The organism is Sphaerospermopsis sp. LEGE 00249, assembly GCF_014299995.1.
Classification (GTDB): domain Bacteria; phylum Cyanobacteriota; class Cyanobacteriia; order Cyanobacteriales; family Nostocaceae; genus Sphaerospermopsis; species Sphaerospermopsis kisseleviana.
Genome location: NZ_JACJUZ010000017.1, coordinates 1 through 57,671, shown reverse-complemented (window position 1 = coordinate 57,671; position 57,671 = coordinate 1). Strand labels below are relative to the sequence as shown.

Genomic DNA, 57,671 nt, shown 5'->3' with positions numbered 1-57,671 from the left:
GTTAACTCGTGATGATCAAAATATACCTATCAGCCACAAGGTAGGGACGCAAGTTTCAGAGTCTCACTAACTAAACTGTTTACTGAGTCAAGCCTTAGCTTTTCCAGTTGTTTTTTTTGGTGGTGGAGGAACATGAGGCTTTCCTGTTGGACCCTCTGAAGGTGCAGCAACATTTGGTTGGCGAGTAGTACGGAAAGTAACATTTACCCCTTCATTCGATTGTTCCAAAACCAGCAAAGGAGTGGGTTTAGCCTTTTGATCCCAGTGCATATAGACAATCCTACCCTGAATCGTTGGCTGCCATGAGTCGTCATCATCTCTAGGACTCAGATAAGTTTCTATACAGTCCATAATTTGGCTAATAGTTGTAGAAGTTGCCTGTGTTGGTAACTTCATTAACCGAATTTGAATCCTAAACAATACTCGCTTGACAATATTAGGTGGTACACCAGTTTCATACTCAACATCAAAAAGCTCGTCTATCTGTCTACCAGTGCTGCTTGCAACTCCTACTTGTCCCTGTTGAGACTGGGCTGGGCGCAGTGCTAAAGAAATTTTATCTTTGATTTTGATTTTAATTTGATTAACAATCGCAAAATGAAATACTTCCTCTGACATCCGCATTCGCAGATAATCAAGGTTAAAGTCCCGCGAGTGGACCAAATCTGGGTTGGTTTCCATGTTGCGAATGGTTTCCAGTGCCAACTTTAATTTTTTTTCGAGTTCTCGCGTGCGAAATTTTTCAAATTTGACGCTTTTTTCATATTTATGGACTAAAACTTTGCCATAAATAATTACACCGATTAGTCCTAACAGCAGTCCTCCACTGGCATACATAAATAAGGATGATGTTGGAGACTCATTGGCTGGTACTTGTTGAATTGCCTTTGTAGTTTTAGCCTTTGAAGACTGGGCTAGAAAGATGGTACTGAGCATGGTTAGCAAATTCAAATATTTTACTGATAATGTTTAGGATGCCCAAATATTTGGTATCACTTTACTGTATTATCAATCTTTTTTTACATCATATTCCTTGATTGTCATTTTTCTATGTACAGACACATTAGCAATTCTCATGAGTGGAAGAATATACGTCTCGTAGCCACAGATATGGATGGAACTTTGACTCAAGAGGGAAAATTCACCTCTTCACTGTTGCAAGCTTTGGAGAATTTAGCAGCCACAGGAGTTAAAGTATTGATTGTCACCGGTCGTTCAGCTGGTTGGGTCAGTGGACTCAGTAGTTTGATGCCAGTTGCGGGTGCTTTAGCAGAAAATGGGGGTTTGTTCTATTCATCTCTTAAATTAGAACCACTAACTTTAACACCTATTCCTGATTTAGCTCAACATCGTCAGGACTTAGCTACAACTTTTACCAAATTACAAAGTCAATTTCCGCAAATTCAGGAATCTGCTGACAATCGGTTTCGTGTCACTGATTGGACATTTGATGTTGCTGATTTGACATTAAATGAATTGCAATATCTCAGTAATCTTTGTCAACTTGAGGGTTGGGGATTTACTTATAGTAATGTCCAATGTCACATTAAACCACAAGCACAAAATAAATCTGCGGGACTGTTACAAGTGCTACGCGAATACTTCCCAGAATATTCACTAGAACAAGTTGTTACTGTAGGTGATAGTCCCAATGATGAAAGTTTATTTGATAGTCGTTATTTTCCTATTTCTGTAGGTGTGGCAAATGTGATGAAATATGCCAATCAGTTACAGTATCAACCTACTTATGTAACTAATGCGGCTGAAGGAGCAGGATTTTTTGAGTTATCTAGTTATATTTTGCAAAGCTTGTCAACGTCAAAAAGCTAGATGATTCATAGTAATAATTCAGCAATCAGTAAATTGCTACCCCATTTACAGATTACTGATAGCTAAATTTTTACATCCATCATAACATATTTTGTGTTTTATAAACTAATTTTACCAGTCTGTTAGTTTGTTCTTATCAAAGAATTTCTTGCTACTAGTTAGATAATATCTAGGTTAATTCATGTAACATATATAACATTTTTAGGCTAGAATTTGATTGAAAATCGGTTAAGGTCATTGCTGAATATTGATAGACGCTCGTTATAGCAACACTCAACCTATATTTTGATGAGAACAGTGACAATTTGCAACACTGTATAGTTTTCCCACCAAGCTTTTGGGATTGATATATGGGATCACAATATTCGATATCAGTAATTAATAAGTTAAGGTAATACCATTTTTATTATTTCTTTGCTATTTTGTATTTAACGGGACAGTTATTCAACACACCGTGAGTTTAAATAGCAATTAATTAAGGAATTTATCTGCCCATTACTTGTAAGATATTCCAATTGCAATTTTTTGATCTAGAATTACTAAGGCAACGCAGATTTCTGTAAGATTTTGCATGGTCATCAGCCAAAATGGCAGAAGTTTATCAAGTTTATCAATTTAAAGACAACAGGATGTAGAAATATGATCACCACAAATTCTCAATCTATCATTTTCCCTAACTTGATTAGCCAGATCGAAGCAACCCAACAAACAAGTCATAAATCTGATTTACTACAACCAATACGTCAATGGTTAGATGAAATCAAATTTCACAATCGTCAACTAGCGAAATTGATCGCTAAACTGATTCCTGCTCAATGTCCCTTTGAACGTGATATTGTATTTTTCGGTCGCAAAATTGCCCACATTCCCCCTATGTGCAAACTTAATCCCCTATACGAACAATTTGTAGGCTTGCGTTTTCGCGCATTGTGTTATTTAGTAGATGAATGTGGCGAAGATATTCAATCCTACTGCTAAATCACCCTAGATACAACAACAAATGGAAATTAAGATCGAGCATCAACCGAGTCAAGAGAGCCTCAATCATTTAGGTGTATACAAATGGGCAATTTGGCAAAAAGAAGTTTCCAAATTCCCTTGGACTTATGATTCTGAAGAAACTTGTTACTTTTTAGAAGGCGATGTAGTTGTTACCCCTGATGGCGGACAACCAGTGCAAATGGGTAAAGGAGATTTAGTAACATTTACTGCTGGGATGTCTTGTACATGGGAAATTATCAAGGACGTAAAAAAACATTATTCCTTTAATTAATTCGGCACTTCTGCACCAAGAGTCAAGATTTATGATCTTTGTCTCCTGGTATAGTTGACGATTTACAAAACAAACATTTCATCATTTACTTGGAGTAAGTCTTGTCTGGAGATTCGCAACGAGTTTGATCAACTCCAGTTGCAATAATTTGCAAATTGTAAATTCAAGTTGTTAATTGTTCAATATTTTCATCACTTGTTGCGACTCCCAAATAATTACCCAAATAATTACAATTACAATTACCAGTTAAAAGTTAAAGCTTAAAAATCATTTGTAAAAATATTCATCAATCAGGAAGAACTGATATATATAGCTGCTATAATTATATTTTCCTATTTACATAAGATTTACACAAAATGTTATTACATCTCAGCACCTGGCCAGAAGTTGAAATTTATTTACAACAATCTCAGGGAATTATTATTCCCATTGGTTCAACTGAACAACATGGACCTACTGGTTTAATTGGAACTGATGCGATTTGTGCAGAAGCTATATCCCGTGGTGTGGGGGAAACAACACAAGCTATGGTTGCACCAACTATTAATGTGGGTATGGCATTACATCACACTGCTTTTTCCGGTACGATTAGTTTACGTCCTAGCACTTTAATTTTAGTAATCAAAGATTACATTACCTGTTTAGCAAAAGCTGGTTTTACAAAGTTTTATTTTATTAATGGACATGGTGGAAATATTGCTACTGTAAAAGCTGCTTTTTCTGAAACCTACGCACATTTAGAAGATTTACAAATTCAAAACTACCAAAAAGTACAATGTCAAATTGCTAATTGGTTTATGTGTGGTTCTGTATATAAACTAGCGAAAGAATTGTATGGGGATCAAGAAGGTTCTCATGCTACCCCTAGTGAAGTTGCTGTAACTCAATATGTCTATCCAGAAGCTATTAAAAAAGCTCCTTTATCTCCAGAGGTTGCAGGTGGTCATAAAATTTATGGTGCTGTTGATTTTCGTTCCCGTTATCCTGATGGCCGCATGGGTTCAAATCCTGATTTAGCGACTCCTGAACATGGTAAACAATTTTATGATGTAGCTGTGGAGGAGTTGAGTAAGGGATATTTGGAGTTTTTGCATCAGGAATGAATCCTGTAGAGATGATGTGTAAATCATCTCTATTTTGAAATAAATCAAAATTGGTGTATTATAAATTTATCACGTTCCAGCTAATAAACCTGTAATAATTGAGTATTTCATGGCTGTTTTGTCGTGAACATATATGAGAATTGTAAACCCACATAAGTGGGTTTGTCATTTTATTAACCTTGAGCTATACCTTCTTCCCGTGCAGCTTGTTTAACAGCAGCAGCAACTGCTGTAGAAACACGCTCATCAAACACAGAAGGAATGATATGTTCTCGATTTAAATCAGAAGGTTTGACTAAAGAAGCGATCGCATTTGCAGCTTCTAAACACATATTAGTTGTAATTGTTTTTGCTCGACAATCTAACGCTCCACGAAATACACCAGGAAAAGCCAGAACGTTATTAATTTGATTGGGGTAGTCACTGCGGCCAGTAGCCATGACTGTAACATTTTTAGGTACTAATTCTGGTTGAATTTCGGGGATGGGATTGGCCATTGCAAACACAATTGCATCCTTTGTCATACCTTGTACCATTTCTGGTGTTAAAACTCCAGGTCCACTCAACCCAATAAACACATCTGCACCTTGGGTTGCACCTGCTAAAGTACCTTGTGCTTTAACTGCAAATTCTCTTTTTTCGTCGTTCAAATCTGTGCGATTAATAGAGATAATGCCTTTAGAATCACACATCCAAATTTGTTCTGCACCGGCTTTTCTGAGTAAACGAGCAACTGCGATCCCCGCAGCACCAGCACCATTAATGACAATACGGATATTTGCAATTGATTTATTGACTAATTTTAAAGCATTCAGTAAAGCAGCTAAAGTGACAATTGCAGTACCATTTTGATCATCATGAAAAATGGGAATGTCTAATTCTGCTTGCAGTCTTTTTTCAATTTCAAAACAACGGGGTGCTGCTATATCTTCGAGGTTCACACCACCAAATACAGGGGCGATATTTTTGACTGCTTTGATGATTTCTTCTGTATCTTGAGTATCCAAACAGATGGGGAAAGCATCTATACCAGCAAATTCTTTAAATAACATGGCTTTACCTTCCATAACGGGTAAAGCAGCACCAGGACCAAGATTACCTAAACCTAATACTGCGCTACCGTCAGTGACAATGGCGACAGTGTTTTGTTTAATGGTGAGGTGGTAAACTTCCTCTGGGTTTTCGGCGATCGCTTTACAAATTCTTCCTACTCCTGGTGTGTAGGCCATAGCTAAATCAGAAACACTTTTTAAAGGAATTCTACTAGCAATACTGATTTTCCCGCCCCGATGTAAATTAAAAGTCCGGTCATAAACATCTATGACTTTAATATCAATTAGCTCTTTTACCGCTTGCACAATAGTTTCCGCTTGTTCTGTACTTGCTGCATCTACAGTAATATCACGGATAGACTCTTGGCGGTTTTGTTCAATTAAATCTATTTGTCCGAGATTACCACCACTAGAAGCGATCGCCTGTGTTACAGATGCTAACATCCCCACCCGGTTGGGAATTTGTAAGCGTAGTGTCACACTGAAACTAGAATTAGGAGTGAGATTTGTCATGGTGTGATAGTTAGATTTTGAATCTTAGATTTTATATTGAATTGCTAGTAAAATTGCAACTTTGATAAAAAATCTGACATTTCATGTATAAGATTCAGATCCCGGACTTCTTAAAGAAGTCCGGGATCTATCAAATGTTTACTTTACCTTTAAGTAGGTAAATTATTCGGATCAATACCTTGGGAAACTAAAAAAGCTATTAATCTCTCCTTTTCTTCTCTTTCTTGTTCTGCACGTTCCCGTTCTCGTTCCGCACGTTGTCTTTCTTGTTCTGCAACTTCTTTTTCTTTAGCAATTTGTTCTAAACCCCAAGGTAACAAATTACCATCTTTATCCCACCACCTTAACCAATAACCGTTTCTACCTTCTTTTTCACCTTGCCAAGTTCCTAAAAATAACCCCATGTTTTCAATCCAATGACGACCATTTTCATCTGGTAATGTCAATTGATATCGGTCGTTTTTTAATTCATAAAATTCCAATAAACCACCATCAGGTTCAAAGATCACGTAAATAGGAACTTGTAAAACCTGTTCATAAAAAAACCATTTTCCCGGAGGATAACTCCGTTTAACAGAATATTCTCCACCATCATTATGAGATAAAAATTCCATGACTATTAAGGGAAATTCACCTTCTAAATATGATGTATAACTTCTACGTTCTGGTAAAACTTCTTTCACGGATGGTATATATAACCAATCTGGTGCTTTAACAACAATTTCACCATTAACTGTCGCACAAAGTCCAAAATTAGAAACTATTAACATTTCTGGTTTGATAAAACCTGCTATTTCTAAACTTTCCCGTAATGCACCTGCTAAAAGCGGTTGTCCTGTATTTTCCACCGGTTCATCCTCTAACTGAAAATCATCGGGTAAAGCTTCCCAAGTGATTACCAGTTGTTTGACTGTTTTCGGTGCAGTTGTTGGTTCACTAAGTTGGGTTGCCATTTAGATTACCTCTGGTTGATTTATTTTCATTGTATACTAGGAGTCAGGATGTCCAGAATTTGGATTGATGATTTTTGATTGTTTAAGATTTCTATTTGTCTGAATCAGGATGTTCAGGATTTTAGGATGTACAGGATGTAGTTTATTAGTTGTTTATTGGTGGTTGAGATTTGATTTTTTCTGAATCAGGATGTTCAGGATTTTAGGATGTACAGGATGTAGTTTATTAGTTGTTTATTGGTGTTTAATATTTTATTTATCTGCTCAATTATTTATATTTTTTTCACAAGTGTTGAATCCTGCAATAAAACTTTACAATCTTTTCGTTTTACCCAGGTAAAATCCATTGTCTATTGAGAATAGAGTCATTAATTGCTCAAATTTGGTATCACCAATACCAATGCACAACTTGGACAAAATCCTCAAAATCTTAACATTCAACACTTCTGTATTTTTTTATAATAACAAAATTTAGTAATTAGTCAACTTAAATATTAATTAATTTACAAAATTAACAAAATCAAATAACCTGTAAATCATGAAATCACCAAAATCCCAACTCATCAAAATCACCACAAAAAACCCACATCCTAAAAATCCTATAATCCTGGATATCCTGATTCAGACAAAATCCAAAATCCTCAAAATCACCACATCCTGTAAATCATTAACTCCTACCTATAAAGATGTAGCATACAAATGATCGCCAATAATCCCACGAATAGTTTTAACTAACTTACCATAAACATCATCTGATAAAACCGCTTTTGAACCTTCTAACCGCACTTGTTGATTTAAATCAATCCAAGATTTACAACCACCATATTCAGGCAAATAAGGAATATACTGCACCTGGGGTAGTTTATAAGTTCGTAATAACAGAATATATAAAGGTTGACGTGTTTTCCATTTCAGGCGATCGCTAATAAAATACTCGTTCCAAATATGAAAAGGCAATAATTTACTCACAATAGACTCATCCGCTACAGGTAAAATATCCGTAATTTCCGCCCAACTACCAATGCGAGTTGTTTCTGGATGCCATCCTGATGTAACGGGATAAACCAAATCAGCATATTCAGCTTTGAGCATAAAAGATTGTTGATGCTCGTAAGTAGGATGCAGTAAAACCTGTTCATGAGCAACAGTAAAGCGTCCTCCCCGTTCATGAATACCACCTTTACGTAGTAACATAATTGTTTGTCCACTTTCTAAAGCATTTACAGCTACAGACCATTCTTTGAGAGCGTGAAAAGTGGTAGTCAGTTCCATGAGCGTCTTTTATTAGGTGATAGGTGACAGGTTACAGGTAATAAGTTAAAAGTTTAATGGTTTCCTCATCAATATCAGATTTTGTCAGAAATTAGAGCAAAATTACAGCAAAATTACAGCAAAACTACGGCAAAACTATGGAAAAACGCACACTGGGTACATCCACCGTTAAAATTACACCCATTTTAATGGGAACTTGGCAAGCAGGGAAAAGAATGTGGGTGGGAATAGAAGATGCAGATTCAATTAAAACCATTCGCGCTGCTTATGAAGCGGGAATAACAACTATAGATACTGCTGAAATTTATGGTGATGGACATTCTGAACAGATTGTAGCCCAAGCTTTGTCCGATGTACGCGATCGCGTGGAATATGCTACTAAAGTTTTTTCCAATCATCTCAAATATCAACAAGTGATAGAAGCTTGTGAACGTTCCCTGAAAAATCTCCAAACTGATTATATCGACCTTTATCAAATTCATTGGCCATCTGGTTCTTTTAAAAGTGAAATCGTTTCCATAGAGGAAACCATGAGTGCCTTAAATCACTTAAAAGAACAAGGTAAAATTCGCGCCATCGGTGTTTCTAATTTTTCCCGTGAACAACTGGCAGAAGCTGCCCAATATGGCAGAATTGATAGTTTACAACCAGCTTACTCTCTATTTTGGCGCAATGTAGAAACCGATGCCATGCCTTATTGTGTAGAAAATAATATTTCAATTTTGGCTTATTCACCCTTAGCACAAGGATTGTTAACTGGTAAATTTGCCCCAGGACATAAATTTGATCCAGAAGATAACCGATCGCAAAATAAGTTATTTCAAGGAGAGAATTTTGAACGCGCTCAACAAGCCTTAGAAAAACTTAGACCAGTAGCCGAAAAACATAATTGTAGTTTAGCGCAGTTAGCATTAGCCTGGTTAATAGCCCAACCCCAAAGTAATGCGATCGCTGGTGCAAGATATCCCCAACAAGCACAAGATAATGCCAAAGCCGCAGAAGTCAAACTTTCTGCTGAAGAAATAGCCCAAATAGACAATATTGGCCGCATTGTAACCAACCATTTCGACAATACCGGAATTATGTGGGAATGGTAATGGGTAATTGGTAATGGGTAATGGGTAATTGGTAATTGGTAATTGGTAATTGGTTTATTAACCTTCCCTATTCCCTATTCCCTATTCCCTATTCCCTCTTACACTGTCACCAGTCACCAGTCACCAGTCACCAGTCACCTGTCACCTACTCCCAATGTTGCTAAATGAAACAAAATATCAACTTTCGTAAACAAGTCATTACATCAGAAAAAAAGAATGCTAGATTATATTCATAAGTTCAGAAGGACACAGAACAAGAACAACCAACCCCATCGGGCAATGGCATAAGTGTCCCCCGTCAAAAGCCCAAACAAGTTTTAGGATTTACAACTTAAAGTGGCATTCCGACTATTATCTATAGTTGCGCCAAATCCCTAAGCGGAAAAACAGGAAAATGCTAAACTTGTGAGATTGTCCACCCCTAGTTATTGAATTTCAATCACTTACTGAATCCCAAAAATTTGAAACTAATCAATTCGCTAGAACCTGGTCAACCCTGATCAGGTTTTTAGGTTTTTATCAATTGACAATGTACAATTGACAATTGACAATGGACAATTGACAATTAACTTTCCCTAGAACGTCGATTCAGTAATGCTAGGCAATCTGTTTTTACCTTGTAGGGGCGAAGCATTCGAGTGATAACCTATCGCTGAAACCAGTTCATATTCTGTCCTAATGCTTCGCCCTTATGATTAATGAATCGGTGTTCTAGAAGGAAGAGGATTTAATGGAAAAATGGCAAGCTTTTATCTTGTTACCCTAAAAAAGGGAAGCTTTAAACCCTGAATGAATCAATTGTCAATTATCAATTGTCAATTGTCAATTATCAATTATCAATTAGTAATAGATAAAACCCAATCGCGTAAAAGAGGGTTTATTTGATCAGGTGCTTCATCATGGGGACAATGACCAGCACTGATAAAATATTCTGTTAATTGGGGATAATATTCATGAAACTTTTGGGAACGTTCCCGCGCTTTCATCCAAGGATCAGCTTCACCCCATAACAATAATAAAGGACAAGTTAATTGCTTGAGTAAAACATCAACTTTTTCCCCTTGGGGAGTGCTAAAAACAGACACAAAAACATCTAAAGCACCTGGATCATAAGCTGGACGTTGAATTTCTGTAACTAATTGATTAGTAATTGCAGTTTTATCTAAATAAACCTTTTCTAAGGTACGACGAATTACCCAACGTTGACGCACATATTGAAATAATAAAGCTTGAAATAAACGTTGTTTAAAAGTCCATTTGACAGTGTTACCAATTAATTTCTGTAAGGGATTTTGTGCAGGTTGCATTTGCACTTGTTCCCCTTCCGTTTGCGAAAATGGACCCGCACTATTAAGTAATACTACCCCCGCAACCAAATCAGGATATTTTGCACCCACACATAAACAAGCATAACCACCAAGAGAGTTACCCGCTACAACTGTTTTTTCACCAATGACTTCACTAATAAAATCTCGCAGTTGTTCACGCCATAAATCCCCACTATACTGTAATTTCGGTTTTGCTGAACGTCCAAACCCTAAAAGATCAATAGCAAATACTTGAAAATCTGCACAAAGTCCAGTAATATTTTTACGCCAGTGATCAGTAGAAGCACCAAAGCCATGTACTAAAAGCAAAGAGGGGCGCTGGGGTTGTTTTTCTCCTGCTTGTACATAGTATACATTGTGTCCTCGCCATTGCCAGTATTTTCCGGAAATTGGATTTGTAGAGGGTGCTATATTTGTCTGCATTATCTAAATTAAAGTTAAGTGTTTTTTGATGTATTTATTTTCATTTTACTGTATAAAATAAAAATTTCTACAGGTTTTACGTATTATAGTATATAATACTAATTATTCATCACATCTGTTTTCATCAACTTATCCCAAAAGCGAAAATAAAGACCATAATTGCAATTGAACTTGTGATGATGCAAAGTGTGATGGGTAGGTGTAATCCAATATTGATTCCAAAAACCGCGCATCCAGGAACTTGGGTAAACCTCATAACCTGTGTGATTAATCACGCCAAATAAAGTCATCAATATCAATAACACAACTACCATGCTAATGTGAATGGGAATGATCAAAAGCAAAATCGGAATAATAATTGCTTGAATTATGCTCTCAAATGGATCAAAGCAAAAGGAAGTCCAGGGTGTTGGGTTAATAGATTCATGATGTACCTTATGAAACCGCCGATACATTTTAGGGTTATGTAGCCAGAAATGTGTCCAATAAAAATAAGTATCGTGCAAAAACAAATATATAAACAGGCTTAAAGGTAAATATAACCACCCATATCCTAGAGGATCAAAATAAACTTTGGTATGTCCAGTTTCTATGATTTTCATCGTCAAAGCAACTAGGGGTGAAAAAATAAGACAGGATAAAATTGACCATTTAATTTCAGTGGAGATTTTGTTCTTACGTCTATTGATATCTTGAAGACGACGATTTTCCCAAGACTTTGGTCTGCGAATCCACAGCAACCAATATAACAAGAAAGATACAATCAGGTATCGCAGGGAAAGAGAAAAAAATATGACTAAAGTCAAAATGCTAAATTCCGTAATTATAGGTAGCATGGTGTTAAAACGTATAAATTTATGTGTTTTATTTTTTGATTTATTTCGTAATCATTCAATAAAATTGTATGCACTTGTATAATATATCAGGTATGATAATTAACAGTCAATTTATTTATTTATTTATTTATTTATACAATCAATAAACTAATTAAGCTCACAGCAATACGGTTCGGTTAACGAGACTGACGTATTGTAAATATTGGATATCCCCCATTATCCCCCTGAAAAAAGGGGAAACAAACGGATTTTTAGGCATTCTTTGAAAGGGAGGTTGGGGGGATTAAAACCTTAACTGAAAATTAACGGAAAAGTATTGAGGTGAATTTTTGATCAAAGCTACCCATCTGGTTAATTTTAAATTGATATTTGTCGTGTAAACCGAACCTGAAATATTCGCGTAAACCGAAAATATTTATAATCGAAAATATCGGTTCGGTAATCATCATTTAATAAGTGATAAAAACCGGATTTACATTATTTTTGAACCTCACTAAGATAATAATCAAAGAGTTGATAAAAACAACTCAAACGAAGAAACAACCAACAATATAGAGGTAAAAGTATATGACAGTTATCCGTTACAACCCCTGGACAGAAATCGACACCTTAGAACGTCGCGTTAATCTTTTAGTAGAAGGATTTATACCTAATACTTTGAAAGAGTTAACTAATGTTCCGAAAATTCCTGCTGCGGAAATAATTGAAACTGATGATGCAGTAATTCTCAAGTTAGAAGTTCCTGGGATGGAAGCTAAAGACTTAGATATTCAAGTTACAGAAGATGCAGTTTCTATTAGCGGTGAACGGAAGTTTCAACACAAAGAAGAAGATAAAGCTAAAACCAAAAGTGAATTTTATTATGGTCAATTTCAGCGTGTAATTCCTCTACCTGTACCTATTCAAAATACCAAAGTTACCGCCGATTATAAAGATGGTATTTTGCATCTGAATTTACCCAAATTGGTGGAAGAAAAGAACAAAGTTGTGAAAATAAACTTGGGTGAAAATTAAGATTTAGGTAAGGATTTAGTAGGGGTTTAGCACTGCTAAACCCCTACAAGAGTCAACATATTTTAGGACTTGACTTACGCAAGATTGAACTCAAGACCTGATTCTTGCGTAAGGGTAATTCATGAATTACCCTTACTTTTGTATTGACTATTTCATCATCAGTGATCAAGTGGAAGTGTGAAGTGTTGTTTGGGTTGATGTATTAATTGAATCTCATTTAATCTCATTTAATATCTGGCATTTAGCCTGGTTGTTTAATGCAACCGGGTTATTTTTTTGGGGAAGTTACCAAAAATAAGTTACCAAAAATAAGTATAATTGCAATACGTTTTTTAAAAAACATGATGTTTATGAATCAGCAAGAGAATAATTATCTTCAGAAAATCACTGGAAAAACTAAACTTTTGGGAGTTATTGGCCATCCTGTAGAACATTCCCTGTCACCAATGATGCACAATGCAGCTTTGAGTAAATTAGGGTTAGATTATGTTTATTTACCTTTTCCTATTGCACCAGAAAATTTAGAAATTGCGATCGCTGGTTTTGCAGCTATTGGTGTTGTCGGTTTTAGTGTAACAATTCCCCATAAACAGGCAATAATACCTTTATTATCAGAAATTTACCCCATCGCTCAATCTATAGGTGCAGTTAATACCGTCACTCGTCAAGGTGACATTTGGGTAGGAACAAATACCGATGTAGAAGGGTTTATCGCTCCTTTACAAACCACCTATCATCAAGATTGGAGTCAGAAAACCGCAGTAATTTTAGGAAATGGTGGCGCTGCGAGGGCGGTTGTTGCTGGTTGTATTCAACTAGGTTTCTCAGCAATTCATATAGTAGGAAGGAACATATATAAGTTAAAAGCATTTAATGAAAGTTGGCAAAATTCACCCTTTGCAGATAAATTTCAAGTTCATACTTGGGAAGAATTACCAAACTTAATTCCCCAAGCTAATTTGTTAGTAAATACTACTCCCATCGGAATGTATCCTCATGTCAATGAATCTCCTTTAAGTGCAGAGGAAATGGTTAAATTACCTTCAGGTGCAATTGCTTATGATTTAATTTACATTCCCAAACCAACAAAATTTTTACAAATAGCAGAAAAACAAGGTGCAATTCCCATTGATGGTTTAGAAATGCTAGTTCAACAAGGTGCAGCAGCATTAAAAATCTGGTTACAAAATGAAGAAATTCCTGTAACCGAAATGCGCCAAGCTTTACAAAATTATTTGGGTTTTTAGGGATGGGTAATTGGTAATTGGTAATTGGTAATTGGTAATTCAATTTTGGATTTTGGATTGTTTTTGTCAATTCCAATCTAAAATCTAAAATCTAAAATCTAAAATTTTCTTCCCCAGTCACCAGTCACCAGTCCCCAGTCCCCCTATTGTGGATTCTTCATATACCTTTCTTGTCCTTGGGAATTGTAGAGAAATAGGGGGAGGTTGGCATTTTCACTGATGACTCCTAAAGCCTGTTGCAAAGTTTGGAAGTGATTTTGTATATCAGGAGTAGGAGTTTGCAGTCTTCGGTCATACTCCGGGGTTAAACGGACAATAATACGTCCTTTGGGTTGTTCTTCAATTATGAAAGTGCATAAACGTATGCCACTGACGCAGGTTTTGCTTAAATCAGCCTGACTTTGTGCCAAGTTACCATAGAGTTGCTGTTTTTCCAGTGTCTGTTCTAAACTAGTAGAATAGGTTTGAATGAGCGACTGTGCTTGATTATAGATGGAACTATCTTGAGAAACCTGTTTAGCCGTCTGTATAGCTTCTTGCCAAGATGCTATTGCTTGTGTCCATTGATTTTTCGCCTCGAATACTTTAGCTTGATTTGCAAAGTTGGTAGCTTGTTGAAAAGTGGAGGCTGCTGCTATTTCTCTGGTAGCGCGGTTGCGTGCCAGTATGAGTTTTGGTTGATATTCCGCTAACAGTTTTTTGGCTTCTTCATTTGCTGTGCTGGTGGCGGGAATACTTTTCAAATCATTAATTACTTGTTGCCAAGCAAATTGTACTCTTTGCCAATCATTACCGGATTTAGCAGTAGCTTGACGTTGGTTGGCTGAATTAGCTACAGTTTTGGCTGTGGTAAGTTTTTTCTGCCATGATTCTTCATTCTGTAACTTCTGATTGATCGCTTTTAAATTGCTTTGATATTTGGGTAATTTTGCCTGCACCAAACTATGTAGTTCATGACTAGGTTTAATAGCTTCCAGTGGTATAATTGCTTGTCTCCATAAAGTTTGTCTGCTGCGAAGTTCATCTAAGCTAGTTGCGGGAGTTTGAATTTTTTGCTCTGCGGCGGCTGCGGCTTGTAAAGCTTTGATTACTAAGTTAATTTTTGTTAATTGGTTAGAAAAACTGGCAGCCAGTTCCTGCGCTTGCTGATAACGTGGAGACCATTGGGGAATTACTTTGAGATCAGAAATAACTTTATCCAGCTGCTGTTGTAATGCTATTAGTTCTTGTGTAGATTTAGCTGTACGGATTGATTGCTGAGAGTTGCTTTTTAACTGATCGGCTGTTTGTAATTCTTTGCATTCACCAATCACACAAGCACGATTCAGAAAAAAAGCACCGCCTCCACAAATGACAGTCACTCCCAAGACTCCTCCTAAGAGGATGGGTAAAGGTGGGAGTGGTAATGATATCGGCTGTCTTTTGGGTTTTGCTAGGCTTTCTGTCCCTGCAAATGGGTCAAATTTTTCTTCTTCGGCTAACTCATTCTCACTCTCATTGAACAATGAGCTATCTGAGCTAAATGTAGCATCCGAGTTAAATAATGCCTCTGATCTTAGTATGGTATCTGAATTTAATGAATTATCTGAGCCAAATGAAAGATCGGAACTAAAGGTAGAATCAGAAATATTTTCTTCGGTTCGAGAACTCAATGGATGATCCAAGATATGGTTCTCTGTTAGTGAAGCAAATGGATGATCCGATATATGAACATCGGTTACAGGAGATGAGAGATCAGGAATTTCCAGTGGGGGAAAAATTAGCTGGTTTTTAGCAGCACCGTTATTAAAACCATTGCTTGTTTCCAGGGACGTAATTTGCTGGTCTTTCTGTATTTTCTTAGCCTTGATAGTGATTGAATGTTTAGCATAGGGTAGTTTTTCTCCTGAAACCCTGACATAAAATTGCACCCTTTGATCATGATATTGAGATTGCCACTGGAGCGATTCCTCAAGGATGGCAAAGATTTTTTGGCTATCAACTGCTATACCTGGAGCGTGCTGAGTTAAAATCATCAGTTCGTCTTTCTGGACAGCGCATCTCACCTGGAGAACTGGGAGAGATGGAAGTTCTACCAGTAGTTTTTCTTGTAAAATACTGGTTAAATGCTGGATATCTTCTTTTGGGAATTTATCTTTCATAATGTCTACTGCTAATGTTGTATATAGTTTTATAGTTTTTATTATCTTGGAGTAGATGAAATAAAGTTCTGGTCTTTGTCACATTCAGAATAGATGGTTTTACTAACTGTTTGACAAAACCCAATTATATACTGGTGTTTTAATATATAAGTATTTGATTTTGCTCAAGGCTGAACCTTGGTTTCCTGTCCCAGAGAACTAGTTTTGAACACAAAGTTCCATCTTTTACTAGAAAGCGAGTGAGCAGCAATGGTTTAGGATTCTGCTTTTTTATACTACTAGATCATAAATTAGACAATACAAATGCGAGTATAAATTATCCAGGAAAAAATATACAAGAAGATCCAAGTAATTTTTTAGACTGGCAAGTTGACCAAGGAGGATCAAAAGGTCTAATCAACCAAATAGCAGCAGTTGGGGTTTGAGAATTGAGTGTACCACTATTACTTATACTTAATTCGATAAAATTGATTCTTGCCAAATCAATTTTCTAGCCAACCGAAGCGTGATTATATAAATAAAGTGCTGTGGGAACGATGAGACAGCAATAAAAATTAGATTTGAAATTGTTAATACAAGGTGTGTACCAATGGATTTATTGGAGTACCAAGTTAAAGAATGGTTTGATAAGATGGGCATTCCTGTTTTACCATCTCAACGAATTGACCATCCTACAGATTTAAAACGTTTAAAAATTAGCTATCCGATTGTACTCAAATCGCAAGTACACGCAGATGACAGGGCTAAAGCTGGTGGAGTCAGAATTGTGGAAACCACCATTGATGCGATCGCAGCTGCCCAAAATATCTTTAATTTACCAATTGGGGGAGAATTGCCAGAGGTTTTACTGGCAGAAACTAAGTATGATGCCAAGGATGAATTTTATCTGGCCGTAGTTTTAGATACCGCTATCTGTCGTCCAGTGCTTTTAGGTTGCAAAGAACCAGATATTGATTGGGAATCTCCAGGGGAGAAAATGCAATATGTGGTGGTAGAACAGGAATTTTCGCCATTTTATGCCAGAAGACTGGGTTTGAAAATGGGCTTACAGGGTGCGCTGATGCAGTCGGTAAGTGATATTGTAGAAAAAATGTATAAGTTATTTGTGCAGAAGGACTTAGATTTAGTAGAGATAAATCCTCTAGCTGTTAGTGTTTCTGGGCAAATTATGGCACTCAATGGTAAAGTTAGAGTTAATGAAAGAGCAATTAACCGACATCCAGAAATAGCCAAAATGGCGGCAAAAATGATTGGCCGTCATAAAAATAGCAAGATCAACAGTATCTTGGGTAATTGGGATGGGTTAGAAATACACGGCAAAATAGGTATATTGGGCAATGGTACGGGTTCGGTGTTGACAACCTTGGATGCAGTTTTTAATGCGGGTGGTAAACCAGGTGTATCTTTAAATTTACGACATTCTTTCTTGACTGATACTGAACCGACGACATTTTGCGATCGCCTGGAAAGTGGTTTAAAAATGTTGGCTGCTGATAAAAGCATTCAAGTGATTCTGATTAACTTTTTGGGTTCTATTCCTCAAGTTTCTCAGATGCCAGAAGTAATTGCTAATTTTATCCAACTAGATCCAAAAGAACTCAAATCTTATACGTCTAACGGAAGTAAATATAAACCGAAAAACTTACCCAGGTTGGTTGTCCGTCTTGCTGGTGCTGATTTTGAACAAGCTAGGAGATATTTAGCTGAACTCAAAGCTGAAACTGAGACGCTGATAGTAGTAGAAAATTTAGATGAGGCTGTTCAACAAGCAGTCCGTCTAGCTAAGTTACCAGCTTACAAGAAGTAGTAACAGGTGACAGGTAACAAAGCAATTAAAAATTAAAAATTAAAAATTTCTCTTTTCCTGTTCCCTGTTCCCTGTTCCCTGTTCCCTGTTCCCAATTCCCAATTCCCAATTCCCAATTCCCAATAACTAAATTTTATGAACTTAAAACCAGACAGTAAAGTTTTAATTCAGGGTTTTTGTGAATTTATATCAGCAACTCATATTGCTCAAATGAAGGCTTATGGCACTAATTTAGTAGCTGGTGTTGATCCTGGATGTGGTGGAAAGAAAATCTACAGTTTGCCAGTTTTTGACTTAGTAGAGGAAGCTATCTCAAAATTTGGCCAAATTGATACAACCATTATTTGTGTCCATCCTTATCAAGTTTTGGATGCAGCTTTAGAAGCGATCGCCTCTAATATTAGACAGATAATTATTATTTCTGCTGGTGTACCACCTTTAGATATGGTGAAATTACTCCGCACTACAGAAAGTCATGAAATTTTGCTAGTAGGTCCTAACAGTCCGGGAATTATTGTTCCTGGTAAAATTCTCTTAGGCACTCAACCTAGTGAATTTTATACCCCTGGATCTGTGGGAATTGTTAGCCGTAGTAGTACCCTGACTTATGAGGTAGCCTGGGAATTAACGAAAGCTGGTTTAGGTCAGTCGATTAGTGTCAGTATTGGTAGTGATGCTATTGTCGGTTCTTCCTTTTCTCAATGGTTGCAAATTCTGGATGAGGAAGAAACTACAGAAGCAATAGTTGTAGTCGGCCAACCAGGGGGAGAAAGTGAAGAAAATGCTGCAAGATACATTGCTGAAGCTATTGATAAACCAGTCATTGCTTATATTGCAGGTAGACACGCACCACCAAACAAATATTGGTATCAAACAGGAAATATAGCAACCGTTGTGAAACGTGATCCCAATTTTGGCACGACTCAAAGTAAATTAGCGGCTTTCCAAGCTGCACAAGTTCCTGTGGCTGAATATCCTGCTCAAATTCCTCAGTTGTTGAAGAAGGTAATAAATAATTGAAAGTAGAAGAAGCAAATTAGGTAGAGATCAGCAATGAAAATCACAGATGATTTAGCATCTCTTTATGAGATTGAATATGATCAATGGTTAGAACAAACGATTAAATTTTTAAAACAAAACCAATGGGAAAAATTAGACAAGGATCATTTAATTGAGGAATTAGAAGAATTGAGTCGGCGAGAAAAGAAAACATTAGAAAGATTTCTTGAACAAATTATCAGACATTTACTGCTACTGCAATATTGGCATAATGAATATGATTATAATGCTAATCATTGGCAAGCAGAAATTTTGAGTTTTAGGACTCAACTCAATGAAGATTTAACCAAAAACTTCAAAAATCATTTACAGGAAAATCAATCCATAATTTATGAAAAAGCACTCAAATATGTAAGACAAAAGACAGGTTATAACATTTCATTTCCAGAAAGTTGTCCTTATACTCTCGAACAATTACTTGATATTAACTGGCTTCCCAAAAATAATTAAAGGATAAGATCCCCAACTTTTTTTAGTTTCATGTTAAGTAAAAACCGATAATTAATTGTCCGAATGCTGATGCTTCCAGCACGCTTCGCGAACGCGCCTACATTGTTGACGCGAAACCTAAATCAAAATGTGGTTTATTTACCTGAAAATAACTGTAAAAATAAAACTCTTGTGGGGTGGGCATCCTGCCCGCCCTGGTGTACCTCATCCAGATGAAATATGGTGTAACTAATATCTTGCTAATAAATCAGGTAAATAATCATAACCGTCTACACCAATAACAGAAATGATCTTAGGGCGGTTTTGTTGCAATAAAACTTGAAATTTATCTTCTCCCAATTGTCTTTTGATTGTGGTTAATAAACCTGCGGGTTGTTGCCATTCTTGAGATGAAATTTGCTCTAATAGATACATTCCCAAACTACCTGTATAAATGGCTTTTTCAAAATTGATCAGGTTATAATAAGCTTCTGCTAAATAAGCTAAATTTCGACCTTGAATATATAAATCACCGGAAACTTGGGCAGTTCTAAAACCCTGTTCTAAATATTTAATGGCTTCTTCATACTGAGAAGTGACTAAATAGGCAATTCCCAAACTACTAAAACATAAAGATTGAGTTTGAATATCCCCAATTTTTTCGGCTAATTTTAAACCTTGTGCTAGATAATTAATAGCAGATTCATAAACTTCTGGTTCAGTGTTTTCTAATTGCTGTGCTTGCATTACTTCGCTGTAACCTAAGTTTACCAGGGCGTTAGTTTCTCCGGTTTTATCTCCTGTTTGTCTACTTAATATTAATGCTCTTTGACTATTATTTATTGCCTCAGCATAATTTTTTTCTTGGACATAGGTACGACTGAGGTGGTTAAGATTAGCAATTTCGCAAGTTGTATCTTGAGCATTTCTGGCAATTTCTAAAGCTTGCTGATGGAAATTTATTGAGCGCGGATAATTGCCTAAAGCTCGTTGAGAGTAACCTAATAATGTTAAAATTCTGGCTTTTTCTTGTGTTCCTGCTGCCGAACGTAGAGGTTCATCTAAATAATCGAGTGCATCTCGTAAATAACTACCAGAAAAAGAAGCAAAAATTCCACCATACATGGGAAAATAGGGACGTTGGGCAAAGGTTCGCAAAATTTGTAACATTATTTGTGAAGCACCATTACTATATATTATTGATTGATTTTGCCAACCGTTTGCTAGTTGACTCCAAATGACGGCAAAGGTTAAAAATGTGGAAATTGATAATTTGGGACCTGCTTGAATATCATAAGCTTGTTTATCAAACCAACTAACTAAACCTCGTTGTAAGAATTGCAAAACTATTGTTAATTCTACCCAATCACTGACGCTAAGGTTTTGTTGTTTTTGGGTAAATTCTATTGGAGATTGTTCTATTGCTAAAGTCTGAAAAAATGATTGCGGTATTTCGCTTTTGACTAATTTCGCCCAACTTGCCCAAGGTCCTTTTTCCCCTGGTACACCACCAAAACCGAGAGAGGTTTTTTGTTCATACATCCAACTGAGGAGGTTTTCTTGGATGCGTTGCCAAGCGGCGATCGCCTGAGTTATACCTGTGGATATCTGTGTTAAATCTGAGTTAGCTGTACCAAATTGCTGTAAGGATTTGGCTATTTGTTGTAGTTGTGATAAATTTAAGGGATATTTTTGATTGGGATCGGTGTAGCGCAGGAATACGGCTAAACGCTCCTCATTACTAGCAATGGTAATTTCCCGTACTGCTGAAGCTATGATTTCGGTGGTTTTGTTTTGTTCTTGACAGCGTTGCCATTGTGTTTGAATAGTTTTAACTGCTCTTAAACTACGGGTGGCTTTGGCTTTTTTGAGTTCGTCTGTTTCGCTGTCTACTTTTGTTTGGATGGTATTCAAGCGATCGCTCAAAGCTAACTCAAACACTTCTCCCGTACCGGAAGCAATGCCTTGAAGTAAGAGTTGATACACTTGTTCTACGGAGCTAATTTTGCCTTTGAGGGTGGTTTCGACTATTTGATCAATTAAAGCCAGGTAGCGATCGCGCAAAGGTAAAGATTCAGACACTTTAGCAAATAGAGAATATGACAACAATTCTAATTTTATCTAATTTTATAAAACGTAAAGTGACTATTTTTAATGGTTTGGGTAACTAGTAAAGGTTCAAACTTAGATCGAGAATATATATTATGTATTATATTTTTCACAAGTCCCCAATAATCTAGAGAAAATGTCAATATTATTTACGTTGGTAACTGAAATTCCTTCCTAGTATTCCGAGATCGCTAACACATATCACACATATCACACATATCACACCAATAATATCCCAATGATAGAAGTTGAACATCTGAGTAAAATATATGGTTCTACCGCAGCGATAACCGATGTCACCTTTAACGTAGAACCTGGAGAAATTTTAGGTTTCTTAGGTCCCAACGGTGCAGGTAAAACCACAACCATGCGGATTTTAGCCGGTTATCTGCCAGCGACCAAAGGAACAGCCAAAATAGCCGGGTATGATGTCCATGAAAATTCTTTAGCAGTGCGGCAAAAAATCGGCTATTTACCGGAAACACCGCCCTTATACCCCGAAATGACGGTAGAGGGATTTTTGCACTTTGTAGCTCGAATTAAAGGGGTATCTGCTGGCGATCGCCCCCAAAAAGTGCAAGCTGCTATGAAACGCTGCAACCTGCAAGAAAAGCGTAAAGTCATTATTCGCAAGCTTTCCAAAGGTTTTCGGCAAAGAGTGGGAATAGCACAAGCAATAGTCCATGATCCTCCAGCTATTATCCTCGATGAACCCACCGTAGGACTAGACCCCCGGCAAATTATCGACGTGCGAAACTTGATCAAAAGTCTAGCCGGTACACACACCATCATCCTATCTACCCACATTTTGCCAGAAGTGAGCATGACCTGTAGCCGCGTAGCCATCATCAACCGTGGTAAAGTCGTAGCTACCAACACCCCAGAAAATTTAATGACACAGTTAACCGGAGGTTCGGGTTATGAGTTAGAAATTTCTGGAGAAGTTACCCTAGCAAAACAGGTATTACAAAATGTAAAGGACGTAATTTTGGTAGAATCAATGCCGATAAGTCATGATCATCGTCCCCTACTGCGTGTTATATCTCAACCAGGCACAGAACCAGGAAAAGATATTGCAGCCGCATTAATTCGGGGAGGATTTGATTTATATGAAATGCGGCGGGTTAGTGCTAGTTTAGAAGATGTATTTTTACAACTAACAACCGAAGAGAAAAATTTACTTCCCCCAGCAAAAGAAACACCAGAAACTACACTAGAAAACACATTAGAAAACACACCAGAAACAGAAGGAGAAAACGCATAAAATGGGTATCGTCATCGCTAATATAATTGCCATTTATCGCCGAGAATTACAAAGTTATTTTGTATCACCCTTGGCTTATGGTATAGCTGGTATCTTTTGGTTTATTTCTGGCTTATTTTTGGTGATGATTTTAATAGGTCCAGGGGGAATTTTGCCCACAGTTGCAGATTTAGATATCCAAGGACAACAATTAGGAGTACCCGTCCCCCCCATAGATGTACCCTATGAATTTATCCGGGCATTTTTAGATAGAATCAGTTGGTTATTATTGTTTATTTTACCCATACTTTCAATGGGACTTTATGCGGAAGAACGCAAACGGGGAACATTAGAATTATTAGCCACATCACCAGTTACTAACTGGGCTGTAGCCGTAGGTAAATTATTAGGAGTTTTAACATTTTTTATGACAATGGTATTACCATTACTTGGATTTGAAACCCTAGCCATTAGCGGTTCTAATCCTCCCATGTCTCCAGTTATTCCTATTCTTGGTCATGTAGGATTAATATTATTAGCAGCAGCAATTTTATCATTAGGAATGTTCATTTCCTCCTTAACAGACAGCACACTTTTATCAGCCGTACTTACCTTTTTTGTGGTTATATTACTATTATTAATAGATTCCATATCCAAAGCTATACCCGGTCCGGTGGGAGACAGTTTAGCTCATCTATCCCTACTCAAACATTACAACACATTAATTCAAGGAATTTTTGATAGTAGCGCCTTAATTTTATTTGTTAGTTACATTATTTTAGGAATTTTCCTCACCGCCCAATCAATAGATGCACTGCGTTTTCAACGTCAATAGTTAGGAGGTGATAGGTGACAGGTGACAGTAAAGAAGTTTGTACCAATTACCAATCACCAATCACCAATCACCAATCACCAATCACCAATCACCAATAATGAAAAAAATACCTAAAAAAAATTTCGCTAATCTCCTATTTTTCTTTGGTCCATTTTTATTAACTCTGGGTTTAACAGTCGGGGTAATATTAGATAAATGGGATATATTACCTCTAGTATTTATCATAGCAGGTCTTTTGATTTGCATTGGTTGGGTATTTTTCCAAGCCCAAAAAAATCAATTTTGGAAACAACGTTCTACCGTATCTACAACTAACGCCTTAGTGGCAACTTTGGCAGTATTAACAATATTAGGATTAATCAATTTTTTAGGTACACGGTATCAGTTAAGATTAGATTTAACAGAAACTCAATTATTTACCCTCGCACCCCAATCTAAAGAATTACTGCGTACCTTACCCAAACCTGCAAAAGTCTGGTTATTTACCAGAGAACAAAATTTGCAAGATGAACAATTACTAGAAAATTATCGTCGTCAAACTCCTAAGTTTAACTTTGAATATATCGACCCTCAAACCAGACCAGGACTAGCAGAAAAATTTGGTGTGAAAGCTTTTGGCGAAGTTTATCTAGAATTTGATAATAAGCGCCAATTAGTACAAACTGTCAATGAATATGAACGTCTATCAGAAGTAAGATTAACTAGCCGTTTACAACAAATAACTAGTAACAATACCGCTAAAGTTTACTTTCTGCAAGGTCACGGTGAACTAGAATTTACAGATGCTAAAAATGCTATTTCTCAAGCTATTCAAGGATTAGCAGACAAAAATTTTACAGCTTTACCTCTGAGTTTAACAGAACAAACTACAGTCCCTGAAGATGCTGCTGTTGTTGTCGTCGCTGGTCCAAAACGAGAGTTATTAGCAGGTGAAGTTACAGCTTTAGAAGATTATCTCAATCGTGGCGGTAATTTAATGTTAATGGTTGACCCTAATACTGACCCAAAAATTGATGACTTATTGCAAGATTGGGGTGTAAAACTAGATAATCGTTTAGCTGTTGATGTTTCTGGAACAACTTTAGGACTAGGACCTGCTGCACCTGCTGTTACAGAGTATGGACAACATCCCATCACTAAAGATTTTGGTAATGGTATTTCTTTCTATCCCCTCGCACGTCCTATTCTCATTGAACCAATTCCTGAGATTCAATCTACTCCTTTACTCAGAACTAAATCATATCCTAATAGTTGGGCAGAAAGTGACCAACAAAACGAAAATTTAGAGTTTAATGAAGGTCAAGATTTAAAAGGTCCTTTAACTTTAGGTGTAGCATTAACTAGAAAGCTATCATCCCCATCTCCCACACCTACCGCTTCCCCATCTCCCACATCTACCCCATCTCCCACCGCTTCCCCATTTCCCACACCTACCCCCACACCTACCGCTTCCCCAACTGAGGAAAATTCTCAAAATCAAAGCAAAGAATCTCGCTTAGTAGTGTTTGGAAACTCAGATTTTGCTAGAGATGGTTTATTTCAGCAACAATTAAATGGAGATGTATTTCTCAACTCAGTAACTTGGTTAAGTCAAGAAGATCAACAACCGCTGTCAATTCGTCCCAAAGAACAAACAAATCGCCGCATCACCATGTCAACTGCAAAAGCAAATTTATTAAGTATTTCTTCTTTGTTGCTTTTACCTTTCATTGGTTTAGCTACTGGCGCTATTATTTGGTGGAAAAGAAGATAATTGGTAATTGATAATTGATAATTGATAATTGATAATTATGAATTTATCTACCTGTTTCACCTGCTTCCTCTTCTCTGTCACCTGTCACCTGTCACCTATTTCCAAATGAAACGCACAACTTTAACTTTAGTAATTTTAGCCTTGGGTTTAAGTGGTTTTGTCTATTTTGATGAAATTAGACGGAAAAATCAACCACAACAATTTGCACAAAATCACCTCAATAAAATAAATCAGGTAAATCAGCAAAATCAACAAACTCAGACCACTAAACAACAGATTTTCTCATTTAATGTTGAGGATGTTCAATCTATAGATATTAAAACGAAGGACTACACTTTAAATTTAGAACGGAGTCAGAAACTAGAAGCGCCAAAATGGTCAATTAAATTACCAAAATCTCCTAACCCAGAACCTGCAAAAGAGGCTATAGTTTCTTATTTAACGGATTTATTGGTTAAAGGTAAAAGTGAAAGTAGTGTATCAATTTCACCTAATCAATTGAGTGAATTTGGTTTAGATAAACCTCAAGCGACTATTGATATTAAACTGAAAAATCAAAAAACGCATCAAGTAATTTTAGGGAAATTTAATTTTAACAATACTTTCTTATACGCCCAAGCTGATCCTGTGATCGACAATAATGGAAATATTCAGGTTTTATTAGTTTCTAAAGATTTTGCTAATGCTGTAAATCGGGAATTATCAGAATGGCAAGAAATATCTCAAGCATCTGCTAACCAACCTAATGAACAAAACACTGAAAAATCTGGTAAACAACCTAGTGCGGAAGGTGCTAAACAAGCTGAACAAGATACTAAATTAGACCTTGTACCAATACCCATAGATCCTAATCCTGCCCATACTAAATAATTAATAATTAATATTAACTACTCTCACCCATTACCCATTACCTATTACCCATCACCCATCACCCAAACAAAATGAACCCAAGAGCAACTTTACTGATTTCTTGCCCTGATCAAAAAGGATTAGTCGCAAAATTTGCTAATTTTATTTATGCTAATGGTGGTAATATTATTGATGCTGATCAACATACAGATTTTGAAGCTGGTTTATTTCTCACTCGTATAGAATGGCTGTTGGATGGTTTTAATTTACCCAGGGATTTAATTGGTGCTGCTTTTAATGCGATCGCCCAACCTTTAGGCGCTAAATGGGAATTACATTTTTCTGATACTGTTCCCAGAATTGCAATTTGGGTAAGTCGTCAAGACCATTGTTTATTAGATTTAATTTGGCGGCAAAAGGCACAGGAATTTAATGCAGATATACCTTTAATTATTAGTAATCATCCCCATTTACAGGAAGTTGCAGCACAATTTGGTATTGATTATCATCACATTCCCATTACTAAAGATAATAAACAAGAACAGGAAATAAAGCAATTAGAATTACTGCGTCACTACAATATTGATTTGGTAGTTTTGGCTAAATATATGCAGATAATAACTGATAATTTTATTCAGCAATTCCCGCAAATAATTAATATTCATCACTCATTTTTACCTGCATTTATTGGTGCGAATCCCTATCATCGAGCTTTTGAAAGAGGTGTAAAGATTATTGGCGCAACTGCCCATTATGCAACTGTTGATTTAGATTGTGGTCCAATTATTGAACAGGATGTAGTTAGGGTAAGTCACCGGGATAATGTAGATGATTTGATTAGAAAAGGTAAAGATTTAGAGAGAATTGTTTTAGCTAGGGGAGTGCGATCGCATTTACAAAATCGCGTTTTAGTCTATGGTAATAAAACCGTAGTTTTTGAATAAATAACAGAGTTTTACTCCTGACTCCTGACTCCTGACTGCCCCTACGACTCCTGCAATATCGTTAACAGTCAAAATGCAGACTTTCATGAAATACTAGTTTCAAGTCTTATTGTTAACGACAAATGAAACAGCTAAAGTCACGTTCTCAAGATTTACGCAGCTTATTTGACAACAGTATTACCATAGAATATGTAGCCGAACCTCTCAAAGCCGTCAAAGGTGATGCAGATATGAGAGAAATTATAAATTGGATGGAGTTGCAGGATTTTGATGTTGTCGGAGTGGAAACAGAAGATAGTATTACAGGTTATGTAGAACGTTCTACTTTAAGAGAAAATTTACGAGAAAACCAATCGGGAAAATGCAGCGACTATCAACAAGTGTTTCATCCTCAAGAACTCATTGCTATGTCTACACCCTTGATGAAGTTGTTGCCAATTCTGCAACAAAAATCCAGATTATTTGTATTAGACTGTAATAATGTTAGTGGCATTATTACTTGTGGTGATTTGCAGAAAGCACCAGTCAGAATGTTGCTGTTTGGGTTGGTAACGCTGCTAGAAATGAATTTGTTACGACTGGTGCGGCTGTATTATCCCCAAGATTCATGGCAAAAAGTTCTTAAACCTGACCGCTTAGAAGCTGCTCAAAAATTATGGCGTGAAAGTCAAGAAAGAAATGAAGCCACAGATTTATTAGATTATCTGCAATTTTGCGACAAGCGGGAATTGGTATTAAATCAACCTGAACTGTTTGATAAATTGGGGTTAAAGTCAAAACGATCTGGTGAACGCTTTCTCAAATCTGCTGAAAATTTGCGGAACCGTTTAGCACACGCTCAAAATCTAGTCAATGGTTCCTCTTGGCAAGATTTGATTTCTTTGGCTGAAGGTTTGGAACGTTTATTAATCCATTGTGAAGAAATTGAATCTTAACGTATCCAGGAAATAGCAAATACTTTCTGATGTCAGTATAGTTAAAGGAAAGCACTAATGAAAAATTAAGAATTTATACAGTTAATATGTCTAAACAATTGCCTCCATCAAGTGATTTAACAAAATTGCCTACAGAAGCCGAAAGAGAAGAACAACTTATACAAGATGTCCTGCTTTTGTTGGAAAATATGGTTTACAGAGAGGAAGCAACAGTTAAGCTGATCTTGAATTGTCTCTATGATGCTGGGTCAACTAATTTGATTAACCAAAAGTTCCAGTCTCGCACTCTCAATAGAACCCTGAAATGGATTTCCAAAATGTCTAAACCTGCATTCAGGATGATTGCTTGGCAATGGTTTAAGAAGAATTGCCCTAAATTGATCACAGATTGGTTGCGAAGCCAAATTCAGTTTAAAAAAGTTGAAACCCCAAAAGTAGAGATAGTAGTAGAAGTCCAACGGACTAAATTAAATTCTCTTGATCAAGCTCAAAATCAGATGTATGAAGTCAAACAGCTTCGCTCTCAAGTTAAGTTGTTAACTGGTGTTTTAGTGGTAGTAGTGACAGTGTTAACTGGCAGCTTTGTTTGGGCTGGTTATTTATTAGAGCGATCGCATTTACAAGTAGTAGAAGAATTACAAACTCAGGTAAAAACTCTTGAGGCTAGTGTGAATAAGCATTAACTTGATACTTACTGTTGACATTTGTCAATTAATGTCAATGCTTACTCCAGTCAAATGTGTTTTGGTTTGAAGCAATAGTTCTGCGCCAGGCTGTTCTCCCTCTTGCAAGATTCAGCATTTTTTTTTCAACTATATCAGGTAACTGCTCCCAGGACAGGTCTCTTGTTATCTGTCACAACTTTTGACCTGCATAAATTGAGCGCACCTCACCATTACGGCGGATAATTGCCTCACCGTTACTTACGTCTACTAGCGTCCAACCAGTAGCACCAATATTTTCTCCCAGGTTAATCCGGCGAGTCACACCATCAATTTTGAACAAAGCCGCAGATTTGCTACCTAACTCTAACAATCCTTCCAACTCGGCTGAATAGGCGGGTAAATACACCTGTTGGGTAGTTGTGGGTGTAGTTGGTAATGTTTCTGGTTTCGGTAATGATGCAGTTGCGATCGCCGCAGGTAGTTTTGGTGGTGCTGTAGCTGGTAGTTTAGAAGCATCTGCCCGCTTCACAGTTGTCGTGGGTGAATTTTTTGCTGGTAGGGGCTTGGTTGCTTGTTGCACATTACTAGGGGAATCTTTGACAAACTCAGGTGGTGATACCTGCGCTGACATTGGGGAAACTTCTGGTAATGGGCGTATAGCTGGAGGTGCTTGATAAACAGGAACATGAACATATATTCTCTCTACCACATTTGTCACTCGACTGGGAGCAGGTGGGGCATTGTTAGCCGCCATTGGTAGTGGTAAAGTGCCAATAGGTTGGTTACTGGGCAAAGGCAAAGCGTCTGTTTGCTGGCGATTAACATCACTTAACCCAGATTTAGCAGGTGTTTGATCATTGCTAGAGCCTTGCTGGTCTATCACTGCCAAAGCCTGCAACATATAATTAACTAATTCACCATGAGGATCTGGTTGTACAGTTACTGGTGATTTTACCTGATCTGTTGGTGGTATATGTGGAGTAAATTGGGCAGTGATATTGGTGAATAATGTCGGCTGTGCTAGGTAGACTGAACCAACCATTGCCACACTTAAGGTTAAGCCTAACACGAGCAGGTTGCCTAATCCACCGCTGTGCTTTTGATTCCTTTTCCTAATTGCAGTGACAGAGGGAGGATTTAAAACCAGTGTACTTGGTTGCGGCTTTTGGATGGGCGCGATCGCTTTGGTTCCTCGGTGTACTGTCTGTGTCAAAACAACTTCTTGCATCTTCACCGCCACTGTTTGCTTATGTGGTACATATTCTGTTCTGATGGTTTTAGCAGGGCGCTTTCTACCACAATCTAGTATGTTGTCGATATCGGTGAAGAGTTCATCTATTAAGCCTTCAGCGTAAGTCTCTATCGACAGGGCTTCACTGGGGAGTAAGTCCTCTAGTGCTTCAGAAATCATTAGATGGGTGCTGGCTTCTGTTATCATAGACATTTTCTTTGTGGCTGCTAGAAAGGGAAAGGAAACCCAATGATGTCCGGGAAATCACTTTCTTTAAATTACACCACTAACCTTAATTTGGCAGTAATTTGGCAGTGGTATTAAATTTTACTGTGATTTATAAATGATTCAGAATTTTACTTCCAAAATCTCTGTAATTCATCATACTGATCCCCCACCCTATACTATACCCATCCTTAATGAATTTTTGTATCTGCTAATAAGGAAAACTCATTCTGCTCCTTGTTTTTACGGATTTCTAAATAAATTAACAGAGCATTGATATCAGCAGGATTAACACCACCAATTCTTGCTGCTTGCCCAATTGTCAAGGGTCTTACTTTTGCCAGCTTTTCTCTGGCTTCTTTGGAAAGGGTATCAATTGCTGCATAATCTAAATCTGCTGGTAATGTTCGATTGGCTTGACGAGCTATTTGCTCAATTTGGTTTTGCTGTCTGGCTAAATATCCAGAATACTTGATATCTATTTCCGCCCCTTCTTTTTCCGCTTGGTTGAGAGTGACGTTACTTAGTGCGTATCTTTCTAAATCTACATAGTGTATTCCCGGACGACGTAACAGGTCAGCGAGGGTGATTGAACCTTTGATTGCTTGTTGAGTTTCTTGGGCGATCGCTCTCCCTATGTCTTCATGCTCTTTAATTCTAGTCGAATGCAGTCTTTCTTTTTCGGCTATAATTTGCTCTTGTTTTCTCGTAAATAAATCCCACCGTCTGTCATCAATTAAACCAATTTCCCGCCCTAATGGTGTCATCCGTTGATCGGCATTATCTGAACGCAGCAATAAACGATACTCTGAACGACTCGTAAGCATACGGTAAGGTTCACGCAAATCCTTGGTACACAGGTCATCAACTAAAGTCCCGATGTAACTTTGTTCACGTGGGAAAATAATCATTTCCTGACCCCGGACAAACCGCGCCGCATTTACACCCGCTACTAAACCCTGGGCAGCAGCTTCTTCATAACCGGTTGTACCGTTAATTTGTCCTGCACAAAACAACCCTTCTACTTTCTTGGTCATCAATGAGGGATAACACTGGGTTGCAGGTAAATAATCGTACTCTACAGCATAGGCAGGACGCAACATAAAGCAGTTTTCCAAACCGGGAAGACTCCGCAGCATCAGGATTTGCAGATTTTCCGGTAAACCAGTGGAAAAACCTTGAATGTATAATTCTGGTATATCCCGTCCTTCTGGTTCAATGAAGATTTGATGACTTTCTTTATCTGCAAAGCGGACTATCTTATCTTCAATACTGGGACAATAACGGGGACCCTTGGCATCAACCCATCCACCATAAACCGGGGATAGATGCAAATTTTCTTCAATTAAGCGATGAGTTTCTTTAGTAGTTCTTGTCATGTGACAGGGAATTTGTTCCCGTTCTACCCACGCTTGGGGGTCAAAACTAAACCAGCGAACTTCCTCATCTCCTGGTTGAAGTTCCATTTTACTGTAATCTACAGACCGCTTATCTACCCTTGCAGGTGTACCGGTTTTTAATCTTCCGGTTTCAAAACCCAAGCGGTTAAGGGTGTCTGTTAAACCTACGGCCGCAAATTCACCTGCGCGGCCAGCTTCCATAGACTTGTTACCTACCCAAATTCTCCCACCTAAAAATGTACCAGTGGTTAAAATTACGGCTTTACATTCAAAAGCGACACCAAAATAAGTTTCTACACCTATTATTTCATCATTTTTTCCTAAGATTAAATCTGTCACCATGCCTTCACGAATTGTCAAATTTTCTTGGTTCTCGACAATTCCTTTCATGACTGCTGCATATTCGCGCTTATCGGTTTGGGCCCGTAATGCCCAAACTGCTGGACCTCTAGAAGAGTTGAGAATGCGTTTTTGTAAATAGGTGCGATCGGCCATTTTCCCAATTTCCCCACCCAAAGCATCTACTTCGTGGGTAAGTTGGGACTTAGCAGGTCCACCGACTGCGGGGTTACAAGGTTGCCAAGCGATTTTATCCAGGTTAAGGGTTAACAGGAGAGTGCGACAACCGAGGCGGGAGGTAGCTAAAGCTGCTTCACAACCGGAGTGGCCTGCACCCACTACAATCACATCATAAGCGTCTTGGAATTGAACAGCATTTTGCATGGTCATAAGTAGTTAGGAATTAAAAGTTAAATGTTTAAAAAGTTAGTTACTGTGGGTATTTTAGCGTATATTTGGGTTAGTTGTCAGAATCAGGATGTCTGGTTACTGAGCGAAGCTGAAGTACAGGATTTAAGGATTTACAGGATGTAGTTCTGGAATGTTCATATAAAATCCGATAATATTTAGATGATATCTTTTGTATGTACAATCAACTGAAATCATGAAAATTAATCAATTAAGCTACTATGACCGTGAACTAGAGTGGCAATTAGAACCAATTACTTTTTCTGATTTAACGCTTTTAGTTGGTATTTCAGGTGTAGGAAAAACTCAAATATTACAATCTATCATTGCTTTACAAAATATAGCTAATGGCAAATCATTGAATGGTGTCAAGTGGCAAATTTATTTTACAGCCAATAACGGTATAGAATATTATTGGAGTGGAGAATTTGAAACACAACAGATTTCATTAACTCTTTTAGATGATGAAGAGAATAAAGAAAATAAATTTAGAATCATCAGTGAGGTTCTATTAGCAAATGATAAGAAGATTATTCAAAGAGATCATCAAGAAATTAAATTCCATGATTTAACTTTACCAAAATTATCCCCCTTTCAAAGTGCAGTAGCGATATTAAGTGAAGAGGAAGATATTTCGCCTGTACAAGACAGCTTTAATAGTATAATATATAGTGATCAATCAATTTCTATAAATACATTTCATTTTATCAAGTATGCTCCATTAACCAAAAAATATTCATCTTTGAATTTAGATGATCTTCAAGAAAGTAATTTACCAACTCAAATTAAACTAGCGTTAGCATACAATCACTTTCCAGAAGTATTCAATCAAATCAAAGACAACTTTAGAGATATTTTTGTCCAAGTTGAAGATATAAAATTAGAACCAGATCAAGACGAAGATTTACCTAAAGTTATAGCAGAATATCCTTTGGTTAATATACAAGAAAAAGGTGTTAATAGATGGATTAATCAGCACCAAATTTCTTCAGGAATGATGAGAACATTAATGCACATCAGTGAACTGTATTTATCTGCGAAAGGAACAGTAATTTTAATAGATGAATTTGAAAATAGCTTAGGCGTTAATTGTATTGATATTCTCACTGAATTAATTTTAGAAAATAGAAACTTGCAATTTATCATTACCAGTCACCATCCCTACATTATCAATAATATTGGGATGGAACATTGGAAAATCATCACCCGCAAAGGTGGGGTAGTAACTGCTAGAGATGCGAAAGATTTAAACTTAGGAAAATCTAGACATCAAGCATTTATGCAATTAATGAATCTTGAGGAATACAAGGAAGGAATTACAGCATAATGAACCTTTATTTTCTTGTAGAAGGTAAAAGAACAGAAAACAAAGTTTATCCAGCTTGGTTAAAACATCTTTTACCAGAATTACAACAGGTTAAAAATTTTGATGAAGTAGATAAAAATAACTTTTATTTGTTCAGTGCTAATGGATATCCTTCCATAATTTATGATCATCTTCCTAATGCTATTTTAGATATTCAAGAAAATGGAAAATATAACTATCTTGTGCTTTGTTTAGATGCGGAAGAAAATACAGTTAGTGAAATTAAACAAGAAATTTACGATTTTCTGAAAAGAGAAAAACCAGACATGGATAATATTGAAATGGTAATAATTATCCAAAATCGTTGTTTAGAAACTTGGTTTTTAGGAAATCGTAAAATATACACTAGAAACCCGCAGGATAAACCATTATTAGAATATACTCGTTATTATGATGTTTCGATAGATTGTCCTGAACTAATGGGACAATATCAAAATTTTAACACTCATGCTCAATTTCATGAAGCATATTTAAAAGAACTATTTCGAGTAAAAAATATTTACTATTCTAAAAGAAATCCTGGTGATGTAGTCAAACAATTCTACCTACAGCAACTAATAGATAGGATAAAATCTGAAAATACCCATCTTCCTACATTTCAGACTTTTATAGAATTTTGTAGTTTAATCAGGTTAAAGTTATTACAATAGTAAAAATTCCAACAATAAATCCTGATTTCCTGATTTAGTTAATGTTGAACTAACATATTTTTGATATAGGCTAAAATCATCAATATCAAAATAAATATCAAAAATATCTTCAACCATGAGACTCCAACCTAAAACCAAAAAATATTTAATACAAATTTCATTAACCACCCTGATTATCTTACTATTTTCTAGTACCTTTACTATCCTCTATCTTAGATATAACCAACCATCGCCGAATTTGATCACCATCCGCAAAGATAATCCTGAGTCATCAGTATCAAAATTTATTCCAAATCAGCAATTTGACGCACAAAAAAAGTTTTTAGATACTATAAATTACCAACTACAAAATCTTCCCCAAACTAACACCTATGAATATATCTTACTTCGTGCCTATGGTGCAATATTTATTAATCAAAATCCAGAAATTAAACTGCCACCAAAAGTCATTGTAGATAATGAACAGGATACTAAACAAATTCAGGATAATCTACAACTAACCCTAGTTGAAGGTACACAAGAATGTTACCTGCAGAAAGCCGCCGCAGATGCGTTTAATCAAGCCAGAAATATCATAGATATACCTTTAAAATCTGGTTATTCTGGTGATTGTACACGTAGTTTTGCTACCAATTTACGATTTTGGCAGAAATATACAAATAACCAAACTTTAGAACAAGTAAAACAAGGAAAAGAAACTAATATTCTCAGTGTAGTTGCACCTCCAGGAACTTCACAACATCTCTGGGGTTTAGCACTTGATTTAAGAGTATCTAACCAAGAACAAAGAGAAGCATTAAACCAAAATGGTTGGTTTCAAACTGTTGCAAAAGATGTACCTCACTGGACTTATCTGGGTTGGGATGAAGAGAGTTTACCAAAATTTGGTTTACAGGAAAAAATAATAAGCGGTATTACTTATTGGTTGACACCAATTTAAGTAAATAAAACATAATTAAAACATAACTCAAACATAACTCAAACATCAAAATACTAATGAGATTTTCACGGTACATCTATATAATAAAAATCGGCATTTTTAGCAATTTCATCAAATCCTTGTAAGTAGTCTTTAATCACATATTTGATTTTTTCTAATGCTTCCTGTTCTGTATCACCTACAGTCCAGCATCCGGGTAATGCAGGACACCAAATAGCATAGACTTGATCTATTTTGTTCAACTTAACTTGATAGCGCATATCCTACATTTTCTGGTAACTGCTATACTCCTAATTCTATAATCTTTATTAAGTTTAAAAGGAATCCCTTGATACTGTACTAGCGAAAACTGTGATTAAAATAGGATAAAAGTGTAAAACTAATCGTCAGCATTCAGCTATCAGCAAGACCCTAAAACCATCAATAATAGGTTGTAAATTGCTATTATTAACACTGGTGTAATTTGACAAACCGAGAGCATCCTTGTTATTAACTTAATCTCTCTCTAGAGAATAGCTGATTACTGATTACTGATAGCTTTTGTAAATGCCATTGTAGATAATAATTATTACAATAAAATAATCACACCACTTTAATTTGGAGTTCTCACAGTGGGTTTATTTGATGATTTAAGTCGGTTTTTAGAAGCACGTTTAGAAGAATTTTTGCGAAATAACCCCCATCTGGAGTTAGAAATGCTGTCAGAACAGCTACGAGAGCAAGAAGATGATACACTAAAATTGATTGCAGATTTAAAATTACAAGAAAAGCGATCGCAAGATGAAATACTAGAAACAGCACAGGAAATACAACGCTGGCATATCCGTGTGCAAAAAGCCAAGTCCGCAGGTAGAGAAGATTTAGCTATACCAGCACAAGCAAGAGAAGACGCACTTTTGCGGGAAGGAAATCAAAAATGGGGACAGATGCAAGGTTTAAAAGAACGCATTACCCAATCTCAAGAATTACTACGCAAAATTCAACAGCGTCGTCAAGAGGTCCAAGCAAAAGCAGCAGAAGCGCAAAAAGCACGCGCACAAGCCCAAACTCAGCAACGTTTAGAAACCAATACTTGGCAAACTCCAGCTAGTAGTTATTCTAGCCAGTTTGATGATTTAGAAGAAAAGTTTCGTCGTTGGGAAACGCAAGATGAGTTGGAACAAATGAAACGCAACATGGGTAAATGATTTAGCATAAAGGATGGAATTTAAATGTTATAATTTCATCCTTAATATGTTATTAACTCTTGATAATTTACAGCATAAAATTTAATTCTTGAAAAAATATTTAATTTAGAAATTACAACTTGATTTTTTGAAAGATTTTCACTAGATTTAAATTAGATTTAACAGCAGAGCGCAGATCAATTAGGTACATAATTTAAATTGAAACCTATACACAAAGCTGGTTTTGATCCTGACTCCTGACTCCTACTCTAATTAGTTAGATGTTTTTATCAGATTTTTCTGTTTCCCTTCCACAGGTATTGAGCATTACTACTTATTCATCTTCACGACGTTTCAAATCATAACTGAGGAATGGAAAATAGTATCTTAGTAGACATTGTAGCCACTTTACAACGGTTATTTGTAGGTTATATCCCAGCCGTTATTTTAGGGATATTCATTGGTTTTGTTATTGGTATTAATGGCATAGTTTATCAGCTATTTAGTAGGTTATTCCAAATCCCAAATAGCATTCCTTCTATTGCCTTTTTACCTATTGCGCTGATTTTATTTAAAGAAAATGAAACGGCAGCTATTTTTGTAGTTTTTGTTGGTGTTCTTTGGGCGATAATTGTGGAAACTGCCACAGGTATTCATAAATTTCGCCAACAAGATAATAACTCTCGCGTAGCTATTCATTACATATTTAAAGCTTTAAGACTAGGTATGTGGATAGCTTGGTTTACAGTCATTGCTACAGAAATGCTTGCAGGTTCAAAAGGGTTGGGCTTTTTAGTTTGGAATGGTTATAAAGTCAACAACCCACGATACATCATTGATGCTTTACTCTACATCGCTGTTATTGGTGTTTTTCTCGACCAATTGCTAGACTTAACTGGTAGTGTTCTTTACCAAATAGTTGGCGAACAAAGTAAATCTTCTAAGAGTGAATAACTGATTATAACTGATTTATTTACTCATTATCTATTTCTCCGAATTGAACCTTGCCACCTTAATTTTTGTTGGGCAGAACGTTCACCTAAAGAACATCTCGTTTTCGATCTGAGTCATGATAGCGATCGCTAATTTTATTATAGCTGTAGCCAGAATAATTAGGACATTATTAATCCTTGAAACCTAGATATAATAAGGCTTTTCCTCCTGCCTCCTGTTATAGTATTTATATTCTCCTTTAGTTAGGTTTTCTGTACAAACATCTACAGCGATCGCAGGTAAAAAATAGCTATTTACTAAGCAAAAAGATACTAATATTGGTAGTTTTTTAGTCAAACTCTGAAGCATGGGAATTATATCTAAATTTCTTAGTTAATATACAACTGCTGACGTTCAATTTTGCGAATTTTCTCCCTAAAATTACATACAAAATGCTAAAAAAAGTGGCTCTGTTAACAACAGAACCACTGGTGTTTTTACACATTTAAGTAAAGTTATCTAGCTTGACCATGAGTCGAAACCGCATCAATGGGTCTAATTAGGTACAAGTTTAACAATTGCCAACCATGAGAAATGTAAATTGGCAGTTTTTGGAAGAATTGCAGGAATTTGGGTGTATTGGAGTTGGAAATTGCGCTCAATTTTTCGTTATTCTTGACACAAACATCCAAACGCTCGTAAAACTCTGGATTATCCACATCTAACATGACGGGGAAGACTCTTCCAGCAGTTTCATTAGTCTTCTTAATCACATAAATGTCGTATTCCCGTGCATCCAAACCTATAGCAGCATAGAAATCTTTACGCTGAATATCATTGAGATACATGGTAGCAAATACTGACAACAGGAAGAACCGACTCCAGAGTTTAGCTTTCCAGTCATTGAGCATTTGGGGTTGCGCTCTCATGATGGCATCAAAAAAGTCACCATGACGGTTTTCATCCTGACACCAATTTTCAAAGAAGCGGAAAATTGGGTAAATTCTATCTTCAGGATGTTGTTCTAAATGACGATAAATGGTGATATAACGCCAATAACCAATCTTCTCAGAAAGATAGGTAGCGTAGAAGATGAATTTGGGCTTAAAGAAGGTATAATTGCGGCTCTTGGTCAAAAATCCTAAATCTAAGGATAGATTAAAGTCTGACATTGCCTTGTTTAAAAACCCTGCGTGACGTGCTTCATCCCGTGACATTAAGTTAAAGCATTCAGCCAATACAGGGCTTTTATCTTTTAAGCGGCGGCCGAGTTCTTTGTAAAGTAAAAAGCCGGAAAACTCTGCAGTACAGGAACGTTCCAGAAATTCAATGAACAACTGGCGAGTTTCCCCATCAATATGATCCCAGGATTGTTCAAATTCGGCATCCCGGACAAAGTGATGGCGGTTATAGTCAACCCGGAATTCTTCAAGGATGGCTTTTAACTCGTCTTCGTTGACGGAGATATCCATCCGCGCCATTTCATCAAAATCGGTTGTGTAAAACCGGGGTGTTAAAAGGGTTTCTTTAGAGGGTACTTTCACCCCAGGACGCATTTCTTCAAAGCCTGGTTTTTTTAGGGAATCTACCATGTTTGCTTGCAGTGAGTGTCTTTCTTAATTTTGAACCAAGGACAATAATGACATTTGTATGAAATACAGTGTACCAAGGTCTAGGCGTGAAAAGGGAAATAAATCATTAAGAGTTGCAACAAATCTTTAGCTATTGCGGAATCAGAAGTTGAAAATTGGTAGTTAGTTGGGATCACTGATGCTAGTCTGGACTTTACTTGTTAAGTTATCATGGGTATTAATCAGCTTAAATAAGTAGATAATCGAAGGCATTGGTGAAAAGTTAAGGAAAAGGAGAAATTGTCAAGGGTGGTATTTTCAGTGAGCCTAATATACGTCTTGGTTCTGGCACTAAAAAGACTCCGTTAAAAATCAAAAATGTAGGGGTTTAGCGTTGCTAAACCCCTACCGTAAATCCCTACATTTATCGCACACTAAACCAAGAGCGTTTGCAACAAAGGTTTATCAGCATCTAACTGACCATTTCTCAACCATTCATCCATTTCATCAGGTGCTTGAGCTTGAGAAAGCTTTTCTCGTAAATAACCACCTTCGAGAATTTCCTTCTCTAATAATTCCTGAGAAATTTCCTCTAATAAATCGCGGTTATTTTGCAGAATACTCAAAGCAATGTGGTGAGCATTATCAACAATTTCCTTCACTTCGCGGTCAATTTCTTGCGTCATTTGCGGACTAATTGAACGTCGAGGATTGCCATAACCTTCAATAAACTGCTGTTGGACTTTTTCAAATGCAACAGGTCCGAGTTTATTACTCATCCCATAAATTGTAATCGCTCTTTCCGCTAAATCTGTGGCTTTTTGAATATCGTCAGCAGCACCAGTGGAAACTTTACCAAATACAATTTCTTCCGAAGAACGTCCACCTAATAAAGTGGCAATACGTCCACGAATTTCATCTTCTACCATCAAAAATCTGTCTTCTTCTGGCATTTGAATTGTATAACCCAAAGCACCTACACCACGAGGAACAACAGAGATTTTTTCTACTTTACCTGCTCCTGGCATTAATGCACCAACTATAGCATGACCGACTTCATGATAAGCAACGGTTTTTTTCTCAATTTCATTTAAGACACGAGAACGTTTTTCTAAACCGGCAATTAGTCTTTCGATAGCTTCATTAAAGTCAGCCATTAATACTGCTTGACGGTTATTTCTTGCGGCTAATAATGCAGCTTCATTTACTAAATTTGCTAAATCTGCACCGGCAAAACCAGGGGTACGAGTAGCAATAATTCCTAAATCAACATCTTCTGCTAATTTGACATTTCTCGCGTGGACTTTAAGAATAGCTTCCCTACCAATTTTATCAGGTCTATCTACCACAATTTGACGGTCAAAACGACCAGGACGACGTAAAGCAGGATCGAGAACTTCAGGACGGTTAGTAGCAGCGATGATAATAACACCAGTGTTAGCATCAAAACCATCCATTTCTGTTAATAATTGGTTTAATGTTTGTTCTCTTTCATCGTTACCACCAACGAAACCACCAGCACCACCGCGAGATTTACCTAAAGCGTCTAACTCATCAATGAAAACAATACAGGGTGCTTGTTGTTTTGCTTGTTCAAATAAATCTCTAACTCTTGCAGCACCAACCCCTACAAATAATTCAATAAATTCAGAACCGGAAATACTAAAGAAAGGAACACCCGCTTCACCAGCAATAGCTTTTGCTAATAATGTTTTACCAGTTCCTGGAGGTCCAACTAATAAGACACCTTTGGGAATTTTTGCTCCTAAATTTGTGTATTTAGCAGCGTTTTTCAAGAAATCAACTATTTCTTCTAATTCTGCTTTTGCTTCATCCACACCTGCAACATCTGGGAATTTTACCCCAGTGCTACCTTCAGAATAAATCCGCGCTTTGCTTTTACCAACTGTTAATGCTGCTGGTCCTCCACCTTGACGACTCATTAAAAAGGCCCAAATTCCAAAGAAAATTAATGGAGGAGCAACCCAACTTAATATAGTAGCAATCCAAGCGTTTTCATTTGGTGGAGGTGCGGCAAATTCTACATTATTTTCCCGCAGAATTTTGGGTAAATCCAAATCAATAGCTACAGGTGTGGTTCTAAATACCTGTTCCACGGTTTTACCTTCAGGATTTTCGGTTTTGATTGCGTATTCAATGCGATCGCTCCCCACAACTGCTTTTTCCACTTTACCCGCTTTTACCTGATCAATAAAATCACTATAAGGAACTTGCTGCAATCGTGGTCCTAAAATACTGGGAACTATCAAATTCAGCAGCAATAACAAAGTTAGTAAAATTAGGAAGCTACCACCAAACTGTCGAATTTTTGGCGTTTTCATTTTGTTTTTATTATTATTATTTGTTTCTACAGGCATGATAATTTACCTCTATAAAATTTGCTCATTGCTAATGGCTCAACAATTGTCAATTATCAATTGTCAATTAACAATTACCTCTCCTTTAAATTCAGAGTCTTGAAAAAGCGGAATCTTGGACTTTTTCCCCTTGAAAGAGGAGGTTTTAAACCTTGAATGAAACAATTATCAATTGTCAATTGTCAATTTTGATGCTAATCTTGCTGCAAACTAACTGACCAATCTAAAAATAGCCGTAACTAGCAGAATTACTAGAGCATTTCCCAAAGAAAATTGGTATAATGCTAGAGCTATAGGTATTAATCTACCAATTACATTCAGAGCTACTACGGTAGGAAGATGCACAAGTAAAGTTTTGTGTCTGATTTCTATTGTAGAGAATGTTCAGAATCAATCTTCAAGTCTAAATTCGTGTATACCCTACCAAAAAAATGTGTATTCCCGCACTTTTATGAAAAATCAACTATTCTTCTTGCTGAAACTACTTCTTTTGTCAACTGTCATCTCGTTTTTGATTAAGTATGCAGGACCAATGGTGTTAATCCCAGGTACATCATTAAACGCGCTGATTTTAGTTTTGTTGCCTACTGTAATTCTGATAACTCTCTTACTTTGGCGAATGCCAACACAAAAACAAAGTAGGGGCGAAGCATTCGGAAAATAGCCTGGGACAAAAATTTATAATTGCTCGCCCGAATGCTTCGCCCGTAGGCTTTTTAAAGCACACCTGCAAACGTAATATTTGATCATCTACCAATTAATCAAATATTCTGACTACTGTACGGGTTTAGCAGTGCTAACCCCTACTGACTGTTAAATGACTACTAAAATTTCATCTCACCAAGGTTTGGGAGTTTAGTCTGTGAAACTTGGTCAATGGATAGGTTTAATCACCTTAGTTCTCTCTTTATATATATTGTGGCAACTGCGGGAAGTGCTGTTACTGATATTTGCTGCTGTTGTGTTAGCAACTACCTTAAATCGGTTAGCACGAACTTTCCAAAATTTAGGCATAAAAAGTGGGTTTGCGGTTTTTTTGTCAGTGATGATTTTTTTAGCGGGTGTAATAGGTTTTTTCTGGTTAATTGTGCCACCTTTCGCCCAACAATTTCAAGAATTAACCTATCGAGTTCCCCAAGGTTTTGAACGTATTAATACTTGGATTGATGAACAGAGAACTCACATTCCTGAACAATTGGAAGTTTTTATTCCTGATATAAACAGTTTAGTTGCCGAAGCACAACCTTTAATTAATCGAGTATTAGGAAATTCTTTTGCTTTTGTTTCTGGTTCTTTGGTAATTGTCCTTAATATTTTATTAGTTCTAGTTTTAACTGGGATGTTTTTAGTTAATCCTAATGCTTATCGGAAAGTATTTGTGAGGCTATTTCCTTCATTTTATCGCCGACGGGTAGAGGGAATTTTAGATCAATGTGAGCTTTCCTTAGAAAGATGGGTATCAGGGGCTTTTCTTGCTGTTTGTGTAGTAGGATTGATGAGTTTGATCGGCTTATCGCTGTTGGGTGTTAAAGCTGCTTTAGCCTTGGGAGTTTTAGCAGGTTTTATGAATTTAATTCCCAACTTGGGACCAACTATGAGTGTAGTTCCAGCAATGGCGATCGCTCTTTTAGATTCTCCCTGGAAACCTATTTTTGTCTTGATTCTCTACTTTTTTATTCAACAAGCTGAGAGTAATTTTATCACGCCCATAGTCATGGCGCATCAGGTATCTTTACTACCAGCAGTAACTTTAATTTCTCAGTTGTTTTTTGTGACCTTTTTTGGCTTTTTAGGATTATTTTTGGCATTACCTTTAACCGTTGTTGCTAAAATTTGGGTACAAGAAGTATTAGTTAAAGATGTCTTGGATGAATGGCGGCATAATCATCATGTAGATAATGAATTAGTGATGGTTGCTGAATCTCCTGATATTAATGAAACTGAGGAAATGGAACTTACAGCAGATGATGAAGATTAATTACAACATTCCAGCAAATAGATCCCCAAGTTCTGACAATTTTCATTTCACTTATAGGTTAATATACAACTAACATCTAGGGGTAATCAAGATGGTTAACACAGCAGTAAGAAGTCTGACTTTTAAAGAATACTTAAATTATGAAGATGAATCTGGGTTTAAATCTGAACTGGTTGATGGACAATTAGAAATTATGAATCCACCTACGATTGAACATTTTTTGATTTGCAAATTTTTGGAAAAAAATATAGATGTAGAAATTCAAACTTTAAGTTTACCTTGGTTGTGTTTTCGGGAAACTGGGGTGAGAACGAGTAAAAATAAATCGCGGTTGAGTGATTTGTGTGTGGTGACGGAAGAAGATGCGAAAGAACTGATAAATGCTTCTGCTGTGTTTGAGTCAGCACCATTATTAATTGTAGAAGTTGTCAGTCCAGAATCGGTAAAAAGAGATTATCGTTATAAAAGATCGGAATATGCTGCTTTAGGAGTTCCTGAATATTGGATAGTAGATCCTTTAGACAATAAGATTTCTGTTTTATTGCTAGAAGAGGGATTATATGAAGATACAGTATTTACTGCTAATGAAAAAATTATATCGCGGACTTTTCCTGAATTGAATCTTACAGTTGAGCAGGTTTTGAATGCAGGTAAGTTGGTCTAAATTGTAGGTTAGGTTGTTTGTAAATCTAACCTACAGTAAAAATGTGAGATTTTCTGGTAAACCTCGTTAAATTCTAATCATGGGTTGTTCCATCTGGCATTATTGCACCAGTAAGCTTTGCATTTTCTAGGTTTGCACCGCTAATATTTGCGTTTTTTAGATTCGCTTTTTCTAGCTTGGCATTAATCAAATTAGCACCACGCAAGTCGGCTGAAGTTAGGTTAGCTCCACATAGGTTTAAAGACTGGAGAGATGCACCACAAAGGTTTGTGTTAGTTAAATTAGCACCACTGAAATTACCGCTAAGAGTCACACCAACCAAGTTTACTCCACTAAGATTAGCACCACTGAAATTAGCATAATCAAATTTGGCGTTTATTAAATTTGCACCAGACATTTCAGCAGCAGTTAAATTAGCACTATGTAACGATATTTTCATCAAATTTGCATGAGTCATTTGAGCAGCAGTTAAGTTGGCAATCTCTAAATTTGCTTCACTTAAATTAGCAGCCTTTAGATTGGCTTGAAGTAGTTTTGCACTGTTCAAATTTGCCTTAGTTAAATTTGCGCTACTCAAGTTAGCCTGACTTAAATCTGCACCTTGAAGATTGGCTAATTCTAACTTTGAATTTGTTAAATTAGCACCAGTTAAATTTACTTGTTGTAAGTCATAACCAGATAAGTCAGCGTTTGTCAAGGAAGCACCAGGAGCAATTAAATAAGCACCAGCTTGAGAAATTGCAAAATCTTTAGGTAAGATGGTTTGCAGATTGTAAATAGCTTTTTGGAGATTGACACCTTCAAGATTTGCACCTTCAAAGTTTGTTTCAAAAAGATTAGTTTTACTCAAATTAGCGTTATTCAAATCTGCTCCAATTAGCTTTGATTTTCTCAAATTTGCCTTGCTCAAATTAGCGCCTGTTAAATTAGCACCGTTCATGTTAATTTGATAAAGATTCGCTCCAGTTAGGTTTGCTTTTCTAAATTTGGCATTTTCTAGACTGACTGAGGTAAGTTTGATATTCTCAAGATTGGCATTATAAAAATTAGCTTCATGCAAGGTACAATCAAATAAGCTACTATTACTAATATCTACACCCTGAAGATTTGCACCATCTAATTTTACAGAGTGCATTTTAATACCCTGGAGATTAGCATTTTTCAAATTAGCTTGAGTAAAATTGACCCTGCTTATTGTTAGCAAACTCAAATCTACACCAGCTAAATTAATACCTGTAAAATCCCGTTCTCCTACTTCATACCTTTGCCAAAATTCCTCTGCACTAACAGCAATATCCTGATAATCTTCCTCTGCTGTATACATCCTATTAACTAACCACATCACCCTTTCAATCTTAAATTCTAAATCATTGAAATTTCTGCTATCTTCCGTTTCCTCAAAAACTACATCAACTTCCTTTTCTTCCTCACTCTCACCAACATCAACATTTTCAACTTCACCCGCTTTTTCTATCAACTCACCTTGATTTTGTTGTTTATCTACCCTCTCAAAAAACTGTTTTACTATTTCTGCATCATCTAAAATTTTCACATCATTAGAATTTTCACCATCCTGTAAATTTTCCTTTTCATTATATGACTCATTTAGACGCTGTTGTAAATCAGCAACTTGAGCAGTTAAATTGACTATCTCTTGTTGCAAATTTTGAACTTGTACTAATTCTGGTCTATTATTAAAATCCTGTTTCAATTCATCAAAATACTGTTTTAACCAAGCAATATTTTTTCGTCTTAATTCCTGTTCCCGTTCAACCTGAGAAATTCGCTCTGCTAAAGCTGCTAAACTTAGTTCTGAATTTGAATTAGTCATAAATCTTAGCCTCACTGTCTTTTACCTATATTTACAGGTTTCCCAAAATCAAGGCTAAACTAACAACAGCAGGATATAAATTTTTGTGAATTTTCCTAACTATATCATTATATTTATTAGGTAACCCAAGTTGCTAGTTATGTAGTTGAGGCTGTTAATGGGTAATTGGTAATTGTTAATAGGTGATGAAATCCCTGTTTTCATCCTGTAAATCCTGAAATCCTGGACATCCTGATTCAGACAGTTTCCCTAACTAGCAACTTACGTTAGGTATCGGTTTTCTGTCAAAAATCATCTGCGTTAATCTGCGTCCATCTGCGTTTAATTATTAAAGCCTGTATCTCACTTGAATGGTAATTGCTATAATAAACAACAAACAACAACAAACCAGATAGATTTTAGATTTCAGAATAAATCCAAAATCCAAAATCTAAAATCCAAAATTAACTAAGCTGCTTGTGGCTGAACTAAATTTTCAATTCCTTGAACAACCGTAGCAGATTCAATTTTGTCACCTGCTTTGAGCTTATCTAAAATGTCCTTACCTTCAGTCAAATAACCAAAAACAGAATAGCGACCATCTAAAAGATTACGTCCAGCAGGAGTTAATTCTGGTTCAAATAAAAAGAAGAAAACCTGAGAAGAACCACCATCTACATTACCTTCAGGACGTGCCATTGCTAAAGCACCAAAAGAAGAAAAAGGTAATACTGGCATATCAAGATAACGTCCAGCATCTTCCAAAGTAATACCATAAGTTGGTTCTTTTTCGCCTTCTACTAAAATTTCTAAAGGAATAGCCCGATATTTACCAGTTGCAGGATCAATAAAACCGACTTCTTTACCTTCAGGATCTCCTGTTTGTAATACATAAGATTCTTCAGAACGGGTAAATTCTAAACCGTTATAAAAACCCCGTTGCACCAAGTCGACAAAATTACCAGCAGTCACTGGGGCGCTATAACCATCTACCACTACAGTCAGATATCCTTTATTGGTTTTAATGGCAATAGTAGCGCGGCCTTTAAGTTGAGGTAAATTACTAAACTTAGCAGGAACTTCAAAAGGAAATTCTGTCACCATTGACTCTTCTAACAAAGTCACAAGATTGAGTAATTTCGCTCTGCCTTCCAGAATAGGGTCTTTTTGTTTGTTTTTAACTACTTCTTGCAATTCTGCAATGCCAGATTTTAAATCAGCAATCCAAGTTTCGGCTTGGGGTTGGCGTTCTGCGGGAACGCTTGTTAAGATTTGGGAAGGTTTATCGAGAATCCGGGAAGCTTGGCTGAGGTCTCTAGAAACCGCACTCCATCGCTTATTAGCACGTAGTTGGTTAGAAATATCTTCTAAACTAGCTTGCAGTTTGCGTACTGGTTGATTATCAATGGGCAGTGCATACCGTAACAAAGCTTTACCGTCAGTGATAGCGTTACCAGATGGCAGGGCTGCATAACTAAAGGAAGTCCACCCAGCAGTGCTTATTCCTACAAGTATTGTTACCAGCAGCATGGTCTTGAGGCTGTATTTCAGCCAGGATTTTATGAAGTTAAACATGGAATTTCTCAAATGCAGCATCAAATTGTTAACTGTATGAACTGGGAAGTAACCCATCATTCATCTTCCCATATTGCGGATTGGTAATGGGTAATGGGTAATTGGTAATGGGTAATTGGGTTATTTACCTTCCCTATTCCCTATTCCCTATTCCCTATCCCCTAATAACAGGTACAATAAATGCCGACTATCTTCCAAAATTTGCAAGTTTCATGATCTCTAGTAATGACTTTCGACCCGGTGTTTCTATCGTCCTCGACGGGTCTGTATGGCGGGTGATTGATTTCCTTCACGTTAAGCCAGGTAAAGGTTCTGCCTTTGTACGGACAACTATTAAAAATGTCCAAACCGGCAAGGTTTTAGAACGGACTTTCCGGGCTGGTGAAACTGTGCCACAGGCTACTCTTGAAAAACTGACAATGCAACATACCTATAAAGAAGGTGAAGAATTCATCTTTATGGATATGGAAACTTATGAAGAAGGTAGATTAAGTGCTGCACAAATTGGCGATCGCGTTAAGTACCTCAAAGAAGGTATGGAAGTCAACGTTATTCGTTGGGGCGAACAAGTGCTAGAAGTTGAATTACCTAATTCTGTGGTTCTCGAAGTAGTTGAAACTGATCCTGGTGTGAAAGGTGATACCGCTACAGGTGGTACTAAACCAGCGAAGGTAGAAACCGGCGCAACTGTCATGGTTCCCCTGTTTATTTCTCAAGGTGAACGGATCAAGATAGATACCAGAGAAGATAAATATTTAGGCAGGGAATAAGCCGCTTTTTTGTGGATATCCCAGATCGATTTCCAGCCCTTGTCATCCAGCGAGGTTGGAGAAATGAACAATTTCCCGTAGTACCTGGAAATCACACCAAATTTCTGGGTATTACCTCCTGAATGGGAGAATAAGATTCTGATTTACGGTTAGGTCGAGGTAAAAAATACTGTGCCATTAGATTTTAATGAAATCCGCCAACTATTAGCTACTATTGCACAAACTGATATTACCGAAGTATCACTTAAAAGCGATGACTTTGAGCTAACAGTGCGTAAAGGTGGAAATAATTCTGTACTGTCGGTCGGTCAAGCTCAGTTAGGTGGTATGGTTAGTCCAGGATTGACACCTGCACCAGCAACCCAAACAGCACCCATACAATTACCAGAAATAACTACAAGTCGTGATAATTCGGCTACAGCACAATCACCTTTAGCTGTTAACGCCGCCGCCTCTCGATTTGTAGAAGTCCAGTCTCCGATGGTGGGAACTTTTTATCGCGCACCCGCACCAGGTGAAGCGCCATTTGTGGAAGTGGGCGATCGCGTTAAAGTAGGTCAATCAGTCTGCATCATCGAAGCTATGAAACTGATGAACGAAATTGAAGCCGAAGTCTCTGGACAAGTGATGGAAATTCTCGTTCAAAATGGCGAACCTGTAGAATATGGTCAACCTTTAATGCGAATTAATCCAGATTAATTATAGTAGCAGTCAGCAGTTAGCAGTTCCAGAAGTCAAAAGTTCCAGAAGTCAACTGTTCTCAGAGTCAGCAGGAAAACCCTGTTGTAGTTGGAGTTTGATTATCAATTGATGTCCTCAGCACCCTGTTCATTGTTATGTTAACGACTATTTGCGATCGCTGCGCTACAACTTGAAAAGAAGTTGATCAAAATTAGTCAGTTGTCCTTTGTCAGTTCTTTTTGTTCTGGAAAAATCATCAACTACTGACTACTGTACGGGCGAAGCATTCGGGCGAACAATGATCAATTTTTATTACAGGTTATTTTCCTGTAAGGGCGAAGCATTCGGGCGATAAATTATCAATTTTTGTCCAAGGCTATTTTCCTATAAGGGCGAAGCATTCGGGCGATAAATTATCAATTTTTGTCCAAGGCTATTTTCCTATAAGGGCGAAGCATTCGGGCGATAAATTATCAATTTTTATCACAGGTTATTTTCCGAATGCTTCGCCCCTACTTCGCCCCTACGACTACTGACTAAAGAGGATAATTTTCGTTAAAGCTTTTACGAGTTAGTGGTTGTTCTATTTCCACACCTTCACCACCTAAAACTTCTAATGGCTTACCATTGACTTCAATGTAAACTTTGGCGTTAGGATTTAAACTAGTAGCAGTGTAGACAACCTGCCCTACACGGCCAACCATTGAGGCACTACCCCCACCACTGGTAAAATCTTCTGATAAATTAACGTGAACTTCGTTATTGTCAGCTTTCAAACCTAGCAGTTTAGTACCTTGAGGAATAGTTGTTGAGTCTGTTCCTTCTGTTGGACCTGCTAACAAAGTTTCAAAAGCAGCTTCTAAAGCTTGGCTAGGTTGTGCAGCAGCAATTTTTATCGGCTGAGGAACTAATTCAAAGCTTGTTTCCGTTGGTTTGAGCCAATATATATTAGCAGTTTCTTCTTTCCCCGGCTGGGTAGTTAATGGCTGTTGTGGTTGTTTAATGCTTTGAGAGGGGTTTCCTGGTATGGGAGTTTGAGGAGTTTGGGAAGTCAACCAAGCTACCCCACCACTTACTGCCACCACTGCGGCTGAGACGGCTGCTATGACACCTGAAGAAATATTACGATTAGTTCTTTGTTGTTCATTCATATATAAAACCTGCTTGACAAAGGGCTGAAGTAGTGTTTAAGAGAGGGGTAGCCTGGCTAAAGAAGATACGGATGCGTGGGTAGTTTCTTAAAATCTAGAGATGCCTTAATGTGTGAAAATTCTGCTGACTTTGTATTTTGCCTGTTTCAGCAATTTATCATCCTGCACCCAACTTTATCTTATCTTTAATTTTAGGTTCACATTTATAGACCGTCACATCAACTTTAATGTCAATCTCAACAATTCTTGAAATACGCACGCTCACAGGATAGATAGGTAAAATTATATTTCCATAAGTCAGTGTACAGTAACTATAAGTAAGTAGGTTTAATTAATTGTTAGTATAGTGGAACAGGCTAGAAGCCTGTTGACGGGCAAGACTTGTACCGAGTTTATCGAAGTAAGCCCATCCCACATTTTATATTTAATTGCAACCGACTACTTACTTGTCTGTATTTTTGCTTGCTCCTTGAATCTATTCTTTAATATCTTTAATATATTAATCAATTTCTCAATGGCAGTTTCCTGAAATTTGTGGGTACATATTTACACAACTTCAATTTTCGTGAAAATATTTAAATTTCCCAGTCTTTTCGCCAGTCTTTTCGTTTTAACTTTCTTGTGAATCCTCAAATCAAATACATATTATTGGCAGGCAATATGCCTGCCCCACAAGAGTTTAATTTTATCCCTCTACTGCTTCTTCTCTACTGCTTCTTTAATCCATTGTTGTAATATATTTACAACTTCGTCAATGGCAATTTCTTGAGATTCACGGTTTGCCCGTTTTACTACTTCTACTTTACCATTAGCAATGGCGCGACCTGTAACAATTCTAAAGGGAATGCCAATTAAGTCAGCATCTTTGAATTTTACACCTGCTCGCTCATTACGATCATCAAGTAAGGTTTCGACACCTGCTTTATTCAGTTCTGTGTAGAGTTTTTCGGCAATTTCTACCTGTTGGGTGTCGTTAACATTGGGAATGGAAATAATAGCGTGATAAGGTGCGATCGCTACTGGCCAAATTATCCCATCTTTATCATAGGACTGCTCAACCGCTGACTGTGCTAACCGGGAAACTCCTACACCATAACAACCCATCACTAAAGGTTTTTCTTCCCCTTGTTCACTGGTATAAGTTGCATTCATAGCTTGGGAATATTTTGTACCGAGTTGGAAAATGTGACCAACTTCTATTCCTCTAGCTGTTTCTAGGGTTTGGTTGGGGTTGTGTAGAGAGCGATCGCCCGCTTTTGCTTTCCGAATATCTACTACAATATCAGGTAATTTAAACTGCTCACCCCAATTTGCACCAACCACATGAAAATTGCTTTCATTTGCACCAGTGACAAAATTCTTTAACTCAACAGCGGTTTTATCAACCAACTGCACAAATTTAGAATTTACCTGTTTACTTCCCGCAATATAATCATCACCTAAATCGGGTGCAATATAACCTAAAGGTAAAGATTTTGCTGCCCAAGTTGCAATTATTTCATTAGTGGGTACACTCAAAGAAAGAATAGTTTTAGCACCAAATTTTTCAGCTAATTTAGTCAACTCATTTTGTAATTTGACATCATTAACTTCCTGATCACCGCGAATATTCACCAACACCAAAACAGTCAAACCATTATCATAAACAGTTTGATATAAAACATTTTTGACAATTTGGGTAGGAGAACATTTTAAGAAATCACAAACTTTTTCTATTGTGTCAGTTCCTGGAGTTTCCCGTTTTTCAAAAGTAGTAAAAGGTGAACTTTCCGCATCCGCAGGTAAAGAAATTGCCTTTTCTACATTCGCTGCATATTTTCCATCTTCAGTATAGAGAACTTCATCTTCTCCCGCATCAGCTAACACCATAAATTCTGTCGAACCAGAACCACCAATAGCACCAGAGTCAGCTTCCACAGCCCGAAAAGCTAAACCAGAACGGCGCAGCATATTACTGTATGCTTGGTACATATCCTGGTAGGTTTTCTTTAAACTTTCCTCATCCACATGGAAAGAATAACCATCTTTCATGATAAATTCTCTACCCCGCATTAAACCAAAACGAGGGCGAATTTCATCACGAAATTTAGTTTGAATTTGATATAAATGCAGCGGTAATTGACGATATGAGCGAATCATATCACGGGCAACTGTCGTAATTACTTCCTCATGAGTAGGACCTAAACCTAATTGTTGTTCCCTTCTATCAATTAGGGAAAACATGATACCTTCAGCTTTAGTATAAGTATCCCATCTTCCTGACTCCTTCCATAATTCAGAAGGTTGTAATTGAGGTAACAAACATTCTTGTGCGCCAGTGGCGTTCATTTCTTCCCGTACTATTTGGGAAACTTTTTGTAAAACACGCCACATGAAAGGCAGATAAGCATAAATACCGCTACCGATGCGACGGATATAACCTGCGCGAAGTAAAAGTTTATGACTGGGAATTTCCGCGTCTGCTGGATCATCCCGGAGTGTAACAAATAACATTTGTGATAGTCGCATCGTTTTTTCCTTTGCAAATTAATTATTCATAAAGTACCTGACGCTAAATTATCGGTAGCTTTATCAACATTTATAATTACCTAAAAACTGTAAAGTTGTCCTGCTTTTGCAGCTTTTCCAGACACCTAAAAACTGTTTTCATCTATTTGTATCACATTCTAGCTTTTCTATTGCTTGCCATCTTTTTATCTTTGCTTCTTTGCGCCTTTGCGTGAAACATAAAAATTTGAAACGTAACTTCCAGACTGAAAACATCTCTAGTAACGGAGAGGGGGGGATTCGAACCCCCGTTGAGTTGCCCCAAAACACATTTCGAGTGTGCCGCATTCAACCACTCTGCCACCTCTCCAAATCTTGATTCACATAATTCTCATATAATTCACAGAATTTAGTGAATAAGGGTGATACTAATTTATATCATTATCATACCATATTTTTCACTAACCTGTTACAAATTTGAAGATTTGTTTTCTGTGACTTGGATAAAAGCTTCAAAGTCAGCATCAGGAGTCCATTGAATCGCACCATCTCTACCTGTGAAGAAGAGTTTGGTTTTACCTTTGATAGCATCTAATGTTTTACTGTTAAGATTATTATCAGATGCGATCGCCACCGGTGGTTGCAGTGCTGTTACCAAATCTTGTAAAGATTCTGATGGACACCAAAGCACCTGGGGAGAAAACAAATCACCGGTTTTAACTAACTGTGCTATTTGTTGAGACTTGATACTACCTACCAATAACCAATTTCTTCCAAAAATCTGCAATTTTAAAATTGGTAATTTTTCATTAGTGAATTGGGAAATAATAGCACCAGTGCTAATAGTTTGACCTAATGCTAAAGGCTGATAAATACCTTGCTGCTGTTGTAATTTTTTTTGAATAGCTTGAGTTTCCAGATTATTTTCTTGTTGAGAAAAATAAGCATAAAAATTTTTAATAGGCATTCTATCCATAATTTCTAACCAAGCATCATTTTCATTTGCCAAAAATTTGCTAGAAATCGCCCAATCAATTTGATTAATTCCTTGTTGTTGTAAAAATGGTAAAATAGTGAAACGTCCTGTACCTTCATCACCGCTATTAATTAAAGTTACCTTTCCTTGATCTTGAATTACTAAAACTGGTTCATTATTAGTTGCTAATAATGTGATTCGTAATAAATTACTGGTAGAATGCCAAGCAGGAATTATCACTAAAACAATAGCCATTAAACCAGCAAACCACCATCTTTTTTGCCACCAACCCACCAAACAAGTAGATATAATTAATCCATAAACTACAAACATTTGCCAAGTAGATATACTACCTACAGCAACCGAGCTTCCAGGCAGATTAGCAAAAAATTTAGCTAATTGAATTAACCAATGAGTTGGATAATATAAAAAACTGGCTAAGGTGCTACCCAAATCTGGTACAATTAAACTTACCAAACCACTAATCATGCCACCAATACTAATCACAGAAATCAAGGGAGTAGTGATAATATTCAATAGCACACTGTAAACAGCAACTACACTAAAAATATGTAAAAGTAAAGGTAAAGTCCAAATTGTGGCAGCGATAGGAACAGAAATTAACGAAGCGATAGCAGGAGGCAGCCAATCCAAACGTTTAGTTATCGGTGTAGCTGTGACAATTAACCCCAAAGTTGCTAGAAAACTGAGTTGAAAACCTAAATCTCCAATCCAAACAGGATTAAATAAAAGTAATAAAGTAGCAGCTAATAATAAAGATCCTAATTGTTGAACTTTCCTTTCTAAAACCAAACCAATTAATGCAGCAAAACCCATAATTACTGCTCTAAGAATTGATGATTGAAACCCAGCTAAACATAAAAAAGTAAGTAATCCCAAACTACCGCAAAAAAACTGAATACCCTTGTTAGCTTTGCTAGTTAATTGTAAAATTATTCCCAAAATTAAAGAAGTTTGAAAACCAGAAGCAGCCAAAGCATGAGCTAAACCCACATTCACAAATAAATCACGAATATCATAAGGTAAATCTACCGCCTTACTACCTAAAACCATCGCACTAACTAAAGGACCTTCAGGAACACCTAACCAACGAACTTGCGATCGCACAATTTTTTCCCGAACTTGCCACCATCCCCATTTTCGCTCTTCATCAATAATATTAATCTGTTTACCAATCAAACCTGCAAAAGTACCTTCTTGTTTAAGATACTTCTGAAAATCAAAAGCACCAGGATTTTGAGCCGCTTTAGGTTTATATAACATCCCAGTGATCGCAATTTGTTGACCAGGATATAAACCAGTAGCTTGAAGAATAGGCACAGTCACATATAATTTACCCGTTACCCCTTTTGGCACACTTGCCGGACCCTGGTCATTTTTCACCTCATCAAGTTGCGTCGCATTCAGCCAAAATTGTCCCCTTTGACTGCGAGTTAAACGGGGAGTACCTACTACATCCCCACGGACAATTACTAACTGTTCTTGATTACTATTATTTTCATTAGAAATAAACTGACTAATATCTTTCTCTCCTGGTTGGGGTGTCCGCACTTGAAAATAAAAAGTTGCCAACAACCCCACCAAACCAGCAATTAACCATACTCTAGGATGAGGAGTAGTCAGCGGAGTATTAACCCCTGTCTTAGCTTTAGTGAGATAATTTTCCTGTTTATAGTTAATTTTCCGTAAATTAATAAAAACTGCCCGAAAAAAAACTGCTGCCAATATCCCCAGTGCAAAAATCCATACACCGCCCCAAGGAACTGCTGTAAACAACAACCCTAAAATATAGGCCAGACAAATAATAACGCCACTACTCTGTATCATAAAAATTTAATTGCCAAAAGCACTTAGTTAGTAAAATTAATATAAAAAAGTAATTATATAAATAAATCAACTGAGTTAAAAATAATTATTGCCGGTTGGGTTAAGCGACAGCACAACCCAACAAAATAGAGAATTGGGAAAAGACCTATTTTAGAGTGATAGACCCAAATTCAACCCCAAGACAGCATGAACAAACAAAATTAACAGTGCTGTACTTCCTAAATAAGCATGAACAGCACGTAAACCTGCTTTATCACCAAAAAACCCACTCAGAGAAATTGCACCATTTACCAACAACAGCAACAGTACAAGAGAACCAGTCCAAAAATGCGGACTTTCAAACAGTGGTTGATGCTGCATCACCAAAGACAACACACCACCTGTATAACCACCTGCCAAAAAGATAAATAACCAAGGTGCTAACTGACGATGGGCGCTGCGACTTTTAACAGCAGCATCCTTATCTGTATCTTGCAGCAATTTACCCCGCCAACCAGACACACCCACAAAACTACCCACCACAAAAATCACAATCCCCATCATCACCGGATGTCCCCAATGTGTAACAGGTTCAGGAATACCCAAAGAACGAAACCAAGCTGCAATAGGTTCTAACGCTTCACTAATATTCATCATCTGACACACACCATTATTTTTGCCACGAACAGCAACTCCCCCAAAAACGGAGGAGTTACAAAAATTAACACTTTGCTTATTTTATCTCGTTGCCTGGTAACGAACATCTAGAACGTCGATTCAGTAATGCTAGGTAACCTGTTTTTACCTTGTAGGGGCGAAGCATTCGGGTGATAACCTATCGCTGAAACCAGTTCATATTCTGTCCGAATGCTTCGCCCTTACGATTAATGAATCGGTGTTCTAGATGCTCTGCATCTTCTGAAACAGGAATTAAGCAGCAGCTTGTGAATTTTTCAACAACGGGAAACCCAACTTTTCCCTTTGCTCAACATATAAATGAGCCACCTTTCTAGCCAAATGTCGAATCCTGGCAATATAGCGAGTACGTTCCGTCACCGAAATTACACCTCTTGCATCCAGCAAATTAAATGTATGGGAACACTTAATCACAAAATCTAAGCTAGGTAACACCAATCCCCTTTCTGTGAGTTGGGATGCTTCCTGCTCATATATATTGAACAGATTTAGCAACATCTCAGGATTAGAAGCTTCAAAGTTATAGGTACACTGCTCAATCTCACCCTGAAGATGAACATCACCATAGGTAATATTGTCCGTCCATTGAATCTTAGTAATAGCCTCCACTTGCTGGAGGTACATAGCCAATCTTTCTAAACCATAAGTAATCTCAATAGACACTGGACGGCAATCAATACCCCCGCACTGTTGGAAATAAGTAAACTGGGTAATTTCCATCCCATCTAACCACACTTCCCAACCAGTACCCCAAGCCCCCACCGTTGCATCTTCCCAATTATCCTCCACAAACCGCACATCATGATCCTCTGGACGAATACCCAAAGCCCTTAAAGAATCAAGATAAATTTCCTGAATATTATCTGGCGAAGGTTTAATCAGAACTTGATATTGATAATAATGTTGAAACCGATTCGGGTTTTCCCCATAGCGCCCATCTGTAGGACGGCGACAAGGTTCAACATAAGCCACAGCCCAAGGTTCTGGACCCAAAGCCCTTAAAAAAGTATGGGGATTCTTAGTTCCTGCTCCCTTCTCCATGTCATAAGGTTGAGCAATCAAGCAACCACGCTCACCCCAAAACTGATGTAAAACCGCTATTACTGATTGAAAATTCACTATCTACTCTTCCTATGAGTCAACAACACCTACACCATTGTTGCCTAAACCCAGTATTCCGAGCAGCTTCCAGCCATTAAAAATTTTTTTTCAATTTTTTTTTAAAAAGTAGTTGACATTCCAAGATAGGTTCGCTATATTGAATAAGTGCCTGAGAGAGAGCCGCGAGAGAGCGGACTCGGAAGGACACCGAACCTTGAAAATATTATAGTTTGAAAGACAGTATACAACAAGTCCTGCGTCAAGTAAAGAAAATGATACCGGACTGAGGTATTAAAAGACAGTCAAAAAAGAGCTAAACAAACTTAACAAAACGGAGAGTTTGATCCTGGCTCAGGATGAACGCTGGCGGTATGCTTAACACATGCAAGTCGAACGGACTCTTCGGAGTTAGTGGCGGACGGGTGAGTAACGCGTGAGAATTTGGCTTCAGGTCGGGGACAACAGTTGGAAACGACTGCTAATACCGGATGTGCCGAAAGGTGAAAGATTTATCGCCTGAAGATAAGCTCGCGTCTGATTAGCTAGTTGGTGGTGTAAGGGACTACCAAGGCGACGATCAGTAGCTGGTCTGAGAGGATGATCAGCCACACTGGGACTGAGACACGGCCCAGACTCCT

At 37.1% G+C, this 57,671-nt stretch carries 50 protein-coding genes, 1 tRNA gene and 1 rRNA gene (1 of these 52 running past the window's edge); 30 read left to right on the top strand and 22 right to left on the bottom strand.

Annotated elements, in window-relative coordinates; genetic code table 11:
* A protein-coding gene (locus H5968_RS08435; protein ID WP_187039604.1) for a DevA family ABC transporter ATP-binding protein crosses the window boundary here: on the top strand, window positions 1-70 show its 3' portion. Its footprint begins 671 nt before the window's first position; 70 of the gene's 741 nt are visible here — the last part of the coding sequence; its start codon lies beyond the left edge, outside the window; the stop codon is at window positions 68-70.
* A gap of 17 nt (window positions 71-87) precedes the next feature.
* Here H5968_RS08435 and H5968_RS08430 read toward each other — a convergent pair whose 3' ends face one another.
* A complete protein-coding gene (locus H5968_RS08430) occupies window positions 88-936 on the bottom strand; it encodes a hypothetical protein (protein WP_187039586.1) in 849 nt (282 codons plus the stop codon).
* A gap of 114 nt (window positions 937-1,050) precedes the next feature.
* Here H5968_RS08430 and H5968_RS08425 point away from each other — a divergent pair, with 114 nt between their 5' ends.
* The 4 genes from H5968_RS08425 (at window position 1,051) to H5968_RS08410 (ending at window position 4,206) form a co-directional block, all read left to right on the top strand.
* A complete protein-coding gene (locus tag H5968_RS08425) occupies window positions 1,051-1,830 on the top strand; it encodes an HAD family hydrolase (RefSeq protein WP_137667451.1) in 780 nt (259 codons plus the stop codon).
* Between the two features lie 639 nt (window positions 1,831-2,469).
* Window positions 2,470-2,808: a Mo-dependent nitrogenase C-terminal domain-containing protein gene (locus H5968_RS08420; RefSeq protein ID WP_187039585.1), complete on the top strand. Its 339-nt coding sequence runs from the start codon at window positions 2,470-2,472 to the stop codon at window positions 2,806-2,808.
* A 22-nt stretch (window positions 2,809-2,830) separates the two neighbouring features.
* The gene (locus tag H5968_RS08415; RefSeq protein WP_187039584.1) at window positions 2,831-3,103 is read left to right on the top strand and encodes a cupin domain-containing protein; all 273 of its coding nucleotides are present in this window, start codon (window positions 2,831-2,833) and stop codon (window positions 3,101-3,103) included.
* 356 nt (window positions 3,104-3,459) lie between these two features.
* Window positions 3,460-4,206 carry a creatininase family protein gene (locus tag H5968_RS08410; RefSeq protein ID WP_187039583.1) on the top strand — a complete coding sequence of 249 codons (747 nt, stop codon included), beginning with the start codon at window positions 3,460-3,462 and terminating at the stop codon, window positions 4,204-4,206.
* A 173-nt stretch (window positions 4,207-4,379) separates the two neighbouring features.
* Here H5968_RS08410 and H5968_RS08405 read toward each other — a convergent pair whose 3' ends face one another.
* From H5968_RS08405 to H5968_RS08395, 3 genes are all read right to left on the bottom strand, one after another.
* On the bottom strand, window positions 4,380-5,771 hold the full coding sequence (locus tag H5968_RS08405; protein WP_187039582.1) for a malic enzyme-like NAD(P)-binding protein: 1,392 nt from the start codon (window positions 5,769-5,771) through the stop codon (window positions 4,380-4,382).
* A gap of 149 nt (window positions 5,772-5,920) precedes the next feature.
* Window positions 5,921-6,724: a Uma2 family endonuclease gene (locus H5968_RS08400; protein ID WP_187039581.1), complete on the bottom strand. Its 804-nt coding sequence runs from the start codon at window positions 6,722-6,724 to the stop codon at window positions 5,921-5,923.
* Window positions 6,725-7,402: 678 nt separating this feature from the next.
* Entirely contained in the window at window positions 7,403-7,996 is a 594-nt protein-coding gene (locus H5968_RS08395; RefSeq protein ID WP_187039580.1) for a DUF1802 family protein, read from the bottom strand.
* A 137-nt stretch (window positions 7,997-8,133) separates the two neighbouring features.
* Here H5968_RS08395 and H5968_RS08390 point away from each other — a divergent pair, with 137 nt between their 5' ends.
* Window positions 8,134-9,093, top strand: coding sequence for an aldo/keto reductase (locus H5968_RS08390; RefSeq protein ID WP_187039579.1), 960 nt, complete (start codon window positions 8,134-8,136; stop codon window positions 9,091-9,093).
* A 42-nt stretch (window positions 9,094-9,135) separates the two neighbouring features.
* Window positions 9,136-9,261, top strand: a complete 126-nt coding sequence (locus H5968_RS25595) for a hypothetical protein (RefSeq protein ID WP_255427081.1) — start codon at window positions 9,136-9,138, stop codon at window positions 9,259-9,261.
* A 668-nt stretch (window positions 9,262-9,929) separates the two neighbouring features.
* On the opposite strand, the gene H5968_RS08385 is transcribed toward H5968_RS25595, so the two are convergent.
* Window positions 9,930-10,844: an alpha/beta fold hydrolase gene (locus H5968_RS08385; RefSeq protein ID WP_187039578.1), complete on the bottom strand. Its 915-nt coding sequence runs from the start codon at window positions 10,842-10,844 to the stop codon at window positions 9,930-9,932.
* Window positions 10,845-10,942: 98 nt separating this feature from the next.
* A complete protein-coding gene (locus tag H5968_RS08380) occupies window positions 10,943-11,650 on the bottom strand; it encodes a sterol desaturase family protein (RefSeq protein ID WP_255427080.1) in 708 nt (235 codons plus the stop codon).
* A 597-nt stretch (window positions 11,651-12,247) separates the two neighbouring features.
* On the opposite strand from H5968_RS08380, the gene H5968_RS08375 reads away from it, so the two are divergent.
* Both H5968_RS08375 and H5968_RS08370 read left to right on the top strand, forming a co-directional pair.
* Window positions 12,248-12,694 carry an Hsp20/alpha crystallin family protein gene (locus H5968_RS08375; RefSeq protein WP_187039576.1) on the top strand — a complete coding sequence of 149 codons (447 nt, stop codon included), beginning with the start codon at window positions 12,248-12,250 and terminating at the stop codon, window positions 12,692-12,694.
* A gap of 350 nt (window positions 12,695-13,044) precedes the next feature.
* Window positions 13,045-13,941, top strand: a complete 897-nt coding sequence (locus tag H5968_RS08370) for a shikimate dehydrogenase (RefSeq protein WP_187039575.1) — start codon at window positions 13,045-13,047, stop codon at window positions 13,939-13,941.
* Window positions 13,942-14,084: 143 nt separating this feature from the next.
* On the opposite strand, the gene H5968_RS08365 is transcribed toward H5968_RS08370, so the two are convergent.
* Window positions 14,085-16,082, bottom strand: coding sequence for a hypothetical protein (locus tag H5968_RS08365; RefSeq protein WP_187039574.1), 1,998 nt, complete (start codon window positions 16,080-16,082; stop codon window positions 14,085-14,087).
* Between the two features lie 239 nt (window positions 16,083-16,321).
* Between H5968_RS08365 and H5968_RS08360 the strand changes: the two genes are divergently transcribed.
* The 4 genes from H5968_RS08360 (at window position 16,322) to H5968_RS08345 (ending at window position 19,398) form a co-directional block, all read left to right on the top strand.
* Window positions 16,322-16,507 (top strand): hypothetical protein, encoded by a 186-nt coding sequence (locus H5968_RS08360; RefSeq protein ID WP_096567633.1) that lies wholly within the window; start codon window positions 16,322-16,324, stop codon window positions 16,505-16,507.
* A gap of 164 nt (window positions 16,508-16,671) precedes the next feature.
* Window positions 16,672-17,889, top strand: coding sequence for a succinate--CoA ligase subunit beta (locus H5968_RS08355; protein WP_187039573.1), 1,218 nt, complete (start codon window positions 16,672-16,674; stop codon window positions 17,887-17,889).
* A 135-nt stretch (window positions 17,890-18,024) separates the two neighbouring features.
* Window positions 18,025-18,909, top strand: coding sequence for a CoA-binding protein (locus H5968_RS08350; protein WP_187039572.1), 885 nt, complete (start codon window positions 18,025-18,027; stop codon window positions 18,907-18,909).
* Between the two features lie 33 nt (window positions 18,910-18,942).
* Window positions 18,943-19,398, top strand: a complete 456-nt coding sequence (locus tag H5968_RS08345) for a DUF29 domain-containing protein (protein ID WP_187039571.1) — start codon at window positions 18,943-18,945, stop codon at window positions 19,396-19,398.
* 228 nt (window positions 19,399-19,626) lie between these two features.
* Here H5968_RS08345 and H5968_RS08340 read toward each other — a convergent pair whose 3' ends face one another.
* Complete coding sequence (locus H5968_RS08340) at window positions 19,627-21,459, bottom strand: tetratricopeptide repeat protein (protein ID WP_187039570.1); 1,833 nt, start codon at window positions 21,457-21,459, stop codon at window positions 19,627-19,629.
* A gap of 265 nt (window positions 21,460-21,724) precedes the next feature.
* On the opposite strand from H5968_RS08340, the gene H5968_RS08335 reads away from it, so the two are divergent.
* From H5968_RS08335 to H5968_RS08305, 7 genes are all read left to right on the top strand, one after another.
* Window positions 21,725-22,750, top strand: a complete 1,026-nt coding sequence (locus H5968_RS08335; protein ID WP_187039569.1) for an ABC transporter ATP-binding protein — start codon at window positions 21,725-21,727, stop codon at window positions 22,748-22,750.
* 1 nt (window position 22,751) lies between these two features.
* On the top strand, window positions 22,752-23,564 hold the full coding sequence (locus H5968_RS08330) for an ABC transporter permease (protein ID WP_187039568.1): 813 nt from the start codon (window positions 22,752-22,754) through the stop codon (window positions 23,562-23,564).
* A 97-nt stretch (window positions 23,565-23,661) separates the two neighbouring features.
* Entirely contained in the window at window positions 23,662-25,317 is a 1,656-nt protein-coding gene (locus H5968_RS08325) for a Gldg family protein (RefSeq protein WP_187039603.1), read from the top strand.
* Window positions 25,318-25,422: 105 nt separating this feature from the next.
* Complete coding sequence (locus tag H5968_RS08320; RefSeq protein ID WP_187039567.1) at window positions 25,423-26,187, top strand: DUF4340 domain-containing protein; 765 nt, start codon at window positions 25,423-25,425, stop codon at window positions 26,185-26,187.
* A 71-nt stretch (window positions 26,188-26,258) separates the two neighbouring features.
* The gene (purU, locus tag H5968_RS08315) at window positions 26,259-27,110 is read left to right on the top strand and encodes a formyltetrahydrofolate deformylase (protein WP_187039566.1); all 852 of its coding nucleotides are present in this window, start codon (window positions 26,259-26,261) and stop codon (window positions 27,108-27,110) included.
* A 122-nt stretch (window positions 27,111-27,232) separates the two neighbouring features.
* Entirely contained in the window at window positions 27,233-28,045 is an 813-nt protein-coding gene (locus tag H5968_RS08310; protein ID WP_187039565.1) for a hypothetical protein, read from the top strand.
* Between the two features lie 86 nt (window positions 28,046-28,131).
* On the top strand, window positions 28,132-28,728 hold the full coding sequence (locus tag H5968_RS08305) for a hypothetical protein (protein WP_187039564.1): 597 nt from the start codon (window positions 28,132-28,134) through the stop codon (window positions 28,726-28,728).
* Between the two features lie 172 nt (window positions 28,729-28,900).
* On the opposite strand, the gene H5968_RS08300 is transcribed toward H5968_RS08305, so the two are convergent.
* On the bottom strand, window positions 28,901-30,154 hold the full coding sequence (locus H5968_RS08300) for a hypothetical protein (RefSeq protein WP_255427079.1): 1,254 nt from the start codon (window positions 30,152-30,154) through the stop codon (window positions 28,901-28,903).
* A 203-nt stretch (window positions 30,155-30,357) separates the two neighbouring features.
* Window positions 30,358-32,295, bottom strand: a complete 1,938-nt coding sequence (gene mnmG / locus H5968_RS08295) for a tRNA uridine-5-carboxymethylaminomethyl(34) synthesis enzyme MnmG (protein WP_187039563.1) — start codon at window positions 32,293-32,295, stop codon at window positions 30,358-30,360.
* A 214-nt stretch (window positions 32,296-32,509) separates the two neighbouring features.
* Between mnmG and H5968_RS08290 the strand changes: the two genes are divergently transcribed.
* The 3 genes from H5968_RS08290 to H5968_RS08280 all read left to right on the top strand — a co-directional run bounded on the left by H5968_RS08290 (window position 32,510) and on the right by H5968_RS08280 (window position 35,269).
* Window positions 32,510-33,640 (top strand): AAA family ATPase, encoded by a 1,131-nt coding sequence (locus H5968_RS08290; RefSeq protein ID WP_187039562.1) that lies wholly within the window; start codon window positions 32,510-32,512, stop codon window positions 33,638-33,640.
* The gene (locus H5968_RS08285; RefSeq protein ID WP_187039561.1) at window positions 33,640-34,329 is read left to right on the top strand and encodes a hypothetical protein; all 690 of its coding nucleotides are present in this window, start codon (window positions 33,640-33,642) and stop codon (window positions 34,327-34,329) included. The genes H5968_RS08290 and H5968_RS08285 overlap by 1 nt, the downstream gene beginning before the upstream one ends.
* Window positions 34,330-34,444: 115 nt before the next feature.
* Entirely contained in the window at window positions 34,445-35,269 is an 825-nt protein-coding gene (locus H5968_RS08280) for a D-alanyl-D-alanine carboxypeptidase family protein (protein WP_187039560.1), read from the top strand.
* A 65-nt stretch (window positions 35,270-35,334) separates the two neighbouring features.
* Here the strand turns inward: H5968_RS08280 and H5968_RS08275 are convergent, their stop codons facing one another.
* The gene (locus tag H5968_RS08275) at window positions 35,335-35,529 is read right to left on the bottom strand and encodes a type II toxin-antitoxin system HicB family antitoxin (RefSeq protein ID WP_096567665.1); all 195 of its coding nucleotides are present in this window, start codon (window positions 35,527-35,529) and stop codon (window positions 35,335-35,337) included.
* 351 nt (window positions 35,530-35,880) lie between these two features.
* On the opposite strand from H5968_RS08275, the gene H5968_RS08270 reads away from it, so the two are divergent.
* Both H5968_RS08270 and H5968_RS08265 read left to right on the top strand, forming a co-directional pair.
* Window positions 35,881-36,456 carry a TIGR04376 family protein gene (locus H5968_RS08270; protein ID WP_187039559.1) on the top strand — a complete coding sequence of 192 codons (576 nt, stop codon included), beginning with the start codon at window positions 35,881-35,883 and terminating at the stop codon, window positions 36,454-36,456.
* A gap of 351 nt (window positions 36,457-36,807) precedes the next feature.
* Window positions 36,808-37,389, top strand: coding sequence for an ABC transporter permease (locus tag H5968_RS08265; protein ID WP_187039558.1), 582 nt, complete (start codon window positions 36,808-36,810; stop codon window positions 37,387-37,389).
* A gap of 183 nt (window positions 37,390-37,572) precedes the next feature.
* Here H5968_RS08265 and H5968_RS08260 read toward each other — a convergent pair whose 3' ends face one another.
* The 3 genes from H5968_RS08260 to ftsH all read right to left on the bottom strand — a co-directional run bounded on the left by H5968_RS08260 (window position 37,573) and on the right by ftsH (window position 41,317).
* Complete coding sequence (locus tag H5968_RS08260) at window positions 37,573-37,737, bottom strand: hypothetical protein (RefSeq protein ID WP_187039557.1); 165 nt, start codon at window positions 37,735-37,737, stop codon at window positions 37,573-37,575.
* 146 nt (window positions 37,738-37,883) lie between these two features.
* A complete protein-coding gene (gene acsF / locus H5968_RS08255) occupies window positions 37,884-38,960 on the bottom strand; it encodes a magnesium-protoporphyrin IX monomethyl ester (oxidative) cyclase (RefSeq protein WP_187039556.1) in 1,077 nt (358 codons plus the stop codon).
* A gap of 413 nt (window positions 38,961-39,373) precedes the next feature.
* Window positions 39,374-41,317, bottom strand: coding sequence for an ATP-dependent zinc metalloprotease FtsH (ftsH, locus tag H5968_RS08250; protein WP_187039555.1), 1,944 nt, complete (start codon window positions 41,315-41,317; stop codon window positions 39,374-39,376).
* Between the two features lie 862 nt (window positions 41,318-42,179).
* Between ftsH and H5968_RS08245 the strand changes: the two genes are divergently transcribed.
* Both H5968_RS08245 and H5968_RS08240 read left to right on the top strand, forming a co-directional pair.
* A complete protein-coding gene (locus tag H5968_RS08245; protein WP_187039554.1) occupies window positions 42,180-43,295 on the top strand; it encodes an AI-2E family transporter in 1,116 nt (371 codons plus the stop codon).
* 91 nt (window positions 43,296-43,386) lie between these two features.
* Entirely contained in the window at window positions 43,387-43,959 is a 573-nt protein-coding gene (locus H5968_RS08240) for a Uma2 family endonuclease (protein WP_187039553.1), read from the top strand.
* A gap of 73 nt (window positions 43,960-44,032) precedes the next feature.
* Here H5968_RS08240 and H5968_RS08235 read toward each other — a convergent pair whose 3' ends face one another.
* Both H5968_RS08235 and H5968_RS08230 read right to left on the bottom strand, forming a co-directional pair.
* Window positions 44,033-45,790: a pentapeptide repeat-containing protein gene (locus H5968_RS08235; RefSeq protein ID WP_187039552.1), complete on the bottom strand. Its 1,758-nt coding sequence runs from the start codon at window positions 45,788-45,790 to the stop codon at window positions 44,033-44,035.
* A gap of 447 nt (window positions 45,791-46,237) precedes the next feature.
* Window positions 46,238-47,344: a peptidylprolyl isomerase gene (locus tag H5968_RS08230; protein WP_187039551.1), complete on the bottom strand. Its 1,107-nt coding sequence runs from the start codon at window positions 47,342-47,344 to the stop codon at window positions 46,238-46,240.
* Between the two features lie 212 nt (window positions 47,345-47,556).
* Between H5968_RS08230 and efp the strand changes: the two genes are divergently transcribed.
* Both efp and accB read left to right on the top strand, forming a co-directional pair.
* Window positions 47,557-48,114, top strand: a complete 558-nt coding sequence (efp, locus tag H5968_RS08225; RefSeq protein ID WP_096567692.1) for an elongation factor P — start codon at window positions 47,557-47,559, stop codon at window positions 48,112-48,114.
* A 171-nt stretch (window positions 48,115-48,285) separates the two neighbouring features.
* A complete protein-coding gene (gene accB, locus H5968_RS08220; RefSeq protein WP_187039550.1) occupies window positions 48,286-48,813 on the top strand; it encodes an acetyl-CoA carboxylase biotin carboxyl carrier protein in 528 nt (175 codons plus the stop codon).
* Window positions 48,814-49,331: 518 nt separating this feature from the next.
* Here the strand turns inward: accB and H5968_RS08215 are convergent.
* From H5968_RS08215 to glyQ, 6 genes are all read right to left on the bottom strand, one after another.
* A complete protein-coding gene (locus H5968_RS08215; protein ID WP_096567695.1) occupies window positions 49,332-49,946 on the bottom strand; it encodes a GerMN domain-containing protein in 615 nt (204 codons plus the stop codon).
* A gap of 693 nt (window positions 49,947-50,639) precedes the next feature.
* Complete coding sequence (proS, locus tag H5968_RS08210; protein ID WP_187039549.1) at window positions 50,640-52,454, bottom strand: proline--tRNA ligase; 1,815 nt, start codon at window positions 52,452-52,454, stop codon at window positions 50,640-50,642.
* Window positions 52,455-52,718: 264 nt separating this feature from the next.
* A tRNA-Ser gene (locus H5968_RS08205) sits at window positions 52,719-52,803 on the bottom strand.
* A gap of 99 nt (window positions 52,804-52,902) precedes the next feature.
* The gene (locus H5968_RS08200) at window positions 52,903-55,257 is read right to left on the bottom strand and encodes a ComEC/Rec2 family competence protein (RefSeq protein WP_187039548.1); all 2,355 of its coding nucleotides are present in this window, start codon (window positions 55,255-55,257) and stop codon (window positions 52,903-52,905) included.
* Window positions 55,258-55,407: 150 nt separating this feature from the next.
* Window positions 55,408-55,893 (bottom strand): DUF4079 domain-containing protein, encoded by a 486-nt coding sequence (locus H5968_RS08195; RefSeq protein WP_096567702.1) that lies wholly within the window; start codon window positions 55,891-55,893, stop codon window positions 55,408-55,410.
* Window positions 55,894-56,166: 273 nt separating this feature from the next.
* The gene (gene glyQ / locus H5968_RS08190) at window positions 56,167-57,051 is read right to left on the bottom strand and encodes a glycine--tRNA ligase subunit alpha (RefSeq protein WP_187039547.1); all 885 of its coding nucleotides are present in this window, start codon (window positions 57,049-57,051) and stop codon (window positions 56,167-56,169) included.
* A 310-nt stretch (window positions 57,052-57,361) separates the two neighbouring features.
* Between glyQ and H5968_RS08185 the strand changes: the two genes are divergently transcribed.
* Window positions 57,362-57,671 (top strand): 16S ribosomal RNA (locus H5968_RS08185); the annotation flags it as partial.

Coding starts and splice junctions, on each gene's coding strand:
- H5968_RS08395 (WP_187039580.1), bottom strand. CDS start 7,996: ATGGAACTGACTACCACTTTTCACGCTCTCAAAGAATGGTCTGTAGCT.
- H5968_RS08320 (WP_187039567.1), top strand. CDS start 25,423: ATGAAACGCACAACTTTAACTTTAGTAATTTTAGCCTTGGGTTTAAGT.
- H5968_RS08375 (WP_187039576.1), top strand. CDS start 12,248: ATGACAGTTATCCGTTACAACCCCTGGACAGAAATCGACACCTTAGAA.
- H5968_RS08310 (WP_187039565.1), top strand. CDS start 27,233: ATGAAACAGCTAAAGTCACGTTCTCAAGATTTACGCAGCTTATTTGAC.
- H5968_RS08400 (WP_187039581.1), bottom strand. CDS start 6,724: ATGGCAACCCAACTTAGTGAACCAACAACTGCACCGAAAACAGTCAAA.
- H5968_RS08365 (WP_187039574.1), bottom strand. CDS start 16,082: ATGAAAGATAAATTCCCAAAAGAAGATATCCAGCATTTAACCAGTATT.
- H5968_RS08300 (WP_255427079.1), bottom strand. CDS start 30,154: ATGTCTATGATAACAGAAGCCAGCACCCATCTAATGATTTCTGAAGCA.
- H5968_RS08215 (WP_096567695.1), bottom strand. CDS start 49,946: ATGAATGAACAACAAAGAACTAATCGTAATATTTCTTCAGGTGTCATA.
- H5968_RS08430 (WP_187039586.1), bottom strand. CDS start 936: ATGCTCAGTACCATCTTTCTAGCCCAGTCTTCAAAGGCTAAAACTACA.
- H5968_RS08335 (WP_187039569.1), top strand. CDS start 21,725: ATGATAGAAGTTGAACATCTGAGTAAAATATATGGTTCTACCGCAGCG.
- H5968_RS08200 (WP_187039548.1), bottom strand. CDS start 55,257: ATGATACAGAGTAGTGGCGTTATTATTTGTCTGGCCTATATTTTAGGG.
- H5968_RS08325 (WP_187039603.1), top strand. CDS start 23,662: ATGAAAAAAATACCTAAAAAAAATTTCGCTAATCTCCTATTTTTCTTT.
- H5968_RS08305 (WP_187039564.1), top strand. CDS start 28,132: ATGTCTAAACAATTGCCTCCATCAAGTGATTTAACAAAATTGCCTACA.
- H5968_RS08280 (WP_187039560.1), top strand. CDS start 34,445: ATGAGACTCCAACCTAAAACCAAAAAATATTTAATACAAATTTCATTA.
- H5968_RS08390 (WP_187039579.1), top strand. CDS start 8,134: ATGGAAAAACGCACACTGGGTACATCCACCGTTAAAATTACACCCATT.
- H5968_RS08330 (WP_187039568.1), top strand. CDS start 22,752: ATGGGTATCGTCATCGCTAATATAATTGCCATTTATCGCCGAGAATTA.
- H5968_RS08350 (WP_187039572.1), top strand. CDS start 18,025: ATGAACTTAAAACCAGACAGTAAAGTTTTAATTCAGGGTTTTTGTGAA.
- ftsH (WP_187039555.1), bottom strand. CDS start 41,317: ATGCCTGTAGAAACAAATAATAATAATAAAAACAAAATGAAAACGCCA.
- acsF (WP_187039556.1), bottom strand. CDS start 38,960: ATGGTAGATTCCCTAAAAAAACCAGGCTTTGAAGAAATGCGTCCTGGG.
- H5968_RS08290 (WP_187039562.1), top strand. CDS start 32,510: ATGAAAATTAATCAATTAAGCTACTATGACCGTGAACTAGAGTGGCAA.
- H5968_RS08420 (WP_187039585.1), top strand. CDS start 2,470: ATGATCACCACAAATTCTCAATCTATCATTTTCCCTAACTTGATTAGC.
- H5968_RS08385 (WP_187039578.1), bottom strand. CDS start 10,844: ATGCAGACAAATATAGCACCCTCTACAAATCCAATTTCCGGAAAATAC.
- H5968_RS08265 (WP_187039558.1), top strand. CDS start 36,808: ATGGAAAATAGTATCTTAGTAGACATTGTAGCCACTTTACAACGGTTA.
- mnmG (WP_187039563.1), bottom strand. CDS start 32,295: ATGACCATGCAAAATGCTGTTCAATTCCAAGACGCTTATGATGTGATT.
- H5968_RS08260 (WP_187039557.1), bottom strand. CDS start 37,737: ATGCTTCAGAGTTTGACTAAAAAACTACCAATATTAGTATCTTTTTGC.
- H5968_RS08425 (WP_137667451.1), top strand. CDS start 1,051: ATGTACAGACACATTAGCAATTCTCATGAGTGGAAGAATATACGTCTC.
- H5968_RS08410 (WP_187039583.1), top strand. CDS start 3,460: ATGTTATTACATCTCAGCACCTGGCCAGAAGTTGAAATTTATTTACAA.
- H5968_RS08235 (WP_187039552.1), bottom strand. CDS start 45,790: ATGACTAATTCAAATTCAGAACTAAGTTTAGCAGCTTTAGCAGAGCGA.
- H5968_RS08370 (WP_187039575.1), top strand. CDS start 13,045: ATGAATCAGCAAGAGAATAATTATCTTCAGAAAATCACTGGAAAAACT.
- H5968_RS08240 (WP_187039553.1), top strand. CDS start 43,387: ATGGTTAACACAGCAGTAAGAAGTCTGACTTTTAAAGAATACTTAAAT.
- H5968_RS08275 (WP_096567665.1), bottom strand. CDS start 35,529: ATGCGCTATCAAGTTAAGTTGAACAAAATAGATCAAGTCTATGCTATT.
- H5968_RS08195 (WP_096567702.1), bottom strand. CDS start 55,893: ATGATGAATATTAGTGAAGCGTTAGAACCTATTGCAGCTTGGTTTCGT.
- H5968_RS08355 (WP_187039573.1), top strand. CDS start 16,672: ATGGATTTATTGGAGTACCAAGTTAAAGAATGGTTTGATAAGATGGGC.
- H5968_RS08230 (WP_187039551.1), bottom strand. CDS start 47,344: ATGTTTAACTTCATAAAATCCTGGCTGAAATACAGCCTCAAGACCATG.
- H5968_RS08345 (WP_187039571.1), top strand. CDS start 18,943: ATGAAAATCACAGATGATTTAGCATCTCTTTATGAGATTGAATATGAT.
- H5968_RS08285 (WP_187039561.1), top strand. CDS start 33,640: ATGAACCTTTATTTTCTTGTAGAAGGTAAAAGAACAGAAAACAAAGTT.
- purU (WP_187039566.1), top strand. CDS start 26,259: ATGAACCCAAGAGCAACTTTACTGATTTCTTGCCCTGATCAAAAAGGA.
- efp (WP_096567692.1), top strand. CDS start 47,557: ATGATCTCTAGTAATGACTTTCGACCCGGTGTTTCTATCGTCCTCGAC.
- H5968_RS08415 (WP_187039584.1), top strand. CDS start 2,831: ATGGAAATTAAGATCGAGCATCAACCGAGTCAAGAGAGCCTCAATCAT.
- H5968_RS08405 (WP_187039582.1), bottom strand. CDS start 5,771: ATGACAAATCTCACTCCTAATTCTAGTTTCAGTGTGACACTACGCTTA.
- proS (WP_187039549.1), bottom strand. CDS start 52,454: ATGCGACTATCACAAATGTTATTTGTTACACTCCGGGATGATCCAGCA.